The following is a 53838-nucleotide window of genomic DNA, read 5'->3' as shown; positions in this document are numbered from 1 at the left end:
CTCTGGATTTTTACCTGTGCCCACAGCCGAGCAAAGCGCGCCCGCCCGGCACCCTGTTTCTGATCCAGCCCGACGTCGACACCGAAACCCTGCTCGCCCACGCCTGTGAATCCCTCGCTTCAGCCAACACCCTGGCCAGTGATTTCGCCGATCAGTTGGGGCGACCGCAGCGCAATACGGCGCTGGTGATTCAGCAGATCATCATGCTCGCTGAGCTGGCGGTGAACCGTGCGCTGGATCGGGTTGATCCGTAGGCGTAAAAAAACCACCGGGCCGTTAAGCCCGGTGTTTTCCACGACGTGCAATCGCGTGGATGTCACGTCACCTGTGTCAGCTTGACGTCCGTTACAAGCATGTCGACCAAGGTTTGCAGGTATTGGAAGCTCTCATCTTTTTTCCCCCAGCGATCAATGAAGAACAGACCTTTGTCATTGATCTGAATCGGCGTCTCAACGATCTCGCCGGACCTGGATCTATGCACCACACTGGCTTTGCGGGTATCTGCATTTTCGATCAGGAATTGGCCCTGTCGAGTCAGTCTGCTGCGACTGACGGAAGGCGGCGCAGCAGGCTTTTTCGTGCCGGGGACGGCCACCTCCATCACAAAGTCGCTGCTCAAGGCCCTCACGTTGGTCTCGTGCTGGCCGCTGACAAATTCCCATGTACCGCGATGAATATCCCTGGCCAGCTCAGGGGCGGTGTCGCGCACGTGCAGGCTGACGGCTGAAAGTGTATCGGCCAGACCTGGCACGCCGAGGTTGTAATTGGTGTGCGCACTGCCGATGAGGGCCACCCATTTATGCGGGCCGTTGGCCAGTTGATCAGCCTCGATTACTTGGGTTGCAAAGTAGCTGAACATCTCGTTTCGCGAGACTGCTTTGTCATGCAGGCCCTTGAGGTGGTAGGACGCTGTGCAATCGATCGCTCTGATGCGGATGTTGTATTTGGCTGCTGCCTGGTAGAGCTCCGTGTAGGTATCGCTCCCACCGTAAGCCATCATGTGCCCTCGGTCCTGACGATGCAGGTACGCCTTCAGCCTGTGCGGCATACGTTGGGTTCGCAAAAAAATGTCGAGATCGGCCTGGTGCAGATCGGTGAACAGGTGCTCGACATACAACGTGTCATAGCCTGCTTTCTTGAGCGCTTTCATGTGCTTTTTCAGCAGCGCTTTGCTCGCTACATCGGCATGGGCTTCGCCGATCAGCAGATTCAAGCGTCCGTCGGCCAGCTGCCGCAGAAAAGCCTCGAATGTGCAGTCGGAGGTGAGCACCGGCAGGATCGGCGCATCGGGAGGGACGTAGTCGGTGAAAGCGTCTCTGGCGGTTTTTTCCAGGCGCTTGCGCTGGGCGATGAAAGCCTCGTAGGCCGTTCTTTCACTGGAGATCGTCGGGGTGTAATTCGAGTCCATGGAGTAGGGCTTATGCAACATTTCAGCAATATCGTCACGCAGCGGCAAAGCCACATCGAAATCGCTGAAGTGATCAACGGCGCTAGCTGCGGCGGGGGGCCTGGAGACGGGTAGAGGTGCCTTGTAGGCGCTCGGCATCTGTACCAGGAAATCACCTTGCGCAGTCGCATCGCCGGCGATGGCGCCGGGTGTATCCCTGCTTATGCGTGCCGGTTGGTACAGGTCGATGTCTTCAACACGTATGGCTACGGCCTCGTGCAGGTCGGCCAGGCCCGGCGTGTTGTCGAACGTGGTCATGCGCGACTGTTCGGTCAGGGCAATCCAGCGCTCTTCGCCGACGTCGGCCACATCACTGGCAAGCGCCTTGTGCGAATAGAAGTTTCTGATGGAGTTGTTTCGCGGGGTCAGCGGCGAGACCTCGGACATCACCATGATCCCTTCGAGTTTATAGCTGGCCGAGCCGTCTAGCGCATGGATGCTCATGCCTTTTTCCCGGGCCCTGCGCACCAGCGCCAGGTAAGAAAAAGCTGCGTCCGGCGCATACCCCATGGCTTTGTCGAGCGCCTTCAGGTGTTTGTTGATATGAAACCAGGAGCCGTTCCTGTTGAGCTTTTCCAGTTTGAGATGAAACACGTCACCCGGCAGGTATTCGAGAAAGAGATGCTTGTAGCCGTTCGCCACGAGGACGTCGAGATGCTCGATCAATAACTGTTTGCTGGCGATCGAACCAGGTTGTGCACCGATCACCAGGTTTTTTGCGGCGAATGCATCGCTGCCGATCAACTGTGCGAATGAGGTATTGGCGGCAACTGCCGGCACTTCGGCACGGGCGGGCAGCGGTGCGAGCCGGGCAAAATGGCGCGTGGCGTCTTTGGTGAGTTTTTCGACCTGTTCCAGATAGGCTGTGCGTACATCGCTCAACTGATCGACCACCCGGGCCATGATGGTCTGCCGCGGGATACCCATGTCGCTCAGTTGCAGCAATGCCTCGCGCGATTGCGGCACCAGCAACGTTTCGACGCGCTCGCGGTAGTCGATCGCGACTCCATAATCTTTGTGCGGACCGGGTGTATCGGGTACAGCTTCGTATTTCGGTGCCCCGCCGGACAGGCCGCTGCGCACCATCACCCCGTCGGAGTTACGCACGGTCAGAATGCCGGTCGAAAGCAGTCCGGAGCCATTCGGATCCGGGCGATAGAGCAAATAACGGCCCAGCGCGTCCGGGTTGTTACTGGCGTAATACGACTGTCCTCTGAAAGCGACCGCCTGCATATCGTCCCAGACGGGTTCAGTGGCCATTTGATCGACCAATGCCAGAGCACTCTGTTGCTCATCGCCGGCAGTGGCGACAGCCTGACGTAACGGGCGCCGGACGGGCTTGAGTGACCGTAGCGCCGGACGCAGATCCGTCAGCACCGCGCCGGCACTGTTGAACAGATAACCGAGCAAGTGCCGGAACGCTTCGTTGTTGTTGCCCTGACGATAGGCATGCAGGGCGAGCATCGCGTCCTTGAAGGCCAGCAACAGGCCGGTGCTCAGGCTCAACAGCGGGAAGGGCGCGGTGGCGATGGCCGCGACCCACTCAACGCTCGTCCAGATCAGGCCGGCGATCATTTCGATACGACTGGTGGTGGTCGCGTGGACGTTGTCGATCCGCCGTTGCAGCTTCATGTCATAGAGCGCGGTGAGCAGGTCGCTGACGGCGTCAGCCGGTCGCATCGAGTCGTAGCGGGCGGGGCTGGGGGTGGTTTTGTTGAGGTCTTTGGGCAGCTTCTTGCGGATGTTGTCCAGGTGCGTGCGGACCCGGGTCTGGGCGCTGATACCCACGCGCGAGGTGAAGTACTCGACCATGCCCGATTGCAGCAGCAGATAATTGAACAGGCGCGCTTCACGAAAACGCACGCCGTCCGGCGCGTCCGGCGTATACAGCAGAACCGGATTACTGTCATGGCTGAACAGCCAGGTATCGATCACCCATTCGCCGTCGATCATCAACCGGTGGATCGGGTACTTCGTCCGCGTCTGCCCCGACGTTTGATCCATGCTGGTGATGCTTTGCTGGAGCCATTGCAGGTCGCTGCTGGCGATATGTCCTTGCAGCTGGCATTCCAGCGCGGCGCTTTGCATCTGGCGCTGAGTGATCGCCAGTGTCGCGTTGCGGCGGAACGCGTAGCCTTCGCTTTGGGAATTCTGCAGCTCCTTTTTGACTTTGTCGGTATAGCGTTGGCCGATCCACACCCCTGTGACCGAGCGCGCGACATTCTGCGCGGTCAGGCTGCTGATATCGATGCCTTGCGGACCTCTGAAGCGCGCCGAGCGTGAGAATTTCTGCTCGAGAAAACCCACGCCGTCGGCATAGCCGTCGCGATACAGCCGGGTATAGGTCAACGGCTTTGGTGTCCATGAGGGCACGATCGATTTTGGCGAGTAGGCCCAGACGGTGTCAGGATCGACGTCATTGGCCGCACGTTTGAGCAAGCGGTTCAGGCTGAGCTTCGCTTGCTCGTGCACGTAGGCGTCAAATGTCTGGAAACGCCCGCCCGACAGCGGATGTTGATTGAATGCGAGCAGTGCGCCCTCGGCGTCGTCGCTCAGCGTCGTCAGTTGTCGGCGATTGGCCGCAGTGGTCGAGCGATACCACACCGGTGTACTGAAATCATAATCATCGATGCGTGTGGCAAGCACGTGTTCAGCCATCGCTTTGAGGCAATCGAGATGGTTGCCGAGGTGATCGAAAGTCACCTTCTGGTGCTCCGCTGCTTCCGGTTTGAAGCTCAGCCCCGACAAGACTTTGCGCAGAGCAGGACGAAAGCGCATCGGTGCGCGGCTGACCAGGTAACCGGCCATGGTTTGGGCTGCGTCACCCTGCTTGGCCCACGACAACACATGGGCCTGACATTCGCGCTCACTGTCAAAGGCCTCGAACTGGCGATCGCGTGGGGCTTGTGGCGTGCATAGCAGAACGCGTTTGACCGCACCGGACTGATCGTTCTGACGCAGCACCCAAAGGTCTTGGAGTTGCGCACCGTGCAAACACAGCGTGGCGGCGCGTAACTGTGAATCGCTGCCGCTGCGCAGGCGCTGGATCATTTGCAGGTCGCTGTCGAGCAGGTGCCCTTGCAGCGCTGCGGTATGGGCGAGCGCGACGATGCGCTGATCGAGCATCTGCTCAATGGCAGGTTTGATTGCGGAGCTTGCCTGCATCTGCGTTTGCAAACGTGCGAAGTCGACGCGCGGTTCCAGCTCCAGTGCCTGCTTGATCACCCAGGCGGGCGTCACGTCCGCGTACTCGTCGGATAACGGCAGGTCGTTGTAAGTCAGCCGGGTGTGGCTGAGAAACTCCGAGCCTGGCAACTCATCGCCGGTGTGCGGGCCGCGCAGGGTCAGCTCGACCAGGTTGCGCTTGTGCACATATACGCCGTATCCCGGTACCCGCCGGTCGGTGGTGATTTGCAGGTTGTCCGGTTGCAGATCGTCGATTTGCAGATCATCACTCAGACGCTCCAGCCATTGCTGGCGGGCCACGGCCATCAGACTGACCGCGGGGCCCATCAGGTCAAGCAGGTTTTGCCGGGCCTGATTGTAGTTGCCCAGGTGCAAGGCCAGTTCGGCCCGCTTGGCGGCGTCGGCGCTGCGGTACCAGTCCGGGGCGCTGTTGCGCAGGTGCCGTTCGAACAGCGTTTGTGCCTGAAGGGCCAGACGCGGAGTGAGATCCGGCAGCGCAGCGCCGATGGCGCGCTCCAGCTCGGCGATCAAGCGAGCGGGATCCTGCTGCGGGTTAGCGGCGAAACTCAGTGCATATTCGATATCCAGGGTGCGTTTTTCGATCAAGGCATCGTAGATGTGTTCGAACAGCGGTTGGCTGTCGATGGGCGTCAGCTGCAATGGCCAGATTCCTGCTGTACCGATCTCGTGGTAGCGGCTGGGCAGCAGCTGCATCAACTCGTCACGGCTGATGCTGTGCTTCATGGTCTCGAGCAGATGGGCGTCGAGATCAGCCAGGGAATTGAACAGCTCCAGGCCCCTGGCGGGCGTGAACAACACGACGAAACCCGCGCTCTGGTCGGTCAGCAGATCGCTGACTTTCGGGGTGTCGTTTTGCGTAACGACAAAGGTCCCGGCGAGCTCGACAGTGGTTTGCTGATAAGTGAACTGCAACGCATACATGGCCGGACGCAACAGCGGGCCCAGCGCCAGTTTCTTCATCAGCTCACCAGCCTGCGGGTGCAACAGGCGATCCTTGACGGCTTGTTGCGCCTCGTCCTCGAGCGCGGTGAAACCGGCGTCGTATTTAAGGAAGGTTTTCGCCGGTTTGCCGTCGATCTGGTCACGCAGATCCATGTTGATCAGTTGCGTGCTGAGGCGCACCTTCAGCGTGGCGATCAGTTGCTTGCCAGCCTCGCTTTGCAGGTCGCTGGTTGCCAGCGCCTGATAGAGCGCGCGACTGCGTTGCAGGTAGCCGTCGCGATAGGTTTTCAGCTGCTCTTCGAGGCGTTTGAGATGAGCCTGCTCGGTGCTCGGTTTGTGCTCGGGCAGCAGCGGGGTTTCGGTGTTGAAGAGCAGACGCCCGATCTGGTTGAGATCGTTTTTGATCTCATCGGGTGTGGGTGCGTTGGGGGTGCTCATGGGCACGATTTCCATGCTGGGGATGAAGGGCCAGCATGGCGAGCGGGGCGTGGAGGAGGGTGGTATCCATGTATCGTGCGCGGGCCGGATTTTCCCCGCCCGCTCCAGCCCTCCCGCCACCGGCGCAGATCAAACCTGCGCGCTGACCTCCCCGCGACTCAGCAATGTCTCGATCGCCCCGCTCAAACTCGCGGCCTTGTCCCCCACCAGCAAATGCCAGACGCCGCCGTCCAACTGGCTGACACCCAAGCAGCCGAGCGCTTTGAGCTGCGCATCGGACAATGCCTTGGCATCGGCCAGTTGCAGGCGAATGCGGGTCATGGCGATGCAATCGAGTTGCAGCACATTGTCGCGACCGCCCAGTGCATCCAGCCATTGCTGCGCCTCGTTGCGGGTAAGCGCAACGCTCTTCGGCTCATCGGCAACCACTGCGGTTTCCACCAATGCTGTTCGGCCCAGCGCAGGCATGGCCAAGCGAATCTCATCGGCAATGCTGTCAGCAAGCGGCCCGACCACGACCTGCAAACTGCCGCCCTTGCCCGGGCGCACCACCGCCATCGCGCCCAGCGCTTTTAGTTCGGCATCCGAGGCTTTGTTGCGATCGACCATCTCCAGGCGCAGTCGGGTCGTGCAGGCGCCGACGGTGAGCAGATTCTCTGCGCCGCCCAGGGCTTTGATATACGCACTGGCGCGTTCGGTTTCCGAGAGCACGGCTTTTTCGGCGCTGGCGACGTCTTCGCGCCCCGGTGTCTTCAGATTGAAGCGGCGGATACAGAAGTCGAAGACCAGGTAATAGATGACCGCATAAGCCAGCCCGACCGGCACCACCAGCCAGCCATTGGTCGACTTGCCCCAGCCGAGAATCATGTCGATGAAGCCACCGGAAAAGGTGAAGCCCAGATGAATGTTCAAGCCGTTGGTGATCGCCATCGACAGCCCGGTCAGCAGCGCGTGCAGGAGGAACAGCAGCGGCGCGAGAAACATGAAGGCAAATTCGATTGGCTCGGTAACACCGGTGAGAAACGATGTCAGCGCCATCGACAGGAAGATCCCGCCCATCACCTTGCGCCGCTCCGGCAAAGCGTTGCGGTACATCGCCAGGCACGCGGCGGGCAGGCCGAAGATCATCATCGGGAACATGCCGGTCATGAACTGGCCGCCCTTCGGATCGCCGGCAAAATACCGCGACAGATCGCCGGTCACCAAGGCGCCCGTGGTCGGGTCGGTGAAGTTGCCGAAGACGAACCACGCCATGTTGTTGAGGATGTGGTGCAGGCCGGTGACGATCAGCAGGCGGTTGAACACGCCGAAGACGAAGGCGCCGATGCTGCCGCTTTCCATCATCAGCGCGCCGAACGCGTTGATGCCCTGCTGGATCGGCGGCCAGATATAGCCGAACAGCACGCCCAGACCCACCGCCGCGAACCCGGTGACAATCGGCACAAAACGCCGGCCACCGAAGAACGCCAGATACTCCGGCAACTTGATGTCCTTGAAGCGGTTGTACAGCGCACCGGCCATCAGGCCGCTGACGATCCCGGCGAGCATGCCCATGTTGATGGTCGAGTCGAGCACCTTGAGCGTGGAGATCATCACCAGATAACCGATCACCCCGGCCAGGCCGGCGGTGCCGTTGTTGTCCTTGGCGAAACCGACGGCGATGCCGATGGCAAAGATCATCGCCAGGTTGGCGAAGATCACTTGTCCGGCATCGTGAATGATCGCGATGTTCAACAGGTCCGTGTCGCCCAGGCGCAGCAGCAGGCCGGCAATCGGCAGGATCGCGATCGGCAGCATCAGCGCGCGGCCCAGGCGTTGCAGGCCTTCGATGAAGAGTTGGTACATGGCGTTTGTCCTTTTTGTTTTTGTTAGCGCAGAGGCCAATGTTGATGACAGGCGTGGCGAACGGCGGCGGCGCTGGACAGCTTGAGCAAGTCGCGGCTCAGGCGCTGACATTCGGCTTCATGCAACTGGCGTACGCGGTCCTTGATTTCACCGATCTGCACCGGGCTCACCGACAGTTCGGTGACGCCGAGGCCGATCAGCACCGGCGTGGCCAGCGGGTCGGAGGCGAGGGCGCCGCAGACACCGACCCAGCGCTTGTGCACCGCCGCGCCTTCGCAGGTCATGGCGATCAGACGCAGCAACGCCGGATGCAGGGCATCGACCCGCGCCGCCAGCCCGGCGTGATCGCGGTCCATGGCCAGGGTGTATTGCGACAGATCGTTGGTGCCGATCGAGAGAAAGTCGGCGTGTTCGGCCAGTTGTTCGGCTTGCAGCGCGGCGGCGGGGACTTCGATCATCACGCCGATTTCCGGGCGCTCGGTAATGCCCAGCTCAAGGCGCAAGGCATCGACGCGCTGGCGGATGTGCAGCAGTTCGTCGACCTCGGTGACCATCGGCAACAGAATCCGGCAACGCGACAACGGCTTGACCTGCAGCAGCGCGCGCAGTTGCTGATCGAGAATTTCCGGGCGCGCCTGGGCCAGCCGAATGCCGCGCAGACCGAGCACTGGGTTGGCCTCGGCGGGCAGCGGCAGGTAGTCGAGTTGCTTGTCGCCGCCGACGTCGATGGTGCGGATGATCACTGACTTGTCGCCCATGGCATCGATCACCGCTTGATAGGCGCTGCGCTGTTCTTCGACGTCCGGTGCCGTCTGGCGATCAACGAAGAGAAACTCGGTGCGCAACAGGCCGACGCCATCGGCACCGTTGGCAAAAGCGTCTGCTGCTTCGTTGCTTGAGGCGACATTGGCGACCACTTCGATGTGCACGCCATTGCGCGTTTCAGCGGGCAAATGGGCTTTGGCCTGTTGGCTTTCGCGACGCTGCTGACGCTCGATCTGCGCCTGTTGCACTTCGGCCAGGCGCTCGGCGTTTGGCGTCAATTCGAGACGACCGCCCTCAGCGTCGAGCACCACGGCCTGATCTTGCGGCTGCTCAAGCAATTGCGCGCCCAAAGCGACGATGCACGGCAGGCCTTTGCCGCGCGCCAGAATCGCTACGTGCGAGGTCGCGCCGCCCTCGGCCATGCACAACCCGGCGACACCTTGCGCGCTGAGTTGCAGCAGATCCGATGGCGTCAGTTCGTGGGCGGCAACAATGGCGCCGGCCGGCACCTGGTATTGCCAGGCCTCGCCAAGCAGGGCGCGCAGGACGCGTTGCTTGAGGTCGCGCAAATCGTTGGCACGTTCGGCCAGCAGCGGACTGCCGGTGCCTTGGAGCATGTCGCACTGGGTGTCGATCGACTGACTCCAGGCGTGCGTCGCAGCGGTGCCTTGTGCGATGAATTGATGCGCGGCGTCGAGCAGGGCCGGGTCTTCGAGCAGCGCCATGTGTGCAGCGAAGATCGCTTCTTCGTCGGCGTTCTTGTGCTTTTTCGCCTGGGCGAGGGTGGCGGCGATTTCGCTGCGCACCGCGTTCAATGCCGTTTCAAGCGTCTGCTGCTGTTGCACTGGATCGTGATGGCCCGTATCCGCCGGCAAGGTGATCGCGTTCAAGCGAAACAACGGCCCGGCGACCAGCCCTGGCGCGGCGCAAACACCATGCAACACCCCAGCCTCGGCCGGACGTTTCAGCGCGGCGGTGGTGGTCGGCGCTTGCCCGTGATGATCGTCCGGCAGCGCCGTGGCCAATGCGCTGAGCAGAGCTTGCAATGCGGCATCGGCGTCCGGCCCCTGACAACTGACCTGCACTTCATCCTGCTCACCAATGGCCAGCCCCATCAAACCGATCAGACTGTTGCACGGCGCCGATTTGCCGTTGAAGTGCAGCTGTGAGTGGCTGCTGAAACCCTGGGCGGTCTGGCGGATCAGCGCAGCGGGGCGCGCATGCAAGCCGCCGCGATGAGCAACCTGCACTTGACCACGAACCTCTGGCCCAGCGCTTATATCGGTATTCGCCGCGACAACATTGCGCGCGATGATGTGCAGCAACGGCTCGCCGACGTTCACCGCTTTGAGGGTGATCGGCCGCACCTGAAAATCCGCGCTGTTGGTCAGGATCAACAGGCTGACCAGGCTTTTGCAGTGCTGACCGACCTTGTCCAGGTCATAGCGCAGCAGCGGCTGGCCAAGGCTGACGCGATCGCTTTCCTTGACCAGCATGGCGAAACCTTCGCCGTTCAGTTCAACGGTGTCGAGGCCCAAATGCAGGAGGATTTCCGCACCGTTGTCGGCGCGAACGGTCACCGCGTGGCTGCTGCGCGCAACGTGGATGACCACGCCGGCGCAGGGCGAATACAGCGTGTCGTTGAGCGGGTCGATGGCGATGCCGTCGCCCATCGCGCCACTGGCGAATACCGCGTCCGGGACGTTGGCGAGCGTCAGCACCGGGCCGCTGAGCGGGGCGCTGAGGGTCAGCTCTTTATTGTTGTCGGGCATGGCTGGGTCTCATCAGTTGAATCTCGGTTCGATGTCCCCTGTAGGAGCTGCCGAAGGCTGCGATCTTTTGATCTTGTTTTTATGGGTCGAGATCAAAAGATCGCAGCCTTCGGCAGCTCCTACACGGGTACATCCGTCAGCAGTTGTCAGTGCGTGCGGGTCACTTTGCTCAAATGGCGCGGCTGATCCGGGTCCATGCCCCGCGCCACGGCCAGGCCTGCGGCCATCACGTAAAAGCTCTGGATCGCCAGAATCGGATCGAGGGCCGGGTGTTCGGCGCGGCTCAGGGTCAGGTCGCGTTCGCTGACGTCATCCGGCGCGGCGAGCAAGACCCGGGCGCCGCGCTGGCGCATTTCCGCCGCCAGGCTCAGCAGGCCGGCCTGCTCAGCGCCGCGTGGGGCGAAAACCAGCAGCGGATAGTGTTCGTCGATCAGTGCCATCGGGCCGTGACGGACTTCGGCACTGCTGAACGCTTCGGCCTGAATCGCCGAGGTTTCCTTGAACTTCAGCGCGGCTTCCTGAGCAATGGCGAAACCGGCGCCACGGCCGATCACCATCAGGCGCTCGCAATCGCGCAGGGCTTCGATGGCCACGCTCCAGTCCTGTTTCGCCGCTTCGCGCAGGCCTTCTGGCAGCGCGTCGTGGGCTTGCAGCAATTCGCTGTCCTCTTTCCAGTGCGCGATCAAACGCGCGCTGGCGCTGAGGGTGGCGATAAAGCTTTTGGTCGCAGCGACGCTGCTTTCAGTCCCGGCAAGCAGCGGCAGGCTGAATTCACAGGCCGCTTCGAGTGGCGAATCGGCAGCGTTAACCATCGACACGCTCAGCGCGCCACGCTTGCGCAACAGGCGCAGGCTGTTGACCAGATCCGGGCTCTGCCCCGACTGCGAAAACGCAAAGGCGACCTGACCGCTGACTTTCAGTGGCGCCTGCTGCATGGTCACCACCGACATCGGCAACGAGGCCACCGGCACGCCCAGTTGCTGCATGGTCAGGTAGGCGAAGTAGCTCGCCGCGTGGTCGGAGCTGCCACGGGCGACGGTCATCGCCACTTGCGGCGGCTGACGGCGCAGGCGCCCGGCGATCTCGATCATCGGCGCGTCGAGCTGTTGCAGTTGGGCTTGCACGGCCTCGAACGAGGACAGCGCCTCCTCAAGCATTTTTGAAGTCAATGTCTTCTCCTTCGACCATGACGGCGGTCAGTGTGAGTGAGCGATCGAGCCGCACGCAGTCGGCCCAGGCGCCGGGGGCAAGGCGCCCGCGTTCGGTGATGCCGAGGTAGTCGGCGGGAAATTGCGACAGACGCTGCGAGGCTTCGGCGATCGGCAGACCGATCTTGACCAGATTGCGCAGGGCCTGATCCATGGTCAGGGTGCTGCCGGCCAGCGTGCCGTCGGGCAGGCGCACGCCGCCCAGGCATTTGGTCACGGTGTGGCTGCCAAGCTTGTATTCACCGTCGGGCATGCCGGCGGCGGCGGTCGAATCAGTGACGCAGTACAGGCACGGGATCGAACGCAGGGCCACGCGAATGGCGCCGGGATGCACGTGCAACAGATCGGGAATCAGCTCGGCGTATTTGGCGTGCGCCAGTGCTGCGCCGACGATGCCCGGCTCGCGGTGATGCAGCGGGCTCATGGCGTTATAGAGGTGAGTGAAACTGCTGGCACCGGCAGCCAGCGCAGCGACGCCTTCCTCGTAGCTGCCGAGGGTGTGGCCGATCTGCATGCGGATGCCACGGCTGCTCAGCTCGCGAATCAATGCATCGTGACCGGCGATTTCCGGGGCAATGGTGATGACGCGGATCGGTGCCAGCGCCAGATATTCTTCGACTTCTGCCATCAACGCGGTGTGGGCGAAGTTCGGTTGAGCGCCGAGTTTTCCCGGGTTGATGTAAGGGCCTTCAAGGTGTACGCCAAGCACTCGCGCGGCGCCTTTCGGACGCTGTTTGCAGAATTCTCCTACCTCTTTCAAGACGCTGGAAATCTCCGCACTCGGCGCGGTCATGGTCGTGGCCAACAGCGAGGTGGTGCCAAAGCGCACGTGGGTTTTGCTGATGGTTTCGAAGGCTTCGGCGCCTTCCATAATGTCTTTGCCACCGCCGCCGTGCACATGCAGGTCGATGAAACCCGGCAGCAGATAGGGTAGATCGTTAGCCGCCGGATCGCAGGGCACGCCTTCGATCGACACGATCTTGCCGTGTTCGTGAATCAGCCGGCCGCGAACCCAGCCGCTGGCGGTGAGGATGTTGTCTTCGGACATTTTCGTTCTCGCTTGGGGTTGCGCTCAGCGGCGCAGCTCTGCAACAAAGTCGTAGTAGTCGTTGCGGCAATAGGTGTCGGTGACTTCGATCGGCGTGTTGTCTTCCAGATAGCCGACCCGGGTCATCAGCAGCATGGCGGTGCCGGGGGCGATGCCGACCAGCGCGGCGAATTCGTCCGAGGCGTTGATTGCCTGGATGTGCTGAAGGGCGCGGACGATCGGTTTGCCGATGCCGTCGAGGTATTCGTAAAGCGAATCGCCCACCGCTTGCGGCCTGGGCATGATCGACGCGGGCAGGGTGCTCATTTCGATCGCCATGACCGTGTCATCGGCTTTGCGCAGGCGTTTCATGCGCGCCACCTTGTCGTTCGGCGACAGGCCGAGGCGGATCAGTTCTTCGTGAGTTGGCAGGGTGATCTCCCGCTCCAGCCATTTCGAGCTCGGCACGAAACCTTTCAAGCGCAGCATTTCGCTGAAGCCGGACAGACGCGACAGCGGTTGTTCCAGGCGTGGGGTGATGAACGTGCCCGAGCCTTGCAGGCGGCGGATCAGGCCTTGCTCAAGCAAACTTCCAAAGCCTTGCGTGCGGTGACCCGGGAGATGCCGAGCTGGTCGCTGAGGTTGCGCTCGGACGGCATCGCCTGTTCGGCCTTCCACTGCCCGGCATGAATCGCCGCTTCCAGATTGCGCGCCAGTTGCAAGTACAGCGGCGTCGGCTGGGAGTCATCGGGGCGTAGGGTTTGAAGGTCGTTCATGTAGGTCGTTTCCGTCGCGAGTATAGGATTGTTGTGGCTCGCTTGTGCGACGGAAGCTAATACCACTTGAATACCATGTCAACGCGATGAAATGGCGTCTGGCCCAATGGATTGGCGGTTGTCAGGGGTCATGTTTAAAGTGGTATTAGTGGTGGACCATAAAAAGCAAAAGATCGCAGCCTGCGACAGCTTCTACAGTTGAGAGTGGTATCACCCCTGTAGGCGCCGTCGCAGGCTGCGATCTTTTGATTTATTTTTGTTGCGGTGACCAGCGGTCGAGTTTACGGACGAATCTCGATCATCGTGCCGTCCGGTACCAGATTCCACACTTCACGCATGTCGACGTTGCGCATGGCGATGCAGCCATCGGTCCAGTCGAGGGTGTGGAATAACTGCTCCGGATTGTCTGCTGAATCCGGGGTGCCGTGGATCATGATCATCCCGCCGGGCTCGACACCTTCACGGCGTGCGCGGGCGGCATCGCTGATGTTCGGGTAGGAGATGTGCATCGACAGGTTGAATTTGTCGCTGGTCTTGCGCCAGTCGATCCAATAGAAACCTTCGGGTGTGCGTTTGTCGCCCTCGATCAGTTTCGGGCCTTTCTTTGCACCCTTGCCCAAGGAGATGCGATAGGTCTTCAGCGGCTTGCCGTCGGCAATCAACTGCAGTTGGTGGGCCGATTTCAGTACCAGGACTTTTTCGATCAGCGGAGTGTTCGAGGGCGTCACGGTGGTCACGAATGACGCTTGCGAAACGCTGACGAACGACAGGCACAACAGGGCAAGCAACCAACGCATTGAAACGATTCCCCAAGAATGACGCAGACACATAGTGATAGATGCAGGTGTGGTTATCGGCAGGGTGCCGCGAAGCTCAAGTGATCGCCGGCTGCACCAGTGGCGGAATCGACTCCGAACGCACCGGGTAAACCTCGCTGCGCCGATCGGCAAAGAAACATTCCAGCGTGCGCCCGACCGTGCGGAAAGCCAGCTCGTCCCAGGGAATGTCGGCTTCTTCGAACAGCTGCACTTCAAGGCTTTCCGGCCCGGCCGCGTATTGCAGATCGGCCAGTTCGGCGCGGAAGAACACATGCACCTGGCTGATATGCGGCACGTCGATCAGCGTGTAGATGCTCAGGTTGCGCACCCGGGCGCAGGCTTCTTCGGCGGTTTCGCGGATGGCGGCCTGCTCGATGGTCTCGCCGTTTTCCATGAAGCCGGCAGGTAGCGTCCAGTAACCGAGACGGGGCTCGATGGCGCGGCGGCAGAGCAGCACTTTCGTCCCCCAGGTCGGCACGCAACCGGCGACGATATTGGGGTTCTGGTAGTGAATGGTCTGACAGCTGTCGCAGACAAATCGCAGCCGCGAGTCGCCTTCGGGAATGCGCTGGGTGACCGGGTTACCGCAGTGGCTGCAAAATTTCATGCTCGGGTTCCTGAATGCTGCGCCTATCTTGGCGTGCAGCGGGGCCGGTCGGCAAGTTGTCGTTTCGCGACACGACGGGTTTTGGGGGCTTGGGCGCTTGCTTTGATTGGTGCATGATGCGGAGCAAGGCACCGATCGAGAACACTCATGCTGGACGAGCTACTGCATAGGGTAAGCAACCACACACCGCGTACGCTGGAGACCGACGCACGTTTCCCCGAAGCCGCCGTGCTGGTGCCGATCACCCGCAGTGACGAACCGGAACTGGTCCTGACCCTGCGCGCCAGCGGGCTTTCGACCCATGGCGGCGAAGTTGCCTTCCCCGGAGGGCGACGCGACCCGGAAGATCCGGACCTCATATTCACCGCGCTGCGCGAAGCCGAAGAAGAGATCGGCCTGCCACCGGGCCTGGTCGAAGTCATCGGCCCGCTGAGTCCGCTGATCTCCCTGCACGGCATCAAGGTAACGCCGTATGTCGGGGTGATTCCCGACTTTGTCGAATACCAGCCCAATGATGCCGAGATCGCCGCCGTCTTCAGCGTGCCGCTGGAATTCTTCCGCAAGGACCCGCGTGAGCATACTCATCGCATCGATTATCAGGGCCGCAGTTGGTACGTGCCGAGCTATCGCTTCGGCGAGTACAAGATCTGGGGCCTGACGGCAATCATGATCGTCGAGTTGATCAACCTGCTCTATGACGCCAAAATCAGCCTGCACCGACCGCCGAAAAGCTTTATCGATACCTGAGCCGTCGTTCGAACGGCCGTGAGCCCTGAGGAAAACAAAATGAAATACCGCCTGGGCGACGCCCGTGTCGAAACCCATCCACAGAGCTGGGTCGCGCCCAATGCCGTGCTGGTGGGCAAGGTTCGCCTGGAAGAGGGCGCCAACGTCTGGTTCAACGCTGTGTTGCGCGGCGACAACGAACTGATCCTCGTCGGCAAGAACAGCAATGTGCAGGACGGTACGGTGATGCACACCGACATGGGCTATCCACTGACCATCGGTACCGGCGTGACCATCGGCCACAACGCGATGCTTCACGGTTGCACGGTCGGCGATTACAGCCTGATCGGTATCAACGCAGTGATTCTCAACGGCGCGAAGATCGGCAAGAACTGCATCATCGGCGCCAATTCGCTGATCGGCGAAGGCAAGGAAATTCCCGACGGTTCGCTGGTGATGGGCTCGCCGGGCAAGGTCGTGCGTGAACTGACCGAGGCGCAAAAGAATATGCTCGAAGCCAGCGCCGCGCACTATGTGCATAACTCGCAGCGTTACGCCCGCGATCTGGTCGAGCAGGAACAATGACGACTGTTGAACGACCAGTCGCCTCTCCCTGCGTGAATATCTGCGCGCTGGACGAAGATGATGTTTGCACCGGGTGCCAGCGCACGGTCGCGGAGATCACCCGCTGGGGCCGCATGAACAATGACGAGCGCCGCGTCGTGCTGGGGTTGTGTCATGAACGGGCGAAGGCGAGTGGATTGGTCTGGATGATTCCCGCGAAGTCAGGCGTCTGAACCACCGCTTTCGCGAGCAGGCTCGCTCCCACCTTGAAAATGCGTTCCACTGTGGGAGCGAGCCTGCTCGTGAAGACGTCGGTCCTGTCACCGCACCTATTGGCGCAATACCAGCGCTCAAGTAACCTGTGCGCCACATTTACAGGCCACCTCCATGATCTTCCTCATCGCCTACATCAGCAGCGTCGTGCTGATCAACTTCGCCTTTTCCACCGCACCGCACCTGGACATCATCTGGTCGGCCTGGGGCGGGCTGGTGTTCGTGCTGCGCGACATGGTGCAAACGCGCTTCGGTCATGGCGCGATCGTGGCGATGCTGGCGGCGCTGGTGCTCTCCTACATCACGTCCGACCCTTCCATCGCGCTGGCCAGCGCCACGGCGTTCGCGGTTTCCGAGTGCATCGACTGGCTGGTGTTCAGCATCACCAAGCGGCCGTTGCGTGATCGTCTGTGGATCAGTTCGGCGCTGAGCATTCCGCTGGATACCTTCATCTTTTTCGGCATGATCGACGCCTTGACGCCGCCGGTGATCATCACCGCGCTGGCCTCCAAGTTCGCCGGCGTTACCGCGGTCTGGCTGATCATGGCCTGGCGTGATCGCAAACAGGCTGTCGCCAGCTGAAGCCAAACCCTCGGGTTCATGTAAAATGCCGCGCTTTCTCCCCATGGAAAGCGCACCTGCGTGGCTTTCCTCGATGATCCGCTTCCTTTGAGGACCTGAGATGACCCGTATCGGAACTCCATTGTCGCCAACCGCGACCCGCGTATTGCTGTGTGGCTGTGGTGAGTTGGGCAAGGAAGTGGTAATCGAACTGCAGCGCCTGGGCGTTGAAGTGATTGCCGTCGACCGCTACGCCAACGCGCCGGCCATGCAAGTCGCCCATCGCAGCCACGTGATCAACATGCTCGACGGCGCTGCTCTGCGTGCAGTGATCGAAGCCGAGAAGCCGCACTTCATCGTGCCGGAAATCGAAGCCATCGCTACCGCCACGCTGGTCGAGCTGGAAGCCGAAGGCTTCACCGTGATTCCGACCGCGCGTGCGGCGCAGCTGACCATGAACCGCGAAGGTATTCGTCGTCTGGCTGCCGAAGAGCTGGACCTGCCGACCTCGCCGTACCACTTCGCCGACACCTTCGAGGACTACAGCAAAGCCGTTCAGGACCTGGGTTTCCCTTGCGTGGTCAAGCCGGTGATGAGTTCGTCGGGCAAGGGCCAGAGCCTGCTGCGCAGCGCCGATGACGTACAGAAAGCCTGGGATTACGCGCAAGAGGGCGGTCGCGCCGGCAAAGGTCGGGTGATCATCGAAGGCTTCATCGACTTTGACTACGAAATCACCCTGCTGACCGTGCGCCACATTGGCGGCACCACGTTCTGCGCACCGGTGGGGCACCGTCAGGAGAAGGGCGACTATCAGGAATCCTGGCAGCCGCAGGCCATGAGCCCGATTGCTCTGGCTGAATCCGAGCGCGTTGCCAAAGCAGTCACTGAAGCGCTGGGTGGCCGTGGTCTGTTCGGCGTCGAGCTGTTCATCAAAGGTGATCAGGTGTGGTTCAGCGAAGTGTCGCCACGGCCGCATGACACCGGTCTGGTCACGCTGATTTCCCAGGACCTGTCGCAATTCGCCCTGCATGCCCGCGCCATTCTCGGCCTGCCGGTGCCGCTGATCCGTCAGTTCGGCCCGTCGGCGTCGGCAGTGATTCTGGTGGAAGGGCAGTCGACCCAGACCGCATTTGCCAACCTGGGCGCTGCGTTGAGCGAGCCGGACACCGCGCTGCGTCTGTTCGGCAAGCCGGAAGTGAACGGTCAGCGCCGCATGGGCGTGGCGCTGGCCCGTGATGAGTCGATCGAGGCTGCACGTGCCAAGGCGACCCGTGCGTCGCAGGCGGTTGTTGTCGAGCTGTAAACCGAGTTGCGGCATACATTCGCGAGCAGGCTCGCTCCCACATTTGGAATGCATTTCCCTGTGGGAGCGAGCCTGCTCGCGAAGCTTTTTACCTTCCGTCAGGCAACCCGACTCAGATCGTTATTGCGCGTCTCCTTCAAGCACAGCACCGCAATCAGACTCAAAACCGCCGCCGCCGACACATACCCGCCGACATAGCTCAACCCGCCCATCGCCACCAGCTTCTGCGCAAAGAACGGCGCCGCCGAGGCTCCGACGATGCCGCCGAGGTTGTACGCCGCTGAAGCGCCGGTATAACGCACGTGGGTCGGAAACAGCTCAGGCAACAGCGCGCCCATCGGTGCGAATGTCACGCCCATCAAAAACAGCTCGATGCACAGAAACAGCGCCACGCCCCAGGTCGAGCCCTGCGTTAGCAATGGCTCCATGAGAAATCCGGACAGAATCGCCAGCACGCCACCGATGATCAGCACCGGTTTGCGCCCGTAACGGTCGCTGGCCCAGGCCGACAAAGGCGTCGCGGCGGCCATGAACAACACGGCAAAGCACAGCAGGCCAAGGAAAGTCTCGCGGCTGTAACCCAGCGTCGATACGCCATAGCTCAGGGAAAACACCGTCGAGATATAGAACAGTGCATAGCAGACCACCATCGCCGCCGCCCCGAGCAGGGTCGGCGCCCAGTATTGGCTGAACAACTCGACCAGCGGCACCTTGACTCGCTCCTGACGGGCGATCGCATTGGCGAACACTGGCGTTTCATGCAATTTCAGGCGCACATACAGGCCGACCATCACCAGCGCCGCACTGAGCAGAAACGGAATACGCCAGCCCCAACTGCGGAACTGTTCGTTATCCAAGGTCATGGCCAAGGTCAGGAACAGGCCGTTGGCAGCAAGAAAACCAATCGATGGCCCGAGCTGCGGGAACATGCCGAACCAGGCGCGTTTGCCCTTCGGTGCGTTTTCCGTGGCCAGCAGCGCTGCGCCACCCCATTCGCCGCCAAGGCCCAGGCCCTGACCGAAACGCAGCACACACAGCAGAATCGGCGCCCAGGCACCAATGCTGTCGTAGCCCGGCAACACGCCAATCAAGGTGGTGCACACGCCCATCAACAGCAGTGAGGCGACCAGCGTCGATTTACGGCCGATACGGTCGCCGAAGTGGCCAAACAGTGCCGAACCCAGTGGTCGGGCGAGGAAGGCAATGCCGAAAGTGAGAAAAGCGGAAAGCATCTGCGCGGTGCCGGAGGTCTGCGGAAAGAACACCGGCCCGATCACCAGCGCCGCAGCAGTGGCGTAAACGTAGAAGTCGTAGAACTCGATGGCGGTGCCGATGAAGCTTGCCGTGGCCACGCGGGTGGCGGAATTGGTCGGCTGGGCAGGCGCGGTTTCGCTGTAAGCGGTATGGGTCGTCATGCGGTGATCCCTGACAGTCATGAGCTCCAGTGGAGCGAATTATTATGGTCGAACACCCAGGGATGTGGGGTAGGGCGCGAGCGCTGTTTCGAGTAGGAACAGTCGTCGGTTTGCAGCGGAAACAGTCAGGATCCGGGCAGTGCCGGGTAGGCACAGGGATCGACGGCGCTTGGGTAAGCGCCTCGATTATAGGAAGGGGGCTAACGATCAAACAAGCGCAAACAATGCAGCTTTATCGAGCAGGCACCAGAGCAGGCACCGATGAGGTCAGCCAGATCAGCACCTTGCTCACCCGGTTCTCCTCGGTCTCGAGGATTTCCAGTCGATAACGCCCGATCTTCAGGCACACCGCGCTTTCCGGAATGGTTTCCAGCGCTTCGGTGACCAGGCCGTTGAGCGTCTTCGGCCCGTCGCTCGGCAGGTGCCAGCCCAGGCACTTGTTCAGGTCGCGGATCGATGCGGCGCCATCGATCACCATACGCCCGTCGGCTTGGGGATGGATGTGCGGGTTGTCGAGGCTGTGCTCGCTTTCGAATTCGCCGACGATCTCTTCGAGAATGTCTTCAAGGGTGACGATGCCCAGCACTTCACCGTACTCGTCCACGACCATGCCGAGACGGCGTTGCTGCTTGTGGAAGTTCAGCAGTTGCAGTTGCAGCGGCGTGCTTTCCGGGACGAAGTAAGGCTCGTAGCTGGCGGCCAGCAGTGCCTCGCGGGTCAATCCGCCGTTGCTCAGCAAATGGCCGATCTGGCGGGTGTTGAGCACCGCTTCGACCTGATTGATGTCACTGTGAAACACCGGCAGACGCGTGCGCTTGTTCTCGCGCAGTTGCTCGATGATCTCTTCGATCGAATCGTCGAGGTTGATGCCGTCGACGTCACTGCGCGGCACCAGAATGTCGTTGACCGTGATGTTGTCCAGCGCATGAATGCCCGACACCGGGTGGGTGCGGACCGGATGGTCGTGATCCTCATCGTGATCGGCCGGCAACTCGTCCTCGCTCTGTTGCACCACCTGAGCCTTGCGCGTGAACGGGGTCATCAACAAAGCGCTGACCCGGCTGAACAGCCACGCAAAGGGGTAGACGATTTTCATCGGCACGGTCAGCAGGGCATTGCCGAACGCCAGCACGGCATCCGGATAGCGCCGAGCCACGGTGCGCGGGAAATAATCGGCGAACACCAACAGGATGCCACCGGCGCCCAGGCACGCCGCCCACGGGCCGTTTTCTTCGCAGAGGAAAATCGCCAGCAACGTCGCGATGATCACTGCGAGGGCGCGGCACAGGGTGTTGCAGAGGATCAGGCTGTCGAGCGGGAAGCTCAGCTTCGCCAGCGGTTTATCGCTGGCGCGCGAGGCGATACGTTGCGCAAGCAGGTGCTGCTGCGCGATTTCGACGGCGGTAAACAGCCCTGACCATAAAATCAGCAGGACAAATACCGCGAGCATCGGCCCTATGGGCAAACCGTCCATTTATGCCGCCCGTCAGATGTGCAGAATGTATTCACGAACCAGTTTGCTGCCGAAGTACGCCAGCATCAGCAGGCAGAAACCGGCGAGGGTCCAGCGAATCGCCTTGTGGCCGCGCCAGCCCAGACGGTTGCGGCCCCACAACAGCACGCTGAAGACGATCCATGCCAGGCAGGCCAGCAGGGTCTTGTGCACCAAGTGCTGAGCGAACAGGTTCTCGACGAACAGCCAGCCGGAAATCAGCGATAGCGACAGTAGCGTCCAGCCGGCCCAGAGAAAGCCGAACAGCAGGCTTTCCATGGTTTGCAGGGGCGGGAAGTTCTTGATCAGCCCGGACGGGTGCTTGTGCTTGAGCTGATGGTCCTGAACCAGCAGCAGCAACGCCTGGAACACGGCGATGGTGAACATGCCGTAAGCGAGGATCGACAATAGAATGTGCGCGAGAATGCCAGGCTCTTCATCGATGATCTGCACCGTGCCGGTCGGAGCGAACTGCGCCAGCAATACCGTGATCGCGCCCAGCGGGAACAGCAGCACCAGCAGGTTTTCCACCGGGATCCGCGAACAGGCGAGCAGGGTCAGGGCGATTACCGCAGCAGCGATCAGACTGGACGCACTGAAAAAGTCCAGGCCAAGGCCGATCGGGGTCAATAGATGTGTAAGCAGGCTGGCGCCGTGGGCGAGCACGGCGAAGACGCCGAGGCTGACCAGCAGGCGCTTGTTCGCCTTGGCGCCGGTGGCCAGGCGGGTGCTTTGATAGACGGTCGCAGCGGCATAGAGCAGGGCGGCGGCGAGGGTGGTCAGCAAACTGGGTGACAAGGGGAGCATAAATCCTGTTAGGCGAGCCCGAAAGGCGCTGAGTTTGGCATAGAACCGCCACGGCACGAAAGACTCCCCAAGCTGACGGCGAGGTGTCCGCCGGCCGCAGTCTTCGCTATAATCCGCGACCTGCCCACGCCGCAGGCTCGCCGAGCACATGTTGATTCCGGTCTGGGCCGCCATTATCCCGGTTCGTACAGGGCCTGAAAGGATCGCGCAATGTTTGAAAACTTAACCGACCGTCTCTCGCAGACGCTGCGCCATGTCACCGGCAAGGCGAAGCTGACCGAGGACAATATCAAAGACACCCTGCGTGAAGTGCGCATGGCGTTGCTCGAAGCTGACGTCGCATTGCCGGTGGTCAAGGACTTCGTCAATTCGGTCAAGGAGCGCGCTGTCGGCACCGAGGTGTCGCGCAGCCTGACGCCGGGCCAGGCATTCGTGAAGATCGTCCAGGCCGAACTCGAAAGCCTGATGGGTGCGGCCAACGAAGACCTCAACCTGAGTGCCGTTCCGCCAGCCGTGATTCTGATGGCCGGTCTGCAGGGCGCGGGTAAAACCACCACCGCCGGCAAACTGGCGCGCTTTCTTAAAGAGCGCAAGAAGAAGTCGGTCATGGTCGTGTCTGCGGACATTTACCGTCCGGCCGCGATCAAGCAGTTGGAAACCCTGGCCAACGACATCGGCGTGACATTCTTCCCGTCCGACCTGAGCCAGAAGCCGGTCGACATCGCCAATGCGGCTATTAAAGAAGCAAAACTGAAATTCATCGACGTGGTCATCGTCGATACCGCCGGTCGTCTGCACATCGACGAAGAGATGATGGGCGAGATCAAGGCGCTGCACGCCGCGATCAACCCGGTCGAAACCCTGTTCGTGGTCGACGCCATGACCGGTCAGGACGCCGCCAACACGGCCAAGGCGTTCGGCGATGCGCTGCCGCTGACCGGTGTGATCCTGACCAAGGTCGACGGCGACGCCCGTGGCGGTGCCGCGCTGTCGGTGCGCGCCATCACCGGCAAGCCGATCAAGTTCATCGGTATGGGCGAGAAGAGCGAAGCGCTCGATCCGTTCCACCCTGAGCGTATCGCCTCGCGGATCCTCGGCATGGGCGACGTGCTCAGCCTGATCGAGCAGGCCGAAGCGACGCTGGACAAGGACAAGGCCGACAAACTGGCCAAGAAGCTGAAGAAGGGCAAGGGCTTCGACCTCGAAGACTTCCGCGATCAGCTGCAACAGATGAAGAACATGGGCGGCCTCGGCGGGCTCATGGACAAACTGCCGAGCATCGGCGGCGTCAACCTGTCGCAGATGGGCAATGCCCAGAACGCCGCAGAGAAGCAGTTCAAGCAGATGGAAGCCATCATCAATTCCATGACCCCGGCCGAGCGCCGCGACCCTGAGCTGATCAGCGGTTCGCGCAAGCGCCGGATCGCCATGGGTTCCGGCACGCAGGTGCAGGACATCGGCCGCTTGATCAAGCAGCACAAGCAGATGCAGAAGATGATGAAGAAATTCACCGCCAAGGGCGGTATGGCAAAAATGATGCGCGGCATGGGCGGTATGTTGCCCGGCGGCGGCATGCCGAAAATGTAAAGACTTCGCCGGTCGTCGCACCGGCGCAGACCCTGCAAGGACGCAGGATCAACAGCAAACCCGCACTCGGCGGGAGCTGACTGGCCGTTTTTATCGACGGCTCTCTATGCAAATCTGCACGGCATGCCATGGGCGCCGGAAAAAGTCATTTGCAAAAGTCCGGATATTCCTTAGAATATGCGGCCTTTCGGGCACCCATGCCCGCTGTGCATTTAGATTTGCAGCACCGACTACAGGAACGATGTTCACATGCTAACAATCCGTCTTGCCCTTGGCGGCTCCAAAAAGCGCCCGTTTTACCACCTGACCGTAACCGACTCGCGTAACCCGCGTGACGGCTCCCACAAAGAACAGGTTGGTTTCTTCAACCCTGTTGCCCGTGGTCAGGAAATCCGTCTGTCCGTGAACCAAGAGCGCGTTGCCTACTGGCTGAGCGTTGGTGCACAACCTTCTGAGCGCGTTGCTCAGTTGTTGAAGGAATCTGCCAAGGCTGCGGCCTGAGCAATATGAACGCGACGCCAGCCCCTGCCGATGATTTGATCGTTATTGGCAAAATTTATTCTGTTCATGGCGTTCGCGGCGAAGTGAAGGTTTATTCCTTTACTGATCCGACTGAAAACCTGTTGCAGTACAAAACCTGGACGCTCAAGCGCGAAGGCAATGTCAAACAGGTCGAGCTGGTCAGTGGACGCGGGAGCGACAAGTTCCTGGTCGCCAAGCTCAAGGGTCTCGATGATCGTGAAGAAGCTCGTCTTCTGGCCGGTTATGAGATCTGCGTGCCGCGCAACCTGTTCGCTGAATTGACCGAAGGCGAGTACTACTGGTACCAGCTGGAAGGTCTGAAGGTCATCGACACCCTTGGGCAACTGCTCGGGAAAATCGATCATCTTCTGGAAACCGGCGCCAATGATGTAATGGTCGTCAAGCCTTGCGCTGGCAGCCTGGATGATCGCGAACGCCTGTTGCCCTATACGGAGCAATGCGTGTTGGCCGTCGACCTGGAAGCGGGCGAGATGAAGGTGGATTGGGACGCGGACTTCTGAACGTGGCTAACTTGCGCGTAGAAGTGATCAGTTTGTTTCCCGAGATGTTTTCCGCCATTGGCGATTACGGCATCACCAGTCGTGCGGTCAAACAGGGGCTCTTGCACCTGACCTGTTGGAATCCGCGAGATTACACGACGGATCGGCATCACACTGTGGACGATCGCCCGTTTGGCGGTGGTCCGGGCATGGTGATGAAGATCAAGCCCCTGGAAGATGCGCTGGCTCAGGCCAAGGCAGCAGCCGGGGAGGCGGCGAAGGTGATTTACCTGTCCCCCCAAGGCCGTCAACTGACTCAGTCGGCGGTACGCGAGCTGGCACAATCGGATGCATTGATCCTGATTGCCGGCCGCTACGAAGGCATTGACGAGCGCTTTATTGAGGCTCATGTCGATGAAGAGTGGTCGATTGGCGACTATGTACTGTCTGGCGGCGAGCTGCCGGCCATGGTCCTGATCGATGCGGTTACACGACTGCTGCCTGGAGCTTTAGGGCATGCGGATTCCGCTGAGGAAGATTCCTTTACGGATGGTCTGCTGGATTGCCCGCACTACACCCGACCGGAGGTGTATGCGGATCAGCGTGTTCCCGACGTGTTGCTGAGTGGCAATCACGCGCATATCCGGCGTTGGCGTTTACAGCAGTCCCTTGGTCGGACCTATGAACGACGCGCCGATCTTCTGGAAAGCCGCTCGCTTTCTGGAGAAGAGAAGAAGCTGCTCGAGGAATACATCCGCGAGCGGGACGATAGTTAACAACGTATCGATGGTAGATCGAACGATTTACCTTAGGAGCACAGCATGACCAACAAAATCATCCTTGCACTCGAAGCAGAGCAGATGACCAAAGAAATCCCTACCTTCGCCCCAGGCGACACTATTGTCGTTCAGGTGAAAGTGAAGGAAGGCGATCGTTCCCGTCTGCAAGCGTTCGAAGGCGTTGTAATCGCCAAGCGTAACCGCGGCGTGAACAGTGCGTTCACCGTTCGTAAAATCTCCAACGGTGTTGGCGTAGAACGTACTTTCCAGACCTACTCCCCGCAGATCGACAGCATGGCTGTTAAACGTCGCGGTGACGTACGTAAAGCCAAGCTGTACTACCTGCGCGACCTGTCGGGTAAAGCAGCACGCATCAAGGAAAAACTGGCTTAAGCCCAGCTTCCGATGCAGAAAAAAGCAGCCTACGGGCTGCTTTTTTGTTGCCCGGGATTTGTGCTGCAAGGATCTTCAGTCTATCTGTGACCGAGTCGCGGCCTTCGCGAGCAGGCTCGCTCCCACAGAAGTCCGAATGTGGGGCCTGCTCGCGAATCGATCCATCAGGCGCTGGAACCTTGCGGTTGAATCAACGCCAGCAACGTCCACCCAGCCCCCGGTTTCAACGCCGTTTCCGGTGTCACCACATGCACCCAGCCGCTGTCATCACGCATGAACAGCAGCGTCGCGCGATTGCCGTGCAGCGCTTGGTAATCCTCCCAGCCGAAGCCGTCCGTCAATGTCGTGCTGTAAAGCTCCGCTCCCTGGCCCATCTGGCCGGCCAGTTTCGAATAGGTCAGTGCCTCACTGCCCAATTGATTGCCCCGGTGTTCCAGGCTTGCGCGGTGCTTGTCGCTGCGGCGGCTTTCATGGCCGCTCGCCAGACCGAACAGGCGCTGATGACCGAAGTCATGACGAAAGCGCATCGCCGCCAATGTGTTCAGCTCGCCCGACGGTGACAGTGCCAGCAAATGCCCCAACCCCACCAGGTCCAGATGCGCGTCGGCATGCTGCGACGCCGGGTTGCCGAAATAGGTCGGCAAGCCTTCCATGCGTGCCGCGCGGATATTCTCCCAGCTCGAATCGGTCAGCAGCACGCGACTGCCCAGCTGTTGCAGCGACTTGCCCAATTCACGGGCCGGGCCATTGGCACCAACGATCAGAAAACCGCTCGGCGCCGGTTCAGCGACCTTTAGCAGCCGTGCCAGCGGTCGCGCCGTTGCGCTTTGCAAAACCACGGTGCCGATGATTACCGCAAAGGTCAGCGGCACCAGGAGCAGGGCGCCTTCATGTCCGGATTCATCCAGGCGAATCGCGAAAATCGCCGAGACAGCCGCAGCGACGATTCCGCGCGGCGCGATCCAGCACAGCAACGCCCGTTCGCGCCAGCTGAGACTGGAACCGGCGGTGCTAAGCAAAACATTCAACGGACGGGCGATCAGCTGGATCACCAGCAGCAGAATCAACACCAACGGTCCCAGACCAAGCAAAGCGTTCAGATCCAGGCGCGCCGCGAGCAGGATGAACAGCCCGGAAATCAGCAACACGCTGAGGTTTTCCTTGAAGTGCAGGATGTGCCGCACGTCCACGCCTTTCATGTTGGCCAGCCACATGCCCATCAGCGTCACCGCCAGCAGGCCGGACTCATGCATCACCTGGTTGGCACCGATGAAGATCGCCAGCACGGCTGCCAGCGAGGCCAGGTTATGCAAGTATTCCGGCAGCCACTGACGTCGGATCACCGTCCCCAGCAGCCAACCCCCGACGACACCAAACACGGCGCCGCAGAGAATCACCCCGCCGAAGGTGAAGAGACTTTGCTTGAGGCCATGGCCTTCAGCGCTGGCGATGATGAAGCTGTATACCACCACCGCGAGCAGAGCGCCGATCGGATCGATGACGATGCCTTCCCAGCGCAGGATGTTGGCGATCGAGGCTTTTGGCCGCACCACCCGCAGCATCGGCACGATTACGGTCGGACCGGTGACCAGCGTCAGGCTGCCAAACAGAATCGCCAGCATCCAGTCGAAGCCCAGCAGAAAGTGCGTGGCGACCGCGATGACGATCCAGGTCGAAATCGCACCGAGGGTCACCAGTCGATGAACGACGCTGCCGATCTCTTTCCATTCCGACAGGTGCAGGGTCAGGCTGCCTTCGAACAGAATCAGCGCCACTGCCAGCGACACCAGTGGCATCAGCAGCGGGCCGAACATTTCCTGCGGGTCGAGCCAACCCAGCAGCGGGCCGGCCAAAATGCCGGTCAGCAGCAGAAACAGAATGGCCGGCAGCTTCAGGCGCCATGCCAGCCACTGACAACCCAGCGCCGCCGCGCCGATCCCGCCAAATGCCAAGAGAATTTGCTGCTCGTTCATTGATGCTCCCTGTTCCTTGATCTGGCTGGCTATGAAAGACTAGCGGCCATTCCCGTCGTTCACTGTCTATTTGCGCGCAGTGTTAAAAACTGCCTGCCCCGAGCACCCATGCCTGCCATCGACCATCCGCTGATTGATCAATTTCTCGACGCTTTATGGCTGGAGAAAGGCCTGTCCGACAATACCCGCGACGCCTATCGCAGTGACCTCGCGCTGTTCAACGGCTGGTTGCAGGAGAAAAATCTCGAGCTGATCAATGCCGGCCGCGAATTGATCCTCGATCATCTGGCGTGGCGGCTGGAGCAAAACTACAAGCCGCGCTCCACCGCGAGATTTCTCTCCGGGGTGCGTGGCTTTTATCGCTATCTGTTGCGGGAAAAACTGATCAGCGTCGACCCGACGTTGCGCGTCGACATGCCGCAACTGGGGCGGCCGTTGCCCAAGTCGCTGTCGGAAGCCGATGTCGAAGCACTGCTCAAGGCGCCGGATCTGAGCGAAGCCATCGGCCAGCGCGACCGCGCGATGCTGGAAGTGCTGTATGCCTGTGGCCTGCGCGTGACCGAACTGATCAGCCTGACGCTGGAGCAGGTCAACCTGCGCCAAGGCGTATTGCGGGTGATGGGCAAGGGCAGCAAGGAGCGTCTGGTGCCGATGGGCGAGGAGGCGATTGTGTGGGTCGAGCGTTATATGCGTGATGGTCGTGGCGAGTTGCTCGGTGGCCGCCCCAGCGATGTGCTGTTCCCCAGCCAGCGCGGCGAGCAGATGACCCGGCAGACGTTCTGGCATCGCATCAAGCATCAGGCCAAGGTCGCCGGGATCAGCAAGTCGCTGTCGCCGCACACCTTGCGCCACGCGTTCGCCACACACCTGCTCAACCATGGCGCGGACTTGCGCGTGGTGCAGATGCTGCTCGGGCACAGCGACCTGTCTACGACGCAGATCTATACCCATGTCGCCCGCGCCCGCTTGCAGGACTTGCATGCCAAGCACCACCCACGCGGCTGACACATCCCATAATGTTGAAACACTGACCTGTGGCGAGGGGATTTATCCCCGTTCGGCTGCGCAGCAGTCGCAAACCCGGCTGGCTCGATTTTGAGTGAAAGATCGCGGTGGATGGCTTAGGGCTGCTTCGCAACCCAGCGGGGATAAATCCCCTCGCCACAATAATGTGTGTCCGCCACATGTGGTTGTGGGTCAGTGGCACATGAGTGTGTGGCGACAGGCGCATTCGGCCCTCGTGACCTTATGTGTTAGGCTTTGCCGGTTTGCACGATGGACGGTTATGACCCGGTGTTTCGCACGGGCGTTCTGACCGTTTCATTGGCCCGCCCTCAGGAGTACTCATGCGTCTGACCCAGATTTTCGCCGCCGCCGCCATTGCGTTGGTGAGCACCTTTGCCGTCGCTGACGACGCGGCTGACAAAGCCATTCGTCAAAGCCTGGAAAAACTCGAACTCGAGGTTCCGGTCGAGAGCATCAGTGCCAGCCCATTGCCTGGCATGTACGAAGTCAAACTCAAAGGCAGCCGCGTGCTGTACGCCAGCGCCGATGGCCAGTACATCGTGCAGGGCAACCTGTATCAGCTGGCGAATGGCAAACCGGTCAACCTGACCGAGAAGACCGAACGCCTGGGCATTTCCAAACTGATCAATGCCATCCCGGTGGCCGAAACCGTGGTCTACCCGGCCGTGGGCGAGACCAAATCGCATATCACCGTGTTCACCGACACCACCTGTCCGTACTGCCATAAACTGCACGCCGAAGTGCCGGAGCTGAACAAGCGCGGCATTGAAGTGCGCTACGTGGCGTTCCCGCGCCAGGGCCTGAATTCGCCGGGTGACGAGCAGCTGCAAGCAGTGTGGTGCTCGAAAGACAAGAAAGCCGCCATGGACAAAATGGTCGATGGCAAGGAAATCAAGGCCGCCAAGTGCGATAACCCGGTTTCCAAGCAATTCGCCCTCGGTCAGTCGATCGGCGTGAACGGTACACCGGCCATCGTTTTGGCCGACGGCCAGGTCATTCCGGGCTACCAGCCGGCGCCACAAGTCGCCAAACTGGCGCTGGGCGCGAAGTAATTCGCATCGTCACGGGCAACCGTTGACGATCGTGGTCCGGCGGCAACAGCGCCGGGCCATCAACAGAGAGCCGCGAGCACGCGGTTGTTTTCCGGCCGACCCTGTGTCGGCCGTTTCATGGGGAGTTCACAGTGAATCCGGTCAAAGTAGGCATCTGTGGGTTAGGGACCGTCGGTGGCGGTACCTTCAACGTACTTCAGCGCAACGCCGAGGAAATTGCTCGTCGTGCCGGGCGTGGAATCGAAGTGGCACAAATTGCCACGCGCACGCCAAAGCCTCAGTTCCAGACGACCGGTATTGCGATTACCAACGATGTCTTCGAAGTGGCCACGAACCCTGAGATCGACATCGTCATAGAGCTGATGGGCGGCTACACCGTTGCCCGCGAGCTGGTACTCAAGGCCATCGAGAATGGCAAGCATGTGGTCACCGCGAACAAGGCGCTGATAGCCGTTCACGGTAATGAGATTTTCGCCAAGGCACGCGAGAAAGGCGTGATCGTGGCATTCGAAGCAGCGGTGGCCGGTGGCATTCCGGTGATCAAGGCGATCCGCGAAGGCCTGTCCGCCAACCGCATCAACTGGGTTGCCGGGATCATCAACGGTACCGGCAACTTCATCCTCACCGAAATGCGCGAGAAGGGCCGTACGTTTGAAGACGTACTCGCCGAAGCGCAAGCGCTGGGTTACGCCGAAGCCGACCCGACCTTCGACGTCGAAGGCATCGATGCCGCGCACAAGCTGACCATTCTGGCGTCTATCGCCTTCGGTATTCCGCTGCAATTCGACAAGGCTTACACCGAAGGCATCACCAAACTGACCACCGCCGACGTCAACTACGCCGAGGCGCTGGGCTATCGCATCAAGCACCTCGGCGTGGCGCGCAGCACTGACGCCGGCATCGAGTTGCGCGTGCACCCGACGCTGATTCCGGCCGATCGCCTGATCGCCAACGTCAACGGCGTGATGAACGCAGTGATGGTCAACGGCGACGCCGCCGGTTCGACGCTGTTCTACGGTGCCGGCGCTGGCATGGAGCCGACCGCTTCGTCGGTGATCGCCGATCTGGTCGACGTGGTTCGCGCGATGACTTCCGACCCGGAAAACCGTGTGCCGCACCTGGCCTTCCAGCCGGACTCGCTGTCGGCCCATCCGATCCTGCCGATCGAAGCCTGCGAAAGCGCTTACTACCTGCGCATTCACGCCAAGGATCATCCGGGCGTTCTGGCGCAGGTGGCGAGCATCCTGTCGGAGCGCGGCATCAATATCGAATCGATCATGCAGAAGGAAGTCGAAGAGCATGACGGCCTGGTGCCGATGATCCTGCTGACCCACCGCGTGGTCGAGCAGCGCATCAACGATGCGATCACCGCGCTGGAAGCACTGGCTGGCGTTGACGGCCCGGTTGTACGGATCCGTGTCGAACATTTGAACTAAAAAGCAGCGGCAAGCTTCGAGCGGCAAGTGGCAAGAGAGAAGCAGTCTGGCTTTTACTTGCGACTTGCAGCTTGCAGCTTGCAGCTCAAACCGAAGGTTTGAAAAAAATGCGATATATCAGTACTCGCGGGCAGGCCCCGGCCCTGAATTTCGAAGAGGTCCTGCTGGCCGGTCTGGCGACCGATGGCGGTCTGTACGTCCCGGAAAACCTGCCACGTTTCACTCAGGAAGAAATCGCTTCCTGGGCCGGCCTGCCGTATCACGAACTGGCCTTCCGGGTGATGCGTCCGTTCGTCACCGGCAGCATTCCGGATGCCGATTTCAAGAAGATTCTCGAAGAAACCTACGGCGTGTTCGCCCACAGCGCCGTGGCGCCACTGCGTCAGTTGAACGGTAATGAATGGGTGCTTGAGCTGTTCCACGGCCCGACCCTGGCGTTCAAGGACTTCGCCCTGCAACTGCTCGGTCGTCTGCTCGATTACGTGCTGGAAAAGCGCGGCGAGCGCGTGGTGATTGTCGGTGCCACCTCTGGTGACACCGGTTCTGCGGCCATCGAAGGCTGCAAGCACTGCGAAAACGTCGACATTTTCATCTTGCACCCGCATCAGCGCGTATCGGAAGTGCAGCGTCGGCAGATGACAACGATCTTCGGCGAAAACATCCACAACATCGCCATCGAAGGCAACTTCGATGACTGCCAGGAAATGGTCAAGAACAGCTTCGCCGACCAGAGCTTCCTCAAAGGCACGCGTCTGGTGGCGGTGAACTCGATCAACTGGGCGCGGATCATGGCCCAGATCGTTTACTACTTCCATGCGTCCCTGCAGTTGGGCGGTCCGGCGCGTTCGGTGTCGTTCTCGGTACCTACCGGTAACTTCGGCGACATCTTCGCCGGTTACCTGGCGCGCAACATGGGCCTGCCGATCAACCAGTTGATCGTCGCGACCAACCGCAACGACATCCTGCACCGCTTCATGAGCGGCAACCAGTACGTCAAGGAAACCCTGCACGCAACGCTGTCGCCGTCGATGGACATCATGGTGTCGTCGAACTTCGAGCGCCTGCTGTTCGACCTGCACGGGCGTAACGGTGCGGCGATTGCCGGCCTGATGGACTCGTTCAAAAAGGACGGCAGTTTCAGCGTCGAGCAAGAGCGCTGGGCCGAAGCACGCAAGCTGTTCGATTCCCTGGCGGTGGACGATGCGCAGACCTGCGAAACCATCGCCGACGTCTACGAGCAAACCGGTGAGGTGCTCGACCCGCACACTGCCATCGGTGTGAAAGCCGCGCGCGAATGCCGTCGCAGCCTGGATATCCCGATGGTCATTCTGGGTACTGCCCATCCGGTCAAGTTTCCTGAGGCAGTGGAGAAAGCGGGTGTAGGAAAAGCGCTCGAACTACCTGCACATCTTTCTGATTTGTTTGAGCGAAACGAGCGATGCACGGTTCTGCCAAACGACCTGAAAGCCGTGCAAGCCTTTGTCAGCCAGCATGGCAACCGCGGCAAGCCACTCTAAGCCAGTAAAAGCTGTCACATTTTGAAGCCCGTCTCCTGACGGGCTTTTTTGTTTCTGCTGCCACACTGCTCGGGTTTTCACCCACGAAGGACGGGTGAGTCGATCACGAAGGAAATGGCAATGCTGTTTTACAGAGGTTTGAAACCGGCACTGGGCTGGTTGTTTTTGTTGGTGGTGCTGGGGTGGACACACAGCGGCATGGCAGCGCAAATGGCACTCGATCAGGCCAATGCGTCAGCCAGTGTCCAGGCTATCGAGCTGGATGCGCACGAGCAGCAATGGATACGTGACAACCCCAGAGTGACGGTGGCATCGGTGCAATATCCGTTGTACCTGTTTCAGGACGAACATGGCCAGTGGAGCGGTCTGAACAACGATGTGCTCAAGCGCGTCAGCGCAATGACCGGCCTGCAATTCGAGCACCAGGAATCGTTCTCTACCGACCATATGCTCGATCGCCTGCAAAGCGGAGTCGCGGACATCAGTACGACCTTGGCCATGAGTGATGATCGCAAGGCGTTTCTCGATTTCAGTCATGCTTTTGGAGGGGCAGGCTGGGTTTTTGTCGGACATGCCAATACCCCGCGGGTGGAGTCTTTCGAGCAACTGGCCAAGCGCGTTCTGGTGCTGCCCGCCCGTCATGCCCTGGAGGATGCGATTCGCCGCGATTATCCGTCGATTGAAATACGCTCGGTGAAAACCTACGCCGAAGCGCGGGCGCTGGTCGAGAGCGGTGAAGCCTACGCAACCATCGAAAACGAAATCGGCGCGCAGCTCTATCCGTTAGGCATGCTCAAGGTCGGTGCCCTGGTAGAGGGCAAGTGGGAAGCCGATCATCTGGCTGTACGAAAAGGCATGCCGCAACTACTGAGCATTCTCAACAAGGCGCTGGAAGCGTTCCCTGCGGCGGAGTTGCGGGCGATGCGTCTCAAGTGGCTGGCAGGCGTTTCGCCGCCGCCCGTGCCCTCCGTCTGGGAACGGCTGGTCGAGTGGGCATGTTGGGCGATGGGGGTAATCGGCGTTTTCGGAATGCTGTCGCTGGTGTGGAACAGACGCCTAGCGGCCGTGATCAAGTTGCGCTGCGCGGCGGAAAAGGAGTTGGGCGATCAACTGGCCTTTCAGCACGCCCTGATCGATTCGATGCCGGATCCGGTGTTTGTCCGTGATCTGCACGGGCGGTTGATCATCTGCAATCGCAGTTACGAGGAAGCGCTGTCGGTGCGCTTGGACCAGATGCAGGGGCGCCTGCTGATCGAAGTCGATGCGTTTCCGGAAACCACCGCGCGCATGCTCCACGATGAATTCATCGCCCAGTTGCAGACCCGCAAGTCGCGCTTCAGCAAACGACAGCTGCTGTTCAAGGGCGGGTCTCGCGAGGTTTATCAGTGGACCGTGCCGTTTTACAGCGGTGACGGTAAATTGCGCGGCCTGTTGGGTGGCTGGACCGATATCACTCAGCGCAGGACCGAGAGCGGGTGTCGCTGTCTGCAGTAAAGAAGGGAAATGTCCTGCAAGACGCGGCTACTTTTCTGATGGGAGGCTTAAGACGCCTGCCCTAGAGTGAACGACAACTGCGGTGAGAGTCCGCGATGATCGCTCCAGAGGTCGCCCATGCGCTCGCTTAAAGTCCTGATTCTTGAACCCAACCCGTTCCAGCTGATGGCATTGCATCAAATGCTCAATGCCATCGGCATCTACGATGTATTGACCGCGCCTTCGCTGGCGTCAGCCTTGAGTTCACTGGGGCATCGCGGCGCGGTCGATATCGCCATCTGCGATCCGCAGCTCAAGGGTGGCGATGGGCTGGCTTTGATTCATCACCTGGCGGCGCACCATGAGGCGCGTGCCCTGATTCTGCTGGGCTCGGTCGCGCAGAGTTTGATGAGTGATCTGGAGCCGCTGCTCCGCCAGCAACGCCTGCGCCTGCTGGGACGGCTGCAAACGCCGGTTTCGGCGGTGTTGATGAGAGGTCTGCTGGACAGTTATCTGATCACCCCGCAGGAGCTCATCGAGGCCTGAAACCGGCGAATATTTTTCTGTCATCTTCGCCGTGCATGCTCTGTCAGACGCGGACCCGCAAGGTCGGGACGCGACAGGCAGAACTTTCTTCTCGGGCCGGTGGTCATTTAATGTGAACACGCCCCAGGCACTGTGTTTTCGGACTATTGAGTGGAGATCGAGATGGAAAGTATCAGTCTATTGCTCGGTGAGGCTCTGAGCCCGTATCAGGTGACGCTGACCCCTCGCGGCAGCCATGGTGAATGTCTGGTGACGCTGAAGAACAGCAGCGGCGCCATTGTGGTGGAACGCGAATTCAATCAGGCCCAGTTGAGCGACAAGCGCTTGCTGACCGACGTGGTGGACGGCCTGCACCGTGACGTGATGATCGCCGAAGGGCGGTTGGAACCCTGCGTGATTGCGGCGTTGCGCAATGCAGCTCTGGACAAGCGTCCGGCCCTGTAAAGATGAAATATTTTTTGTGGGAACCTTCCTGCATCCCTGTCAGTCAGACCCCATAACAGCAGGATCAAGCATTGTGCTCCGGTGCTTGTCGCTTGCTGCTACGGGTCTCGAAGCAGACCCCGTTTAACCCCGAGTCGTCTCCCCACTTCTCGGGGTTTCTTTTGCCCGGCGTTTGCCCAGTGCGCGGCTTGTTGCTTGAAAAACCGAAGCGCCCGGCGCTGCTCAGATGGCCCCGTCTTCGCGCAGCCGAGCGATTTGCGCCGCGTCGTAGCCCAGATCGCCAAGCACCTGCGCATTGTGTTCGCCCAACTGCGGCCCGACCCATTCGGATGAACCTGGGGTTTCGGAAAGTTTCGGCACGATGCCGGGCATCTTGAAGTCCTTGCCGTCCGGCAGCTTGGCGTGCAGGAACATCTCTCGCGCCAGATATTGCGGATCGTTGAACATGTCCTCGGCGCTGAAGATCCGGCTGACCGGTACGTCGGCCTGATTGAGCAAGTCGAGAACAGTCTGCAGTGGTAAGGAATTGACCCAGCGATCAATCACGCCATACAACTCGTCCCGGCGACTGTCACGCCCGTCATTACTGGCCAGCAGTGGGTCGTTGGCAAGATCTTCGCGGCCAATCACGAGCATGAAGCGTTTGAAGATCGCATCACCATTGGCACCGATCTGCACATGCTTGCCGTCGGCGCTGGTGTGGATCGAAGAGGGCGTGATGCCCGGCATGATGTTGCCGCTGCGCTCGCGGATGAAACCGAACACGTCGAACTCCGGCACCATGCTTTCCATCATCGCGAAGATAGCTTCATACAGCGCAACGTCGACCACTTGGCCCAGTCCGCCATTGACCTCGCGATGACGCAGCGCCATCAACGCACCGATCACGCCCCACAGCGCGGCAATCGAATCACCGATGGAAATGCCGGTACGCACCGGTGGCCGATCTTCGAAACCGGTGATGTACCGCAGGCCGCCCATGGATTCGCCGACCGCACCGAAACCTGGCTGGTCCTTCATCGGCCCGGTCTGACCGAAACCGGACAGGCGCACCATCACCAGTTTCGGGTTCAGGGCGTGCAGGGTTTCCCAGCTCAGACCGAGTTTTTCCAGGACGCCGGGGCGGAAATTCTCGATGAGGATGTCGGCCTCGCCCAGCAGCTGTTTCAGGATCGCCAAACCGTCGGGGTGTTTCAGATTGAGGGTCAGCGACTTCTTGTTGCGCGCCTGGACGAACCACCACAACGAGGTGCCTTCGTACAATTTGCGCCACTTGCGCAGGGGATCGCCGCCGTCCGGCGACTCGATCTTGATCACTTCGGCGCCGAATTCGCCGCAAATGCGCGAGGCAAACGGCCCGGCGATCAGCGTACCCAATTCAATGACTTTCAGACCCGAGAGCGGTTTGCTGGTGAACGGCATGCGAAATCCTGTAGGACAAGGCTGAACGGATACAGGGTTTTAACATAGCCGGCTGTCAGACGCCGCAGCTCGATCGCCATCAATTCGATGATTGCCTGTGGCATCGGTTAGACTTGCCGACTTTCCTCGTATCAAGAAGCCCGTTCATGGCCCAGCCGTCCACAACCTACAAATTCGAACTGAACCTCACCGACCTCGACCGCAGCGTCTACGAGAGCGTCAAGCAGACCATCGCCCGTCATCCTTCGGAGACCGAAGAACGCATGACTGTGCGGCTGCTGGCCTACGCGCTCTGGTACAACGAGCAGCTGTCGTTCGGCCGTGGTCTGTCAGACGTGGATGAACCGGCCTTGTGGGAAAAGAGCCTGGACGACCGTGTCCTGCACTGGATCGAAGTCGGCCAGCCGGATGCCGATCGCCTGACCTGGTGCTCGCGCCGCACCGAACGCACCAGCCTGCTGGCCTACGGCAGCCTGCGTGTGTGGGAAACCAAGGTGATCCCGGCGATCAAGAACCTGAAAAACGTCAACATCGCCGCCGTCCCGCAGGAAGTGCTGGAGACCCTGGCCAAGGACATGCCGCGCGTCATCAAGTGGGACGTGATGATCAGCGAAGGCACGATCTTCGTCACCGACGATCGCGGTCAGCACGAAGTCCAGTTGCAATGGCTGCAAGGTGAGCGCGGCTGAGGTCGCGACACCGCTGATATTTCCCACGAATCAAAGAGAAGCCTCCGTCGCCCCATGCGTATCGAACCTCGTCAACTGCCTGCCACGCTGCCTTTCCTCGGTGATCTACCGCCACTGCTGACCCGCCTGTACGCGGCGCGGGGCGTGCAATCGGAAGCGGAGCTGGACAAAAGTCTGGCGCGCTTGATCCCGTTCCAGCAGCTCAAAGGCATTGATGCGGCGGTCGACCTGCTAGTGACGGCTCTGGAGCAGCGTCAGCGCATTCTCATTGTTGGCGACTTCGACGCGGACGGCGCCACCGCCAGCACCGTCGGTGTGCTCGGCCTGCGCCTGCTGGGCGCGGCGCATGTCGATTACCTGGTGCCCAACCGTTTCGAATACGGCTATGGCCTGACGCCGGAAATCGTCGAAGTCGCGCTGACCCGTGAACCGCAGTTATTGATCACAGTCGACAATGGCATCTCCAGCGTCGAAGGCGTCGCGGCGGCCAAGCGTGCCGGACTGAAGGTTTTGATCACCGACCACCACTTGCCCGGCGATGAACTGCCGCAGGCCGATGCGCTGGTCAATCCGAACCAGCCGGGCTGCGAATTTCCGAGCAAAGCGCTGGCCGGCGTCGGGGTGATTTTTTATGTGTTGATGGCCTTGCGCGCACGCCTGCGCAGCCTTGGCTGGTACGAGAGCAAACCGCAACCGAACATCGGCGAACTGCTCGATCTGGTGGCGCTGGGCAGCGTCGCCGACGTGGTGCCGCTGGATGCCAACAACCGCATTCTCGTGCATCAAGGGCTGGAGCGGATTCGTGCCGGCCGGGCGCGGCCGGGGATCAAGGCGATTCTCGAAGTCGCCAAGCGAGAGGCTGCGCGGATCACTTCCACCGACCTGGGTTTTATTGTCGGCCCTCGCCTGAACGCCGCCGGGCGTCTGGACGACATGAGCCTGGGCATCGAATGCCTGCTCACCGCCGACGCCAATCTGGCGCGGGAAATGGCTGCGCAACTGGACGGCATGAACCAGGATCGCAAATCCATCGAGCAGGGCATGCAGCGTGAAGCGCTGGCGCAGCTCAAGGATCTGCCGGTCGAGTCGATGCCGTTCGGTCTGTGCCTGTTCGATCCGGAGTGGCATCAGGGTGTGATCGGCATCCTCGCCTCGCGGATGAAAGAGCGCTATTTCCGCCCGACCATTGCTTTCGCCGATGCCGGTGATGGTCTGCTCAAGGGCTCCGGTCGCTCGGTGCAGGGTTTCCATATTCGCGATGCGCTGAGCGTGGTCGCGGCGCAGCATCCGAACCTGATCGCCAAGTACGGTGGCCACGCGATGGCCGCTGGTCTGACCTTGCCGCAGGAGAATTTTCCGCTGTTCGCCGAGGCATTCGACGCTGAAGTACGTAGGCAACTTCGCGAAGAAGACCTCACTGGGCGAATGTTGTCGGACGGCACGCTGGCCGTCGAAGAGTTCCACCTCGAACTGGCCCGCGCCTTGCGCCACGCCGGGCCATGGGGTCAGCACTTTCCGGAGCCGCTGTTTCATGGCGTGTTCCAGTTGGTCGAGCAGCGCGTGGTTGGCGAACGGCATTTGAAAGTGGTGCTGAAAAGCGAATGCGGTTCGGTGAAGCTCGATGGCATCGCGTTTGGCATTGATCGCGATGTGTGGCCGAACCCGACGATTCAATGGGTTGAACTGGCTTACAAGCTCGACGTCAACGAGTTTCGTGGCAACGAGACTGTGCAGTTGATGATTGCTCATATCGAACCGCGTTAAGCCATTCGCGAGCAGGCTCGCTCCCACAGGTACGGTGCTGCGTTGTGGGAGCGAGCCTGCTCGCGAAAGCGTCCTTTCACACACTGAATTACTCTGAACCCTCCCTCATCCCCGGTTGTCGACTAGGCTCTAAGCACTGCTTGATTGGCCTTGTGACGTCTTGTCGAATTCTTGCCCGCGGGGGCGGGCGCTGTACCCTTTTTCTGTCACTCGTCGACTTTTCAAACAGAACCCTGGAGCCTGCCCACTGATTCGAGAGGTGCCCCATGAGTCTGCTGCTTGAACCCTTTACCCTGCGCCAACTGACCCTGCCCAACCGCATCGCCGTGTCGCCGATGTGCCAGTACTCCAGCGTCGACGGCCTGGCCAACGACTGGCACCTGGTGCACCTGGGCAGCCGCGCGGTGGGCGGTGCCGGTCTGGTTTTCACCGAAGCCACGGCGGTGACCGCCGACGGGCGCATCACCGCCGAAGACCTTGGCCTCTGGAACGACGAACAGATCGAACCGCTGCAACGCATCACTCGTTTCATCACCGCCCAGGGCGCGGTCGCCGGCATTCAGCTGGCCCACGCCGGGCGCAAGGCCAGCACCCACCGGCCGTGGATCGGCAAGCATGGCAGCGTCAAACCCGAGGATGGCGGCTGGACCCCGGTCGGGCCATCGCCGATTGCTTTCGATCCGCAACACACTCAACCGAAGCAGCTGGATGAGGGGCAGATCGCCGAAGTGATCCAGGCCTTTGTCGACGCGGCCAAGCGCGCGCTGACGGCGGGGTTCAGCGTGGTCGAGGTGCATGCCGCGCATGGCTATCTGCTGCATCAGTTTCTCTCGCCGCTGAGCAATCAACGCCGCGATCAGTACGGTGGTTCGTTCGAGAATCGTATCCGTCTGGTGCTGCAAGTCACTGAAGCGGTGAGGGCGGTATGGCCAGAGGAATTGCCGGTGTTTGTCCGCGTCTCGGCGACTGATTGGGTCGAAGACGGCTGGAATCCGGATGAGACCGTGGAACTGGCGCGTCGCCTTCACACGCTGGGCGCCGATCTCATTGACGTGTCTTCAGGAGGGACAGCTGCAAACGCGGAAATTCCGGTCGGGCCGGGTTATCAGACGCGCTTTGCCGAGCGGGTACGCAAAGAGTCAGGCATCGCCACCGGTACTGTCGGAATGATTACCGAGCCTGCCCAGGCTGAGCACATTCTGCGCACCTGTCAGGCCGATATCATTTTCCTCGCCCGAGAGCTGCTGCGCGATCCGTACTGGCCGCTGCATGCCGACGATGATCTGGGCGGACGCAAAGCAGTGTGGCCCGCGCAGTATCAGCGCGCGACCCATCGGGATCAGCCGATTCATGAATCGGATTTGCGCGATTGATTGAAGGCTGGAAAGCAAAAGCCCCGAACCAGTGATGGCCGGGGCTTTTCTATTCGGCAGAAGTTTGCGTTATCCAGGCGGGCCTCTTCGCGAGCAGGCTCGCTCCCACATTAGGAATGCGGACCCCTGTGGGAGCGAGCCTGCTCGCGAATGACGCCAGAACCGCCGCCTTAGAACCTCAAGGGTATTTACGCTTGTCCGGCGCCGGCGGGAAGTACTGGTACAACCAGGTTTCGCTCAGCGTGCGGTCGTTGGTGCGAATGAACAGGCGCAGTTCCACTGGCTCGACACTGTCATTGGTCGGATACCAGTCGAACAGGATCCGATAACCCTTGATGTCATCCAGCACCAGCACGCTGAAGTCCTGCACCTTGCCGTTGGAACAGGTAATCACCGGCTCGATCCCGGTGCCCTGTGGCAGGCGCTCAAGGCCGCCACCGGTGAAGTCCACCGCAAAGCGCCGCGCCCAGACTGGCGGGTAATGCTCACCCGGCGCCCAACCTTCGGTGAAGCCGCCCATGCCCGAACGCGTCGCGTGCACCCGTGCCAGTGGCGTGCCGACCGGTGGCAGGGCGCTCCAGTACAGCTTGTACCCGTAGTTCAGCGAATCACCGGCAGCCACGGGTTTCTTCGGCGTCCAGAACGCGACGATGTTATCCAGCGTCTCGCCGGTTGTAGGAATTTCCAGCAGATCAATAGAGCCTTCGCCCCAGGCGGTTGTCGGTTCTACCCACAGGCTCGGGCGCTTGCTGTACCAGTCGACGGTGTCCTGATAGTTGGCGAATTCGTGGTCGGTCTGCACCAGGCCAAAACCTTTCGGGTCCTTGTCGGCAAATGCGTTGAATTGCAGCGTCGCCGGGTTGTTCAACGGACGGCAGATCCACTCGCCATTGCCGCGCCACATGGCCAGACGGTCGGAGTCGTGAATCTGCGGGTGAATGGTGTCGCACATGCGCCGTTCGTGGGTGCCGCAGCTGAACATGCTCGTCATTGGCGCAACGCCCAACTGTTCGATAGTGGTGCGTGCGTTGATGTGCGCGTCGATTTCCATCACCACGCGCTCGGCCTGGCAATCGATGTCGAAGCGATAGGCGCCGGTCGCGCTCGGCGAGTCGAGCAGGGCGTAGACCACAAAACGCGTGGCGTTCTTGTCCGGCGTCTCGAACCAGAACTTGGTGAAGTCGGGAAACTCTTCGCGCTTCTTCGCGTAGGTATCAATGGCCAGGCCGCGCGCGGAGAGGCCATATTGGCCAGTAGCATCGACCGCACGGAAATAGCTGGCGCCGAGAAACGACACCACATCATGCCGATCCAGCTCCGGTGCCTTGAACAGTTTGAAGCCGGCAAAACCCAGATCGCCCTTGAGCTGCTGGGTGTCGACCGAAGTGTTCTCGTAATTGAACAGCGCCGGGCGGAAATGCACCTCGCGCGCCATGCGCGTCTTCGGATCAACGCTGTACATGCGCACCGGCTGACGGAAACCCATGCCGACGTGGAAAAACTGCACGTCCAGCTGACCTTTGTTTTCCTTCCACAAGGAATGCTCGCCGTCGTAGCGGATCGCGTTGAAATTCTGCGGAGTCATGGTCGCCAGGGTTGGCGGCAACACCTGTTTCGTATCCTGATAGGCATTGCCGGCGAGCTGCTTGGCCTGGCGCTTCAACGCCTCGAAATCGAAAGCCTGGGCCTCGCCATCGGCGGCGCCACCATTGGCCGCCCAGGCGCGAGCGGCCAACAGACCCGACGCGGAAAGACCGGTATAGGCCGCAATGGCCATGGACGCTTTGAGCAAATTCCTGCGGTGCATAAATACAACCTGTCGTGTGCAATCCCGCGCCGTTCCTGGCACGTATCGGATCGGAAATTACGGTTCGGTCATGCCTTCGGCCAAACGCAACGGACTATAAACAGATGCCCGCTAGCTTAATCGGTTCGATTGTCGGGCAAAAACGCTTGTTTGCGTTGCGCCATCTGGCAATGAAACAAGACATGTCTGTAATTTTTCTGACAGGGCCCTCTGATTTAGAGGGCATATCTGCTTTTTTCGATTAATTACTCTAAAAACCACTTTTCAACGCCGATTTAATTCCTATTCTATGAGCAAGACCGGATACAAGCCTTCGTGCCGGCGGGGCACACGACGCTGCTCGAAGAGGCAGGGCGATGTGAGGTTCAGCAGTTTCTTGACTCAATAGAGAAGGACATCGTCCATGGCAAAAATACAAGGCATCACCGAAATGTTGGGCATCTTCCCTTGCTTGGGCGGCGGGCGCAGAAGACGCCGTCTCAATTCCGAGGAATTGAAACTGGTGGAACGTTATCGAGAGCTATCGGAAAGCGACCGGATCGCCATGCGCTATCTGGTGGATGCGATGCGGAGTGTTTCGCGGTTTTAAAGAGGAGGGGAGAAGGGGGCAGGTCGAAAGGCCCGCCCCTTTTCATTGGGTAACGCTCGGAACGAGCCCTTTTGAGTGGCGAGCAACATCTCGAAGCACACTCGCGGGGCGGGTCCGGGCACTTTCGAACTAGGCTGAGGGCCTTAGATCCGGATAACCCTTGTTTGGAGACGGAACATGAACACCCGTGGATTGCTCGATCAACTGCTCAAGTCCGGGCAGGAAATGCTGCAGAACAAGGACGGCGGCGCTTCCAGCAAATCGGCTGCCAGCGGACTTGGGGGCTTGCTCGGTGGCTCGTCTGGCTCCAGCGGCCTCGGCGGTCTGCTCTCCGGCGCGGGTGGCGGCGCATTGGCCGCAGGCGCGATGGGCCTGCTGCTCGGCAATAAAAAGGTCCGCAAGGTCGGCGGCAAAGTCGCCCTCTACGGCGGCCTCGCCGCGCTGGGCGTACTGGCTTACAAGGCCTACGGCAACTACAACGCCCAAAAAGGCAGCGCACCACAACGCGAACCGCAAACCCTCGACCGCCTGCCACCCGCGCAAGTCGAGGAGCACAGCCAGGCCATCCTCAAAGCCCTGGTCGCCGCCGCCAAAGCCGACGGCCACATCGACGAGCGCGAGCGCGAACTGATCGAGGGCGAATTCACAAAGCTCGACAACGATCAGGAACTGCAACACTGGCTCCACGCCGAACTCAACAAACCCCTCGACCCCACCGACGTCGCCCGCGCGGCGAGCACGCCGGAAATGGCGGCGGAGATGTACATCGCCAGTGTGATGCTGGTGGATGAGGAGAATTTTATGGAGAAGAGCTATCTGGATGAACTGGCACGGCAGTTGAAATTGGAGCCGGGGTTGAAGGTGGAGTTGGAGAGGCAGGTGCGGTTGGCCGGGGCGGATAGCGTGTAATCGTAGTGGCGATCGCCGGGCATCAGCAGGCGGTTGCCCTTTTACGTTAGCTAGACTTTCTGCGTTTCAGTAGTTTCCGTAACGGCGTTGAATCGACCTTTGTCCCGATGGCGGACATTGCTCTTGCGGCTGGCTCTGCATATTTTTGGTACTAGCCGCGTAATAGAGCTGGCAAATAGATCACTAGCAATCGGTGATTAGCGCACTGACTTCGTCGCCAGATCGGTGTTATTCAACAGTCGACCGTTGAGGTATGAGTCGGCGGGCCTGCCGTCGAGCAAGTTTCCTTCTGCTAGAAGTATTTGAATGGATATGTGTCTCCCGTGATTATTATTGAATCTTTTTCTGTATATACGTTGTTGATGTTGTTGATAACCAGCTGTAGGTTGGTTGGGTTTTGAAAAAGATGATAGAAGAGTTCGAAGTAAAGATAATCTTCGATCAAACTTGCTGCTAGGTTTGAATGGATGTTCAGAAGTTCATTGAAAGTCGGGTAATCAACTGTCGCAAGCTCGGGGATGTCCGCATAGCCTTGCACGGTATCGTCAATCCTGCATTCCGAAATAAACGTATCTGCAATAATTTCGAACTTTCTTGGAAAGTCTCCGGGTTTGATTTGCAGTATGTAGGGCTGAGTCTTGATCGTGACCGCCTCTCCGAATCCCAAGCTTCTATAAGATACGGTACTTGGATTGACTGCGTTGCCCGAGCACTTAAATATCATGGTTTTGCTTTCGCTGTTATAGGTTTGGTTGTCGAGATTTTTTTACCGAAAGAAAACTCCCTTGTACTACAGGTCTGAGGCTTTTCCCAAATTAATTGCATCGGCATCGGCATCGGCATCGGCTGCGCTGCTTTAGCGTAGTGGGTTGCTCTAACAAATTTTGTCATCGATTGGCAGCGCCGCTACACCCTATGGCTTAGCCAATGTCAGGTCCACTGCTTTCCCCATATACTCCTAATATGTAAAGCCTGCATCAGATTTGTTTAACTTTATGCAGCGTGTGATCTAAGATTTTGTCAAGGTCGCTCCAGGTTTTGGCGGTGTCGGTGTATATCGGAGATTCCCAATCTCGATCTGCAATTAATGAAATTCTAAAGGCACCATTTTTGTCAAATTCAGGATACCATCCGATGTCTAATATTTGTTCGTTTGGGAATGCTGCCTGTAAGAGATCCTCTTTCAGGTTCTCTGAGATGAGTGCTATGTCGTAATCGATTAGGTTGGATAGTTCGTCGAAAATTACTTTTCCGCCGAGACGTATTATTTTTTCAAATTTCATGTTTTTTTGCTTTTAATTGCGAGTAAGAAAAGGGGACAGATTTATATTCAGTTTGAAGAAAGAAAACTGTCCTCTTTTACTCAGTCCCTTTTGCTCAGAAGACAAAGCGACCACATGATCGCTCTGTCTTCAGAGATGAATTAGACCTCCTGCCGCCAAGCGGAAAACGTGATCACTGTGCCGGCTTCTTTTCTATTGGTGATTTCTACTTTATAGGTACCACCATTGATGCGGCCTTCAACGAGCGCTTTGCGCTCGTTGCCGCTGACTTCGGCGTCCTTTGCATGTTGCTGATAGAAGTCGATAACATCCGCGTATTCGGTAAAAGTCCTGAGAATGACCTCATATTCATGCTGAGGGCGTCCGGCTATTTTGTCCCAGTCACCGTCAATTGACGTGCCCTCCATACCCGGTGTCGTAAAGACACCGTGAGCGCCGGCGCCAATCAAGTGAGCTCGCTGCGGAAGCAACGGCAGCATCGCTTTTGGAAAATCGGACGGTAATTGAGCCGCAGTCCAAGCTCCCTGTTTCGGCTGAGTCACGATGTACTCAACGTGGGCAATCTTCTGCGCAGCGGCTCGGCGTTCTGGATCGTCACTCTCCGCCCACAGCGCCATCATAGGAGGCAGTTGCTTACTCCAAGTGATCAAAGCGTCGGCGTCACCCTCACTAGCGCCTTCTGGCTGGAAAATGGTCAGCACGGTTTCCGGAGCATCGTTACAAGTCAATGGCTCGTCACGAGACTTGACGGAGCAATGGCCATTGACCAGTCCTACGGCGAGCAACTGCCCCTTGTCGTCCAGCAGCAATGCGCCGCGCTCGAATCCGTTGTTACCGTCGTCCATGGCGGTGATCATTTTTCTGCCGGGAGGCACTCCATCAACAAACGTCGCCATTTCCGAATCGAGCGCTTCAAGAACCTGCTGCACGATCATCGTATTGTCATTGGTGTAGCTTCCGGTTTGGTAGCCAAGAAAATCAACGAGTGCAGAGCGAACCGCCGGGTCTTGGTTGAGCTTGTGAGCCCGTTCTGGACTGGCTTCGTTTGTAAGCAACAAGACAGTTGTGCCGTCGGGATGTTGTTCGGATCGTAGTGACAGCGCGCTTGCGCTTAGGGAGAAGGTAAAGGCTAGAAGCAAGGAGAGAGTGCGGCTCAAGTGTTTCAAGATAACAGTCCTTTGATTATTTAATCCGTGAGAGTGGTCGCAGAGATTTGATCTGGTGATTATGCGTTGAGCATAAGTTTTCTGTTTTTCATTATTCTTGAATGGAGAGTTTAAGTTGACAGTCGCCTTGAAGGTTTCAGTGACGTGTTTTTCACGCATATCAGGCGGCCCAGCAGATTTCTTCGTACAGCTAATCATTCAAGGCTTCCAGAATTCAATTCCCTCCACATGACGCTCTATGTCATTCATGTGAATCCTCACCAGGAATTGGGGCAAATTTTTTGCTGATGATTTTTTGATCTTGGATTGGTCGCTGAGTGACGTATCATCGTTAATGAGCTCGGTTGAAGTTTTTGATATTCTTTAACCGGTTTGTCGCTATAGTAACTTCCCATTTTTTATAGAGAAATCAAGGTAAATTCAATGTTTGCGAGTGCTTTCAGAGTATCTTCGATGATGAGTGTGAATATCCTGTTTTTATATTTGTTTTCTCTGATTGAATGGCGCAAATGGGGGCGGATTTATTTCAATAGAAAATCGATTTTCCCTATTTTTCTGCTATGTGTCATGTTTAAGTGGTCGCACTAAAATTGATTTCGCCCTCGCTGCTTATGCAACCTATCAAACTAAACTGCTCGGAGAAAAAATAGGTGTGTTGCGGTATTTCAGAAAATGTCATTATTATTTTTTTAAGATCGGCGGTGTGGAATCTATAAGCATTCTCTGTGAGCGAGTCGCCGATAAAGGTAATCTCAGTTATTTTGAGATCTTTTGCTTTTTCTGAAATTTCTTCAATGGCTTTGTTTATAGTGTTTTTTGAATGCGATGTGCTGTTGGGAAGTGAGCTCCAAGCGATTTTTGATCCAATAAACGGAAAATTTCTATTGATATGTGAGACGGCGTTGTCATGTGCATCATTGTCAAGTTTCATGTAGTTAATGCTGGATTCTAACAATTCTTTCTCAAGTTCTTCGTCGAAGTAGCTCATTTTTTAAATGCCTTTAGTAATTTTAATACGGTTTTTTCGCTTGCATTGAAAAGGTAATGTGGTGCTGGCTTTTTTCCTGACCAAACGTTTATATGTGCGCCGCTTCTTTCATCATATTCGATTCGATAGCCAGTCTTGCCGTCAGCGGTTTGCATGCCTACAACCTTCCCGGCATTCGTACCAAACTTCCCAATGGTTGGCTTTTCTGCTTTGAATCCATTGCTTTCAAGCCATTCAAGTGCCTTATTGCGAGCTTGCTCGAAATGCTCAAAATTAAGTGTCTCGCCAACCTCGGGCGGGGTCGTTTTTTGCGGAGGCTTTTTCGGAGTGGCACCGTTTGTCTGTTTACACACCAGCCCCAACGGATCCACCCACCCCGTAGGGTTAGGCACGTATTGGTAGCTATTCAAACCACCCGCAAGCTTGATCGGATCAGGCGTCAAGAACCGTCCAGTTCCCGGATTGTAGTAGCGGTGGCGGTTGTAATGTAAGCCTGTCTCGGCGTCGAAATACTGACCCTGGAAGCGCAACGGGTTATCAATTTCGCTGACATCCAGCGCCGCGAGGTTGCCGTAGGCGCGGTATTTTGCCGACCACATGATTTCGCCGCTGTAGTCGGTGAGTTCCTGCGGTGTGCCGAGGTGGTCGAGTTGGTAATAGAACGGGGCCGCTTTTAGCGGGCCTTCGCCGTCGAGCATCGCCAACGGGCGGAAGCTGCCCGGCTCGTAGATGTAGCTGCGATAGCGATTTTCTGCGCTTTCGGCGATCAATCGCTCGCCTTGCCAGAGGAATTCAGTGGTGTGGCCGTCGACGGTTTTTTCGAAGCGGCGACCGAAGGCGTCGTATTTGTAGGTTGCAGTGCTGCCACCCGGCAGGCTGACGCCGATCAGGCGGTGTTGGCAGTCGTAGCGGTATTCGGTGACGAGCTTTTGGCCGGTTCCGCGACGCTCGCGGATCAAGTTGCCGTAGGCGTCGTAATCGTAATGGCGGTCGCCTTGCATCAGTAGGCGGTTGCCTTTGACGTTTGCGAGGTTCGCAACGGGCAGGTCATTTTGTCCGAGGAGGTTGCCTGCCGGGTCGTGAGCGAAGCTCTCTGGCATGGCGCCGCGTACGCTGATCAGTCGGTCGAGTGGATCGTAGTGATAGCTGCGGTTGCCTTTGCGGCTGTCGTTAATACCGGCGAGGTTGCCGTTGGCATCGTAGTTGTAGCGACGCTGGAACAGGTGCTTGTCCCGTTGGCTGACGCTGTGGGCCTTTAGTCGGCCCTGTTCATCGTATTGGTATTGGCTAAGCAGCAAGCCTTGTTGGCGTTGTTGCTCGCGACCGGCGTTGAACTGGTGGCTGGTCAGGCGAGAGCCGTTGAGGTCGATGCTGTTCAGCCGTCCACCGGACAAATGACGGTAATCGAGCGTGCAGCCATCGGGCAGACGGCAGTGGCTGAGCTGACCGACTTTGTCGTAAGCGTAACGCGTGGTGCCCCAGCCCTGATGTTCGGTGATCAAGCGATCTTGCACGTCGTATTCATAAGCGAGCGGCCAATGGCCGTCGTCGACGTTTACCAGGCGACCGAGTGCGTCGTAGCTGTAATGAATCTCTTCGCCATCGGGCAGCGTCTTGACCAGCAAACGGCCTGCGGCATCGCGCTGGTATTCGGTAACCAGTTCACTACCGTCGTCACCGAACTCGGTTTTCTTCAGCAGTTGGCCGTTGAGGTCGTACTCATACGCGGTGCGTCGACCATCGAAACCGGTTTCCTGCTGGATCAGGCCGTTCGGGTAGTAATCGAGTTGGTAGCGTTCGCCGCGCTCGTTTTCGATCTCGGTGAGGTTGAGTTGCGAGTTGTCGTAGCGGTAGCGCAGTTGGCTGCCGTCGGGGTTGATGCGGCGGCTGACCAGATGCAGGTTGTCGGCGTATTCGTAGCGGGTGATCCGGCCGAGCTCGTCGCGTTCGGCGATGACGCGGCCATACGGGTTGTAGGTAAACGCACGTGTGGCGCCGCCGGGCAGGGTGACCTGAGTGAGGCGGTCGACGGCGTCCCATTGATATTGGGTGATCGCGCCGAATTCGTCCTGGCGAGTGATTTGCCGGCCGAGGGCATCGTAGCGGTATTTTCGTTGACCGCCGTCCGGCAGGCGTTCTTCCAGCAATTGGCCGAGGTTGTTCCAGCCCAGTTGATGACGACTGCCGTCGGGGTGGCGGATCTCAAGCAAGCGTCCCTGACGGTCATAGCTGTAGAAGGTCTCGTTGCCGTCAGGATCGGTTTGTTGGGTAATATCGCCCTGGCGGTTGCGTTCGTATTTCCAGCGGGCCTTGCCGCGCTGGACATCAATAAGTTGACCGTTGAAGTAGTTGTAACGCGTCGGAACACCTTCCGGGGGGATCACCGCAATCAAGCGTCCGGCATCGCTGTACTGATACTCGGTGATCGCTCCCATCGGGTCTTTAACGGCGATCAATCGGCCGTTATCGTCATAAGCGTTCTGCGTCTCACCACCGTCGGGTGCGGTCTCACTGACCAGGCGTGCATTTTCGTCATGCACATAGACCAGCTCACTGCCGTCAGCGTTATGAACAATGACCGAGCCTTTATCATCCCACTCGTAACGTGCTTCCATCTGCGCGTAATTGGCCCAATGACGTACGCATCGGGACAGCTTGCCTTCACGCTCCCACTCCCAGAAGAAGCTAGCCCCTCCGGCCATTTGTCGCTCAAGGATGACGTGCTGATCGTTGTAGCGGTAATGCTCGGTTTCGCCCATCGCATTGGTGGAAGAAACCAGTTGATTGAGTGCGTTGTATCGGTAGGTGACGAGGGTATGAATCGTCAGCCATGGGTCTTGGCGTTCGCCGCGTTCATTGTATTCGGGGCGTTGTTGCTGTTGGTCGACAGCAACGATGTGTCTGTCTTCGTAGCGCAGAAAAAGGGCGCGCCCTGCGCCGTTATCTATGCGCTGGATACGATCAACGAAGTCATAACTGATGTGCAGACGATTTTCGTACGCATCGCTGATCGCGGTCAGTCGACCGGCACGGAAATGGTAAAAGCGTGTTTTTGCCCCGGCCTGGGTCAAAATGAGTTCGCCGGGTTCATTGCCTAGATAAATTGCTGCCTGAGCCAGACTGTTAGTGATGGCCGGCCGCTGTTCCGTGGGCATCGGGAAACGGGTTTGCCGGTTCTCGTTGTCCGTCCACAGCACACCCTCATCGTCGATCTGCAAGCGATGAGACAGTGAATGACTCCAGCCATAGCCGAGGCGGCTATCAATTTCGACTGCACTGCTTCGGTATAGGCGTGTCCACTCAAAAGGCAGCAGGCCACCCAGTTCCCCATCGGTGAGCGTCAGTAACTCTTCACCGGTCACCATCGATACTGGTTCGCCGTCTGAGCATGTGTCGTCGACGCATTGTGCTGGTTTTTTCGCTGGGTTCTTCGGCTGTTCGGGGGCGTTGTCGACGGCCTCTACCTGCTCGATCCGTGAGGCTGGCTCATCTTTTTTACGGGTTTGAATCTGCGCATCGGATTCCGCTTTTCCGCCAGTGATCGGTGGCTTGCTCTTCGGAGCTGTCGCGGTTTCGGCAGGTTTGGGAGCGGCGATCTGAACATCCGCTTTGCGTGCCGGATTGAATTTCGAATCACCATTGAGTAGCAACGGCTTCGATGCTTCGGTATGGGGCGTCGCTTTGGACTTGCTGACTTTCATCAACATGCCGGTGAAGTCTTCAATCAGCTTTATGACTTTGCCGCTGCTTTGTACCCCTTTGACGGCTTTTGTACCCACGCGTACGGCCAAGCCAAGACCACCAGTCAAGACAACGCCGATCAAAATGTTGAGCAGGAACTCTGTCGACATTTGCGCCAGCACTTCGGTACAAGTCTGCGGCGGCAGCATTTTCACCCAGGCCACGATGGCCGCGACGTATATCCACATCAACGGCTCATCGCTCGCGATCAATAAAGCAGTGTGAATAGCGTCGGCAGAGGCGTCGTAAATTTTCTTGATCTGTTCTTCAGTGAAAAAGTTTTTCAGCTTCTCGTAGTTTTCGCGAGGATGGGCGATGAGGTCGTAGAGACTTTTGATATCGCCCCACAATCCCATAATCGCTTTCATGAACCCTTCCCAAGCCGCTTCCAGCTCCTGCAAGGCGCGACCTCCAAGGGAGGCATCGGTGTGAGCTTGCCAGAGCGGGAGGAAGCTGGTGCTCCATTCGGTTTGTAGCCAGCCGCCCAACTCGCCGATCACGCCTTGGTAGGAATTGAACAAACTGTCGATCTGGGCACGCGTAGGATTCGGGAAGAAGGTGATTTTGTACTGCTGATTGGGAGTAAGGCCTGAGACTTCAAGAATCCCTGATGCGTCAATGGTTTTATTGATGGTCGGGCCAACTTCGTTTTTGCCGATGAAGCGGGCATTGACGACCGGTGTCAGTTGAACTGGCGTATTGCCGATCGGCACAAAGCGCGCGGACTCGAAACTATGGATCAGCACCAGCTTGCCGTTCGCAGGACAGTTGGCATAAAGGGTATTTTCCTTCTTGCTGTCCTTGTCAGCCGTGCCAACTTCGTCACCGACTTTGAATTGCTGCTCCGCATCCAGAATGCCGCCGTACCAGGCTTCGGCATGCTCGCGGTAATCCTTCAGGCACTTCTTGAAGTCGTTGATGATGGCCTGAGCATCGGGTTGTTTTGCTGTGAGACCGCCAACGATCCCGCCCATTAAAACGCTCATACCACCACCTCTTTTTCCAGATAGGCCTTCAACAGCCCGGTAAAGTTTTCTTCCGTGAGTGGCGTGCGTTTAACAAAGCGCGCCACTTTTTGTTTCAGGTTCGATTCGGGAAAGGAGAAATACAGATCGGCGTGTTCCTCCTGCAACCACTGCATCATGTTGCCGATAACGGTTGATGGATTTTCTGCCATCAATTCTTCCAACAACCCCTTCGGCACCTCCCACCACGGCCAGTCCCGCACCTTCGGCACAACCCGCGTGCCCACTTCCAGCGCCTGCCCATTGATCAGATACCGCTCAAACACCGGCAGCACTTCTCCAGCCTTCTCCCCAAGCCCCCGCAGAATCGGATAAATATGCCGCCCATCCCAAAACCGGAAAAACACCTCGGTGCCATCCGGCATTTTTACCTGCGTCAGGCTGCGCAGATGTTCGAACACTTCGTTCGGTTCTGAACGCGACACCGCCAGCCAGCCCCAGTCGAGGGCGTCGGTTTCGGCGATCCATGGCAGGAAGGCGGAATTGGCTTTGAGTTCGGTGAGGTAGGGCATCACCGGTTGCCAGGTGGAGTAGGGCGTGCCGCCCCAGATCGGGATGAGTTGGGCGGTGGGTTCGGTGAGGTACAGGGTTTTCAGGGCGTCGGCGTCGCTGGCCGCGCTGACGATCAGGTACAGGCGCTCGCCGCTTTGCAGCGGCTGTTGCGCCAGCCAGTCCTTGGGGGTGATTCGTTCAGATGGCACAGGCACCTGCCTTGCATTTTTCGCATTCTTCACAGAACGGCGCGTTACGTTTCAGGGTGTTGATTTGCGCCGGGGTCAGGACCTGGCCAGCCTTGTCGGCATCCGCCTGTTTCAGCACACCGGGCATCAACGGCGCAGCACCGGTGCCGCTGCCCGGGCTCCCGCCGGAGTTCATGTTGATCACCGGCCCGCTCATGGTCACGCCGCCGGCGTCGATCTTGATGAAGCTGCCGCCGCCGATCAGCGTGAGTTCCGAACCAGCCTCCATCACCACTTTCATGCCGCTGCTCAGGTGGATTTCTTGCCCTGCGTCGATGAACTGGCCGGTGCCGATCTTGATGTGCTGATTCACACCGACGGTGAGGTGGTCGTTGGCGCGGGTTTCGACTTTGCGGTCGGCGTAGACGGTGTGGTGTTCTTCGGCCTTGAATTCGCTGTAGCTGTTTTGCTCGACGGTGTCGTGGCGTTCGTTGCCGACGCGGATTTTCTGGTCGTGCTCGATGTTCTCGTCCCAGTCGCGCTGGGCGTGCAGGTAGATCTGTTCCTGACCTTTTTTGTCTTCGATGCGCAGTTCGTTGTAGCCGCCGCCACCCATCGAACTCAGGGTCTTGAAGGTGCTGCGGGTCTTGTTCGCCGGCAGTGGATAGGGGACGGTGTTTTCCTTGTGGTACAGGCAGCCGCTGATCAGTGGCTGATCGGGGTCGCCTTCAAGGAAGGTGACCAGCACTTCCATGCCGATGCGCGGGATGGCGATGCCGCCGTACTGGGCGCCGGCCCAGGCGCTGGAGACGCGCAGCCAGCAACTGGTCTTGTCGTCGGCCTGGCCTTCGCGGTCCCAATGGAACTGGACTTTGACCCGGCCGTATTCGTCGCAGTGGATTTCTTCGCCTTTCGGGCCGGTGACCACCGCGCTCTGGCTGCCGAGGATTCGCGGTTTCGGGTGGCGCAGCGGCGGGCGGTTGGGTACGTCCCATGGCGTGGCCTGGAAGCGGTTGCGGTAGCCCTGGTGGAAATCGTCTTTCAGCGCGGTGGTGTCGCTGGTCACCGACTCCTCGAGCACTTGCGGCTGCTTGCCTTCATGCAGGACTTCGGTGAGCAGCCAGAGGTCGTTCCACTTGGCTTTCGGGTGTTCGGTCAGGG

Annotated in this window: 42 protein-coding genes and 1 pseudogene; 23 read left to right on the top strand and 20 right to left on the bottom strand. The window is 59.2% G+C overall.

Going from position 1 to position 53838, the window contains the following annotated elements; genetic code table 11:
• Nucleotides 1-254 (top strand): DUF6124 family protein (locus D8U71_RS19170; RefSeq protein WP_130888433.1); only part of this gene is annotated, 254 nt, incomplete at its 5' end.
• 62 nt (nt 255-316) lie between these two features.
• On the opposite strand, the gene D8U71_RS19165 is transcribed toward D8U71_RS19170, so the two are convergent.
• The 8 genes and pseudogenes from D8U71_RS19165 to D8U71_RS19125 all read right to left on the bottom strand — a co-directional run bounded on the left by D8U71_RS19165 (nt 317) and on the right by D8U71_RS19125 (nt 14852).
• Nucleotides 317-6034, bottom strand: a complete 5718-nt coding sequence (locus D8U71_RS19165; protein ID WP_130888432.1) for a membrane-targeted effector domain-containing toxin — start codon at nt 6032-6034, stop codon at nt 317-319.
• Nucleotides 6035-6163: 129 nt separating this feature from the next.
• The gene (gene nagE / locus D8U71_RS19160) at nt 6164-7879 is read right to left on the bottom strand and encodes an N-acetylglucosamine-specific PTS transporter subunit IIBC (RefSeq protein WP_130888431.1); all 1716 of its coding nucleotides are present in this window, start codon (nt 7877-7879) and stop codon (nt 6164-6166) included.
• Nucleotides 7880-7902: 23 nt separating this feature from the next.
• A complete protein-coding gene (ptsP, locus tag D8U71_RS19155; RefSeq protein ID WP_130888430.1) occupies nt 7903-10416 on the bottom strand; it encodes a phosphoenolpyruvate--protein phosphotransferase in 2514 nt (837 codons plus the stop codon).
• A 146-nt stretch (nt 10417-10562) separates the two neighbouring features.
• Nucleotides 10563-11585, bottom strand: a complete 1023-nt coding sequence (locus D8U71_RS19145; protein WP_110646986.1) for an SIS domain-containing protein — start codon at nt 11583-11585, stop codon at nt 10563-10565.
• Nucleotides 11566-12672 (bottom strand): N-acetylglucosamine-6-phosphate deacetylase, encoded by a 1107-nt coding sequence (gene nagA, locus D8U71_RS19140; RefSeq protein WP_130888429.1) that lies wholly within the window; start codon nt 12670-12672, stop codon nt 11566-11568. The genes D8U71_RS19145 and nagA overlap by 20 nt, the downstream gene beginning before the upstream one ends.
• Nucleotides 12673-12696: 24 nt before the next feature.
• Nucleotides 12697-13427, bottom strand: a pseudogene (locus D8U71_RS19135) (GntR family transcriptional regulator).
• A 281-nt stretch (nt 13428-13708) separates the two neighbouring features.
• A complete protein-coding gene (locus D8U71_RS19130) occupies nt 13709-14224 on the bottom strand; it encodes a L,D-transpeptidase family protein (protein ID WP_024011712.1) in 516 nt (171 codons plus the stop codon).
• 76 nt (nt 14225-14300) lie between these two features.
• Nucleotides 14301-14852, bottom strand: coding sequence for an NUDIX hydrolase (locus D8U71_RS19125; protein WP_016771548.1), 552 nt, complete (start codon nt 14850-14852; stop codon nt 14301-14303).
• 147 nt (nt 14853-14999) lie between these two features.
• Here D8U71_RS19125 and D8U71_RS19120 point away from each other — a divergent pair, with 147 nt between their 5' ends.
• The 5 genes from D8U71_RS19120 to purT all read left to right on the top strand — a co-directional run bounded on the left by D8U71_RS19120 (nt 15000) and on the right by purT (nt 18279).
• A complete protein-coding gene (locus tag D8U71_RS19120) occupies nt 15000-15599 on the top strand; it encodes a CoA pyrophosphatase (RefSeq protein ID WP_016771547.1) in 600 nt (199 codons plus the stop codon).
• A gap of 39 nt (nt 15600-15638) precedes the next feature.
• On the top strand, nt 15639-16163 hold the full coding sequence (locus tag D8U71_RS19115) for a gamma carbonic anhydrase family protein (protein WP_130888428.1): 525 nt from the start codon (nt 15639-15641) through the stop codon (nt 16161-16163).
• Nucleotides 16160-16375 (top strand): DUF1289 domain-containing protein, encoded by a 216-nt coding sequence (locus tag D8U71_RS19110; protein ID WP_039759143.1) that lies wholly within the window; start codon nt 16160-16162, stop codon nt 16373-16375. Before D8U71_RS19115 ends, D8U71_RS19110 begins: the two co-directional genes overlap by 4 nt.
• Nucleotides 16376-16529: 154 nt before the next feature.
• Nucleotides 16530-16997, top strand: a complete 468-nt coding sequence (locus tag D8U71_RS19105; protein WP_016771544.1) for a VUT family protein — start codon at nt 16530-16532, stop codon at nt 16995-16997.
• Between the two features lie 100 nt (nt 16998-17097).
• Nucleotides 17098-18279, top strand: coding sequence for a formate-dependent phosphoribosylglycinamide formyltransferase (gene purT, locus D8U71_RS19100; protein ID WP_024011715.1), 1182 nt, complete (start codon nt 17098-17100; stop codon nt 18277-18279).
• A gap of 98 nt (nt 18280-18377) precedes the next feature.
• Here purT and D8U71_RS19095 read toward each other — a convergent pair whose 3' ends face one another.
• From D8U71_RS19095 to ccsA, 3 genes are all read right to left on the bottom strand, one after another.
• Nucleotides 18378-19694 carry an MFS transporter gene (locus D8U71_RS19095; RefSeq protein ID WP_130888427.1) on the bottom strand — a complete coding sequence of 439 codons (1317 nt, stop codon included), beginning with the start codon at nt 19692-19694 and terminating at the stop codon, nt 18378-18380.
• Between the two features lie 232 nt (nt 19695-19926).
• The gene (locus tag D8U71_RS19085; protein WP_130888426.1) at nt 19927-21168 is read right to left on the bottom strand and encodes a CNNM domain-containing protein; all 1242 of its coding nucleotides are present in this window, start codon (nt 21166-21168) and stop codon (nt 19927-19929) included.
• 12 nt (nt 21169-21180) lie between these two features.
• Nucleotides 21181-21993, bottom strand: coding sequence for a cytochrome c biogenesis protein CcsA (ccsA, locus tag D8U71_RS19080; protein WP_016771539.1), 813 nt, complete (start codon nt 21991-21993; stop codon nt 21181-21183).
• A gap of 210 nt (nt 21994-22203) precedes the next feature.
• Here ccsA and ffh point away from each other — a divergent pair, with 210 nt between their 5' ends.
• The 5 genes from ffh (at nt 22204) to rplS (ending at nt 25774) form a co-directional block, all read left to right on the top strand.
• Nucleotides 22204-23580 carry a signal recognition particle protein gene (gene ffh / locus D8U71_RS19075; RefSeq protein WP_007967791.1) on the top strand — a complete coding sequence of 459 codons (1377 nt, stop codon included), beginning with the start codon at nt 22204-22206 and terminating at the stop codon, nt 23578-23580.
• A 249-nt stretch (nt 23581-23829) separates the two neighbouring features.
• A complete protein-coding gene (rpsP, locus tag D8U71_RS19070) occupies nt 23830-24081 on the top strand; it encodes a 30S ribosomal protein S16 (protein WP_003185073.1) in 252 nt (83 codons plus the stop codon).
• Nucleotides 24082-24086: 5 nt separating this feature from the next.
• Complete coding sequence (rimM, locus tag D8U71_RS19065) at nt 24087-24623, top strand: ribosome maturation factor RimM (protein WP_016771538.1); 537 nt, start codon at nt 24087-24089, stop codon at nt 24621-24623.
• Between the two features lie 2 nt (nt 24624-24625).
• Nucleotides 24626-25378, top strand: a complete 753-nt coding sequence (trmD, locus tag D8U71_RS19060; protein ID WP_130888425.1) for a tRNA (guanosine(37)-N1)-methyltransferase TrmD — start codon at nt 24626-24628, stop codon at nt 25376-25378.
• Nucleotides 25379-25423: 45 nt separating this feature from the next.
• Nucleotides 25424-25774: a 50S ribosomal protein L19 gene (rplS, locus tag D8U71_RS19055; RefSeq protein WP_003175895.1), complete on the top strand. Its 351-nt coding sequence runs from the start codon at nt 25424-25426 to the stop codon at nt 25772-25774.
• 164 nt (nt 25775-25938) lie between these two features.
• On the opposite strand, the gene D8U71_RS19050 is transcribed toward rplS, so the two are convergent.
• Nucleotides 25939-27747 carry a sodium:proton antiporter gene (locus D8U71_RS19050; RefSeq protein ID WP_130888424.1) on the bottom strand — a complete coding sequence of 603 codons (1809 nt, stop codon included), beginning with the start codon at nt 27745-27747 and terminating at the stop codon, nt 25939-25941.
• 108 nt (nt 27748-27855) lie between these two features.
• Between D8U71_RS19050 and xerD the strand changes: the two genes are divergently transcribed.
• The 7 genes from xerD to D8U71_RS19015 all read left to right on the top strand — a co-directional run bounded on the left by xerD (nt 27856) and on the right by D8U71_RS19015 (nt 35241).
• The gene (gene xerD, locus D8U71_RS19045; RefSeq protein WP_071174488.1) at nt 27856-28752 is read left to right on the top strand and encodes a site-specific tyrosine recombinase XerD; all 897 of its coding nucleotides are present in this window, start codon (nt 27856-27858) and stop codon (nt 28750-28752) included.
• A 341-nt stretch (nt 28753-29093) separates the two neighbouring features.
• Nucleotides 29094-29825, top strand: a complete 732-nt coding sequence (dsbC, locus tag D8U71_RS19040; protein ID WP_016771534.1) for a bifunctional protein-disulfide isomerase/oxidoreductase DsbC — start codon at nt 29094-29096, stop codon at nt 29823-29825.
• 131 nt (nt 29826-29956) lie between these two features.
• Nucleotides 29957-31261 (top strand): homoserine dehydrogenase, encoded by a 1305-nt coding sequence (locus D8U71_RS19035; protein ID WP_024011722.1) that lies wholly within the window; start codon nt 29957-29959, stop codon nt 31259-31261.
• Nucleotides 31262-31368: 107 nt separating this feature from the next.
• Nucleotides 31369-32778: a threonine synthase gene (gene thrC / locus D8U71_RS19030; RefSeq protein ID WP_130888423.1), complete on the top strand. Its 1410-nt coding sequence runs from the start codon at nt 31369-31371 to the stop codon at nt 32776-32778.
• Between the two features lie 120 nt (nt 32779-32898).
• The gene (locus D8U71_RS19025; RefSeq protein ID WP_130888422.1) at nt 32899-34272 is read left to right on the top strand and encodes a transporter substrate-binding domain-containing protein; all 1374 of its coding nucleotides are present in this window, start codon (nt 32899-32901) and stop codon (nt 34270-34272) included.
• 117 nt (nt 34273-34389) lie between these two features.
• Nucleotides 34390-34797 carry a response regulator gene (locus tag D8U71_RS19020; RefSeq protein ID WP_016771531.1) on the top strand — a complete coding sequence of 136 codons (408 nt, stop codon included), beginning with the start codon at nt 34390-34392 and terminating at the stop codon, nt 34795-34797.
• 162 nt (nt 34798-34959) lie between these two features.
• Complete coding sequence (locus tag D8U71_RS19015; RefSeq protein WP_016771530.1) at nt 34960-35241, top strand: DUF3509 domain-containing protein; 282 nt, start codon at nt 34960-34962, stop codon at nt 35239-35241.
• Nucleotides 35242-35463: 222 nt separating this feature from the next.
• On the opposite strand, the gene D8U71_RS19010 is transcribed toward D8U71_RS19015, so the two are convergent.
• Nucleotides 35464-36663 (bottom strand): CaiB/BaiF CoA-transferase family protein, encoded by a 1200-nt coding sequence (locus D8U71_RS19010; RefSeq protein ID WP_024011725.1) that lies wholly within the window; start codon nt 36661-36663, stop codon nt 35464-35466.
• A 146-nt stretch (nt 36664-36809) separates the two neighbouring features.
• Here D8U71_RS19010 and D8U71_RS19005 point away from each other — a divergent pair, with 146 nt between their 5' ends.
• The 3 genes from D8U71_RS19005 (at nt 36810) to D8U71_RS18995 (ending at nt 40489) form a co-directional block, all read left to right on the top strand.
• On the top strand, nt 36810-37352 hold the full coding sequence (locus tag D8U71_RS19005; RefSeq protein ID WP_007908961.1) for a YaeQ family protein: 543 nt from the start codon (nt 36810-36812) through the stop codon (nt 37350-37352).
• 54 nt (nt 37353-37406) lie between these two features.
• Nucleotides 37407-39116 (top strand): single-stranded-DNA-specific exonuclease RecJ, encoded by a 1710-nt coding sequence (recJ, locus tag D8U71_RS19000; protein WP_016771527.1) that lies wholly within the window; start codon nt 37407-37409, stop codon nt 39114-39116.
• A 266-nt stretch (nt 39117-39382) separates the two neighbouring features.
• Nucleotides 39383-40489 (top strand): NADH:flavin oxidoreductase/NADH oxidase, encoded by a 1107-nt coding sequence (locus D8U71_RS18995; protein ID WP_039759093.1) that lies wholly within the window; start codon nt 39383-39385, stop codon nt 40487-40489.
• A 178-nt stretch (nt 40490-40667) separates the two neighbouring features.
• Here D8U71_RS18995 and D8U71_RS18990 read toward each other — a convergent pair whose 3' ends face one another.
• A complete protein-coding gene (locus tag D8U71_RS18990) occupies nt 40668-42296 on the bottom strand; it encodes a glucan biosynthesis protein D (protein WP_071174494.1) in 1629 nt (542 codons plus the stop codon).
• Nucleotides 42297-42699: 403 nt separating this feature from the next.
• Between D8U71_RS18990 and D8U71_RS18985 the strand changes: the two genes are divergently transcribed.
• Nucleotides 42700-42885: a hypothetical protein gene (locus D8U71_RS18985; protein ID WP_016771524.1), complete on the top strand. Its 186-nt coding sequence runs from the start codon at nt 42700-42702 to the stop codon at nt 42883-42885.
• A 177-nt stretch (nt 42886-43062) separates the two neighbouring features.
• Complete coding sequence (locus D8U71_RS18980) at nt 43063-43794, top strand: tellurite resistance TerB family protein (protein WP_130888421.1); 732 nt, start codon at nt 43063-43065, stop codon at nt 43792-43794.
• Between the two features lie 977 nt (nt 43795-44771).
• Here the strand turns inward: D8U71_RS18980 and D8U71_RS18970 are convergent.
• From D8U71_RS18970 to tssI, 6 genes are all read right to left on the bottom strand, one after another.
• On the bottom strand, nt 44772-45077 hold the full coding sequence (locus D8U71_RS18970) for a hypothetical protein (protein WP_125927647.1): 306 nt from the start codon (nt 45075-45077) through the stop codon (nt 44772-44774).
• Nucleotides 45078-45217: 140 nt separating this feature from the next.
• Nucleotides 45218-46441 (bottom strand): hypothetical protein, encoded by a 1224-nt coding sequence (locus D8U71_RS18965; RefSeq protein ID WP_232245492.1) that lies wholly within the window; start codon nt 46439-46441, stop codon nt 45218-45220.
• A gap of 373 nt (nt 46442-46814) precedes the next feature.
• A complete protein-coding gene (locus D8U71_RS18960; protein ID WP_122700361.1) occupies nt 46815-47231 on the bottom strand; it encodes a hypothetical protein in 417 nt (138 codons plus the stop codon).
• The gene (locus D8U71_RS18955) at nt 47228-51958 is read right to left on the bottom strand and encodes an RHS repeat-associated core domain-containing protein (RefSeq protein WP_125927648.1); all 4731 of its coding nucleotides are present in this window, start codon (nt 51956-51958) and stop codon (nt 47228-47230) included. Before D8U71_RS18955 ends, D8U71_RS18960 begins: the two co-directional genes overlap by 4 nt.
• The gene (locus tag D8U71_RS18950; protein ID WP_130888434.1) at nt 51955-52698 is read right to left on the bottom strand and encodes a DUF4123 domain-containing protein; all 744 of its coding nucleotides are present in this window, start codon (nt 52696-52698) and stop codon (nt 51955-51957) included. The genes D8U71_RS18955 and D8U71_RS18950 overlap by 4 nt, the downstream gene beginning before the upstream one ends.
• A partial coding sequence (tssI, locus tag D8U71_RS18945; RefSeq protein WP_130888420.1) for a type VI secretion system tip protein TssI/VgrG occupies nt 52688-53838 on the bottom strand: 1151 nt, incomplete at its 5' end. The genes D8U71_RS18950 and tssI, both read right to left, overlap by 11 nt.

The sequence above is a fragment of the Pseudomonas sp. Sample_21 genome, from assembly GCF_004307525.1.
GTDB lineage: Bacteria > Pseudomonadota > Gammaproteobacteria > Pseudomonadales > Pseudomonadaceae > Aquipseudomonas > Aquipseudomonas atacamensis.
Note: the sequence above shows the minus strand (reverse complement) of the source record. Positions and strands in the feature narration are given on the sequence as shown.

What these genes read in the sequence shown, in the direction of transcription:
- D8U71_RS19165 (WP_130888432.1), bottom strand. Translation starts at nt 6,034, where the DNA reads ATGAGCACCCCCAACGCACCCACACCCGATGAGATCAAAAACGATCTC.
- nagE (WP_130888431.1), bottom strand. Translation starts at nt 7,879, where the DNA reads ATGTACCAACTCTTCATCGAAGGCCTGCAACGCCTGGGCCGCGCGCTG.
- ptsP (WP_130888430.1), bottom strand. Translation starts at nt 10,416, where the DNA reads ATGCCCGACAACAATAAAGAGCTGACCCTCAGCGCCCCGCTCAGCGGC.
- nagA (WP_130888429.1), bottom strand. Translation starts at nt 12,672, where the DNA reads ATGTCCGAAGACAACATCCTCACCGCCAGCGGCTGGGTTCGCGGCCGG.
- D8U71_RS19130 (WP_024011712.1), bottom strand. Translation starts at nt 14,224, where the DNA reads ATGCGTTGGTTGCTTGCCCTGTTGTGCCTGTCGTTCGTCAGCGTTTCG.
- D8U71_RS19125 (WP_016771548.1), bottom strand. Translation starts at nt 14,852, where the DNA reads ATGAAATTTTGCAGCCACTGCGGTAACCCGGTCACCCAGCGCATTCCC.
- D8U71_RS19120 (WP_016771547.1), top strand. Translation starts at nt 15,000, where the DNA reads ATGCTGGACGAGCTACTGCATAGGGTAAGCAACCACACACCGCGTACG.
- D8U71_RS19115 (WP_130888428.1), top strand. Translation starts at nt 15,639, where the DNA reads ATGAAATACCGCCTGGGCGACGCCCGTGTCGAAACCCATCCACAGAGC.
- D8U71_RS19110 (WP_039759143.1), top strand. Translation starts at nt 16,160, where the DNA reads ATGACGACTGTTGAACGACCAGTCGCCTCTCCCTGCGTGAATATCTGC.
- D8U71_RS19105 (WP_016771544.1), top strand. Translation starts at nt 16,530, where the DNA reads ATGATCTTCCTCATCGCCTACATCAGCAGCGTCGTGCTGATCAACTTC.
- purT (WP_024011715.1), top strand. Translation starts at nt 17,098, where the DNA reads ATGACCCGTATCGGAACTCCATTGTCGCCAACCGCGACCCGCGTATTG.
- D8U71_RS19095 (WP_130888427.1), bottom strand. Translation starts at nt 19,694, where the DNA reads ATGACGACCCATACCGCTTACAGCGAAACCGCGCCTGCCCAGCCGACC.
- D8U71_RS19085 (WP_130888426.1), bottom strand. Translation starts at nt 21,168, where the DNA reads ATGGACGGTTTGCCCATAGGGCCGATGCTCGCGGTATTTGTCCTGCTG.
- ccsA (WP_016771539.1), bottom strand. Translation starts at nt 21,993, where the DNA reads ATGCTCCCCTTGTCACCCAGTTTGCTGACCACCCTCGCCGCCGCCCTG.
- ffh (WP_007967791.1), top strand. Translation starts at nt 22,204, where the DNA reads ATGTTTGAAAACTTAACCGACCGTCTCTCGCAGACGCTGCGCCATGTC.
- rpsP (WP_003185073.1), top strand. Translation starts at nt 23,830, where the DNA reads ATGCTAACAATCCGTCTTGCCCTTGGCGGCTCCAAAAAGCGCCCGTTT.
- rimM (WP_016771538.1), top strand. Translation starts at nt 24,087, where the DNA reads ATGAACGCGACGCCAGCCCCTGCCGATGATTTGATCGTTATTGGCAAA.
- rplS (WP_003175895.1), top strand. Translation starts at nt 25,424, where the DNA reads ATGACCAACAAAATCATCCTTGCACTCGAAGCAGAGCAGATGACCAAA.
- D8U71_RS19050 (WP_130888424.1), bottom strand. Translation starts at nt 27,747, where the DNA reads ATGAACGAGCAGCAAATTCTCTTGGCATTTGGCGGGATCGGCGCGGCG.
- xerD (WP_071174488.1), top strand. Translation starts at nt 27,856, where the DNA reads ATGCCTGCCATCGACCATCCGCTGATTGATCAATTTCTCGACGCTTTA.
- dsbC (WP_016771534.1), top strand. Translation starts at nt 29,094, where the DNA reads ATGCGTCTGACCCAGATTTTCGCCGCCGCCGCCATTGCGTTGGTGAGC.
- thrC (WP_130888423.1), top strand. Translation starts at nt 31,369, where the DNA reads ATGCGATATATCAGTACTCGCGGGCAGGCCCCGGCCCTGAATTTCGAA.
- D8U71_RS19025 (WP_130888422.1), top strand. Translation starts at nt 32,899, where the DNA reads ATGCTGTTTTACAGAGGTTTGAAACCGGCACTGGGCTGGTTGTTTTTG.
- D8U71_RS19020 (WP_016771531.1), top strand. Translation starts at nt 34,390, where the DNA reads ATGCGCTCGCTTAAAGTCCTGATTCTTGAACCCAACCCGTTCCAGCTG.
- D8U71_RS19015 (WP_016771530.1), top strand. Translation starts at nt 34,960, where the DNA reads ATGGAAAGTATCAGTCTATTGCTCGGTGAGGCTCTGAGCCCGTATCAG.
- D8U71_RS19010 (WP_024011725.1), bottom strand. Translation starts at nt 36,663, where the DNA reads ATGCCGTTCACCAGCAAACCGCTCTCGGGTCTGAAAGTCATTGAATTG.
- D8U71_RS19005 (WP_007908961.1), top strand. Translation starts at nt 36,810, where the DNA reads ATGGCCCAGCCGTCCACAACCTACAAATTCGAACTGAACCTCACCGAC.
- recJ (WP_016771527.1), top strand. Translation starts at nt 37,407, where the DNA reads ATGCGTATCGAACCTCGTCAACTGCCTGCCACGCTGCCTTTCCTCGGT.
- D8U71_RS18995 (WP_039759093.1), top strand. Translation starts at nt 39,383, where the DNA reads ATGAGTCTGCTGCTTGAACCCTTTACCCTGCGCCAACTGACCCTGCCC.
- D8U71_RS18990 (WP_071174494.1), bottom strand. Translation starts at nt 42,296, where the DNA reads ATGCACCGCAGGAATTTGCTCAAAGCGTCCATGGCCATTGCGGCCTAT.
- D8U71_RS18985 (WP_016771524.1), top strand. Translation starts at nt 42,700, where the DNA reads ATGGCAAAAATACAAGGCATCACCGAAATGTTGGGCATCTTCCCTTGC.
- D8U71_RS18980 (WP_130888421.1), top strand. Translation starts at nt 43,063, where the DNA reads ATGAACACCCGTGGATTGCTCGATCAACTGCTCAAGTCCGGGCAGGAA.
- D8U71_RS18970 (WP_125927647.1), bottom strand. Translation starts at nt 45,077, where the DNA reads ATGAAATTTGAAAAAATAATACGTCTCGGCGGAAAAGTAATTTTCGAC.
- D8U71_RS18965 (WP_232245492.1), bottom strand. Translation starts at nt 46,441, where the DNA reads ATGATTAGCTGTACGAAGAAATCTGCTGGGCCGCCTGATATGCGTGAA.
- D8U71_RS18960 (WP_122700361.1), bottom strand. Translation starts at nt 47,231, where the DNA reads ATGAGCTACTTCGACGAAGAACTTGAGAAAGAATTGTTAGAATCCAGC.
- D8U71_RS18955 (WP_125927648.1), bottom strand. Translation starts at nt 51,958, where the DNA reads ATGAGCGTTTTAATGGGCGGGATCGTTGGCGGTCTCACAGCAAAACAA.